This window comes from Nostoc sp. XA010 (assembly GCF_020829625.1).
GTDB lineage: Bacteria > Cyanobacteriota > Cyanobacteriia > Cyanobacteriales > Nostocaceae > Nostoc.
Genome location: NZ_JAIVFX010000020.1, coordinates 57672 through 106755, shown reverse-complemented (window position 1 = coordinate 106755; position 49084 = coordinate 57672). Strand labels below are relative to the sequence as shown.

42 protein-coding genes, 3 tRNA genes and 1 pseudogene are annotated in these 49084 nt (G+C 39.7%); 28 read left to right on the top strand and 18 right to left on the bottom strand.

Translation table 11 applies throughout. The features are described 5' to 3' along the window. The first annotated feature begins 789 nt into the window (after positions 1-789). Positions 790-1467 carry a 7-cyano-7-deazaguanine synthase QueC gene (gene queC / locus LC608_RS24615; protein WP_229556070.1) on the top strand — a complete coding sequence of 226 codons (678 nt, stop codon included), beginning with the start codon at positions 790-792 and terminating at the stop codon, positions 1465-1467. Between the two features lie 160 nt (positions 1468-1627). On the opposite strand, the gene LC608_RS24610 is transcribed toward queC, so the two are convergent. Continuing rightward, positions 1628-3022: a hemolysin family protein gene (locus LC608_RS24610; RefSeq protein WP_229556069.1), complete on the bottom strand. Its 1395-nt coding sequence runs from the start codon at positions 3020-3022 to the stop codon at positions 1628-1630. Positions 3023-3118: 96 nt separating this feature from the next. After that, the gene (locus LC608_RS24605; protein WP_229556068.1) at positions 3119-3820 is read right to left on the bottom strand and encodes a hypothetical protein; all 702 of its coding nucleotides are present in this window, start codon (positions 3818-3820) and stop codon (positions 3119-3121) included. 294 nt (positions 3821-4114) lie between these two features. On the opposite strand from LC608_RS24605, the gene LC608_RS24600 reads away from it, so the two are divergent. Continuing rightward, positions 4115-4187 (top strand) — tRNA-Ile (locus tag LC608_RS24600). Positions 4188-4298: 111 nt separating this feature from the next. Here the strand turns inward: LC608_RS24600 and LC608_RS24595 are convergent. Then, positions 4299-4733, bottom strand: a complete 435-nt coding sequence (locus LC608_RS24595; protein ID WP_229556067.1) for a hypothetical protein — start codon at positions 4731-4733, stop codon at positions 4299-4301. 101 nt (positions 4734-4834) lie between these two features. Here LC608_RS24595 and pyrE point away from each other — a divergent pair, with 101 nt between their 5' ends. From pyrE to LC608_RS24575, 4 genes are all read left to right on the top strand, one after another. Beyond that, positions 4835-5458: an orotate phosphoribosyltransferase gene (gene pyrE / locus LC608_RS24590; protein WP_229556066.1), complete on the top strand. Its 624-nt coding sequence runs from the start codon at positions 4835-4837 to the stop codon at positions 5456-5458. 516 nt (positions 5459-5974) lie between these two features. Then, positions 5975-9064, top strand: a complete 3090-nt coding sequence (locus LC608_RS24585) for a response regulator (protein ID WP_229556065.1) — start codon at positions 5975-5977, stop codon at positions 9062-9064. Between the two features lie 36 nt (positions 9065-9100). Continuing rightward, the gene (locus LC608_RS24580; protein WP_229556064.1) at positions 9101-9889 is read left to right on the top strand and encodes a DUF4058 family protein; all 789 of its coding nucleotides are present in this window, start codon (positions 9101-9103) and stop codon (positions 9887-9889) included. Between the two features lie 31 nt (positions 9890-9920). Further along, positions 9921-10883 carry a diguanylate cyclase domain-containing protein gene (locus LC608_RS24575; protein WP_229556063.1) on the top strand — a complete coding sequence of 321 codons (963 nt, stop codon included), beginning with the start codon at positions 9921-9923 and terminating at the stop codon, positions 10881-10883. Between the two features lie 73 nt (positions 10884-10956). Here the strand turns inward: LC608_RS24575 and LC608_RS24570 are convergent. After that, positions 10957-11028: transfer RNA gene (locus LC608_RS24570), tRNA-Thr, on the bottom strand. Between the two features lie 40 nt (positions 11029-11068). On the opposite strand from LC608_RS24570, the pseudogene LC608_RS24565 reads away from it, so the two are divergent. Beyond that, positions 11069-11227 (top strand): annotated as a pseudogene (locus tag LC608_RS24565) (orotate phosphoribosyltransferase); the annotation flags it as partial. An 82-nt stretch (positions 11228-11309) separates the two neighbouring features. Here LC608_RS24565 and LC608_RS24560 read toward each other — a convergent pair. From LC608_RS24560 to LC608_RS24540, 5 genes are read right to left on the bottom strand one after another with little or no spacing between them, the layout of a single operon-like run. Next, positions 11310-12467 (bottom strand): cysteine desulfurase family protein, encoded by a 1158-nt coding sequence (locus LC608_RS24560; protein WP_229556062.1) that lies wholly within the window; start codon positions 12465-12467, stop codon positions 11310-11312. 6 nt (positions 12468-12473) lie between these two features. After that, positions 12474-14303: an ATP-binding protein gene (locus LC608_RS24555; RefSeq protein ID WP_229556061.1), complete on the bottom strand. Its 1830-nt coding sequence runs from the start codon at positions 14301-14303 to the stop codon at positions 12474-12476. Beyond that, positions 14300-15349 carry a DEAD/DEAH box helicase gene (locus LC608_RS24550; protein ID WP_229556060.1) on the bottom strand — a complete coding sequence of 350 codons (1050 nt, stop codon included), beginning with the start codon at positions 15347-15349 and terminating at the stop codon, positions 14300-14302. The genes LC608_RS24555 and LC608_RS24550 overlap by 4 nt, the downstream gene beginning before the upstream one ends. Before the next feature lie 8 nt (positions 15350-15357). Then, on the bottom strand, positions 15358-16509 hold the full coding sequence (locus tag LC608_RS24545) for an HNH endonuclease domain-containing protein (RefSeq protein WP_229556059.1): 1152 nt from the start codon (positions 16507-16509) through the stop codon (positions 15358-15360). Positions 16510-16558: 49 nt separating this feature from the next. Next, complete coding sequence (locus tag LC608_RS24540; protein ID WP_229556058.1) at positions 16559-17359, bottom strand: phosphoadenosine phosphosulfate reductase family protein; 801 nt, start codon at positions 17357-17359, stop codon at positions 16559-16561. Positions 17360-17899: 540 nt separating this feature from the next. On the opposite strand from LC608_RS24540, the gene LC608_RS24535 reads away from it, so the two are divergent. Continuing rightward, positions 17900-18121 carry a hypothetical protein gene (locus tag LC608_RS24535; RefSeq protein ID WP_229556057.1) on the top strand — a complete coding sequence of 74 codons (222 nt, stop codon included), beginning with the start codon at positions 17900-17902 and terminating at the stop codon, positions 18119-18121. A gap of 110 nt (positions 18122-18231) precedes the next feature. Beyond that, positions 18232-19131 carry a DUF4351 domain-containing protein gene (locus LC608_RS24530; protein WP_229556056.1) on the top strand — a complete coding sequence of 300 codons (900 nt, stop codon included), beginning with the start codon at positions 18232-18234 and terminating at the stop codon, positions 19129-19131. Positions 19132-19257: 126 nt separating this feature from the next. Here LC608_RS24530 and LC608_RS24525 read toward each other — a convergent pair whose 3' ends face one another. The 5 genes from LC608_RS24525 to LC608_RS24505 all read right to left on the bottom strand — a co-directional run bounded on the left by LC608_RS24525 (position 19258) and on the right by LC608_RS24505 (position 24538). Next, positions 19258-20139, bottom strand: a complete 882-nt coding sequence (locus tag LC608_RS24525) for a hypothetical protein (protein WP_229556055.1) — start codon at positions 20137-20139, stop codon at positions 19258-19260. Then, positions 20132-22762 (bottom strand): hypothetical protein, encoded by a 2631-nt coding sequence (locus LC608_RS24520; RefSeq protein WP_229556054.1) that lies wholly within the window; start codon positions 22760-22762, stop codon positions 20132-20134. Before LC608_RS24520 ends, LC608_RS24525 begins: the two co-directional genes overlap by 8 nt. A gap of 14 nt (positions 22763-22776) precedes the next feature. Then, positions 22777-23691, bottom strand: a complete 915-nt coding sequence (locus LC608_RS24515) for a DUF4007 family protein (RefSeq protein ID WP_229556053.1) — start codon at positions 23689-23691, stop codon at positions 22777-22779. A 547-nt stretch (positions 23692-24238) separates the two neighbouring features. Then, a tRNA-Thr gene (locus LC608_RS24510) sits at positions 24239-24310 on the bottom strand. 78 nt (positions 24311-24388) lie between these two features. Then, complete coding sequence (locus tag LC608_RS24505) at positions 24389-24538, bottom strand: hypothetical protein (protein WP_229556052.1); 150 nt, start codon at positions 24536-24538, stop codon at positions 24389-24391. Positions 24539-24658: 120 nt separating this feature from the next. On the opposite strand from LC608_RS24505, the gene argF reads away from it, so the two are divergent. The 9 genes from argF to LC608_RS24460 all read left to right on the top strand — a co-directional run bounded on the left by argF (position 24659) and on the right by LC608_RS24460 (position 33342). Further along, positions 24659-25579, top strand: coding sequence for an ornithine carbamoyltransferase (argF, locus tag LC608_RS24500; RefSeq protein WP_229556051.1), 921 nt, complete (start codon positions 24659-24661; stop codon positions 25577-25579). Between the two features lie 231 nt (positions 25580-25810). Continuing rightward, on the top strand, positions 25811-26416 hold the full coding sequence (lexA, locus tag LC608_RS24495; protein WP_229556050.1) for a transcriptional repressor LexA: 606 nt from the start codon (positions 25811-25813) through the stop codon (positions 26414-26416). A gap of 108 nt (positions 26417-26524) precedes the next feature. Continuing rightward, on the top strand, positions 26525-28006 hold the full coding sequence (locus tag LC608_RS24490) for a DNA phosphorothioation system restriction enzyme (RefSeq protein WP_229556049.1): 1482 nt from the start codon (positions 26525-26527) through the stop codon (positions 28004-28006). A 330-nt stretch (positions 28007-28336) separates the two neighbouring features. Beyond that, on the top strand, positions 28337-28510 hold the full coding sequence (locus tag LC608_RS24485) for a hypothetical protein (RefSeq protein WP_229556048.1): 174 nt from the start codon (positions 28337-28339) through the stop codon (positions 28508-28510). After that, positions 28507-30579, top strand: coding sequence for an AAA family ATPase (locus tag LC608_RS24480; RefSeq protein WP_229556047.1), 2073 nt, complete (start codon positions 28507-28509; stop codon positions 30577-30579). Before LC608_RS24485 ends, LC608_RS24480 begins: the two co-directional genes overlap by 4 nt. An 11-nt stretch (positions 30580-30590) precedes the next feature. Further along, positions 30591-31160: a Uma2 family endonuclease gene (locus tag LC608_RS24475; RefSeq protein WP_229556046.1), complete on the top strand. Its 570-nt coding sequence runs from the start codon at positions 30591-30593 to the stop codon at positions 31158-31160. Positions 31161-31253: 93 nt separating this feature from the next. Further along, entirely contained in the window at positions 31254-31805 is a 552-nt protein-coding gene (locus LC608_RS24470; RefSeq protein ID WP_229556045.1) for a Uma2 family endonuclease, read from the top strand. Between the two features lie 93 nt (positions 31806-31898). Next, complete coding sequence (locus tag LC608_RS24465; RefSeq protein WP_229556044.1) at positions 31899-32369, top strand: DNA phosphorothioation-associated protein 4; 471 nt, start codon at positions 31899-31901, stop codon at positions 32367-32369. Positions 32370-32400: 31 nt separating this feature from the next. Further along, entirely contained in the window at positions 32401-33342 is a 942-nt protein-coding gene (locus LC608_RS24460) for an HNH endonuclease (RefSeq protein WP_229556043.1), read from the top strand. On the opposite strand, the gene LC608_RS24455 is transcribed toward LC608_RS24460, so the two are convergent. Then, positions 33343-34941 (bottom strand): DGQHR domain-containing protein, encoded by a 1599-nt coding sequence (locus LC608_RS24455; RefSeq protein WP_229556042.1) that lies wholly within the window; start codon positions 34939-34941, stop codon positions 33343-33345. 172 nt (positions 34942-35113) lie between these two features. Here LC608_RS24455 and dndC point away from each other — a divergent pair, with 172 nt between their 5' ends. The 10 genes from dndC to LC608_RS24405 all read left to right on the top strand — a co-directional run bounded on the left by dndC (position 35114) and on the right by LC608_RS24405 (position 45618). Beyond that, on the top strand, positions 35114-36763 hold the full coding sequence (dndC, locus tag LC608_RS24450) for a DNA phosphorothioation system sulfurtransferase DndC (protein WP_229556041.1): 1650 nt from the start codon (positions 35114-35116) through the stop codon (positions 36761-36763). A 75-nt stretch (positions 36764-36838) separates the two neighbouring features. Continuing rightward, entirely contained in the window at positions 36839-37459 is a 621-nt protein-coding gene (locus LC608_RS24445) for a Uma2 family endonuclease (protein WP_229556040.1), read from the top strand. A gap of 193 nt (positions 37460-37652) precedes the next feature. Then, entirely contained in the window at positions 37653-39638 is a 1986-nt protein-coding gene (gene dndD / locus LC608_RS24440) for a DNA sulfur modification protein DndD (RefSeq protein WP_229556039.1), read from the top strand. Between the two features lie 41 nt (positions 39639-39679). Continuing rightward, positions 39680-40066: a DNA sulfur modification protein DndE gene (dndE, locus tag LC608_RS24435; RefSeq protein WP_229556038.1), complete on the top strand. Its 387-nt coding sequence runs from the start codon at positions 39680-39682 to the stop codon at positions 40064-40066. Positions 40067-40117: 51 nt separating this feature from the next. Continuing rightward, on the top strand, positions 40118-41575 hold the full coding sequence (locus LC608_RS24430) for a DNA phosphorothioation-associated putative methyltransferase (protein ID WP_229556037.1): 1458 nt from the start codon (positions 40118-40120) through the stop codon (positions 41573-41575). Between the two features lie 247 nt (positions 41576-41822). Then, on the top strand, positions 41823-43337 hold the full coding sequence (locus tag LC608_RS24425; RefSeq protein ID WP_229556036.1) for an AmpG family muropeptide MFS transporter: 1515 nt from the start codon (positions 41823-41825) through the stop codon (positions 43335-43337). Further along, complete coding sequence (locus tag LC608_RS24420; RefSeq protein ID WP_229556035.1) at positions 43322-43744, top strand: ABC transporter permease; 423 nt, start codon at positions 43322-43324, stop codon at positions 43742-43744. Before LC608_RS24425 ends, LC608_RS24420 begins: the two co-directional genes overlap by 16 nt. A gap of 211 nt (positions 43745-43955) precedes the next feature. Next, positions 43956-44144 carry a hypothetical protein gene (locus tag LC608_RS24415; RefSeq protein ID WP_229556034.1) on the top strand — a complete coding sequence of 63 codons (189 nt, stop codon included), beginning with the start codon at positions 43956-43958 and terminating at the stop codon, positions 44142-44144. A 22-nt stretch (positions 44145-44166) separates the two neighbouring features. Continuing rightward, positions 44167-44685: a GNAT family N-acetyltransferase gene (locus LC608_RS24410; protein ID WP_229556033.1), complete on the top strand. Its 519-nt coding sequence runs from the start codon at positions 44167-44169 to the stop codon at positions 44683-44685. A gap of 174 nt (positions 44686-44859) precedes the next feature. After that, the gene (locus LC608_RS24405; RefSeq protein ID WP_229556075.1) at positions 44860-45618 is read left to right on the top strand and encodes a HEAT repeat domain-containing protein; all 759 of its coding nucleotides are present in this window, start codon (positions 44860-44862) and stop codon (positions 45616-45618) included. A gap of 125 nt (positions 45619-45743) precedes the next feature. Here LC608_RS24405 and LC608_RS24400 read toward each other — a convergent pair whose 3' ends face one another. The 3 genes from LC608_RS24400 to LC608_RS24390 form a co-directional block, all read right to left on the bottom strand. Further along, the gene (locus LC608_RS24400) at positions 45744-46151 is read right to left on the bottom strand and encodes a phosphomannose isomerase type II C-terminal cupin domain (RefSeq protein WP_229556032.1); all 408 of its coding nucleotides are present in this window, start codon (positions 46149-46151) and stop codon (positions 45744-45746) included. Between the two features lie 174 nt (positions 46152-46325). Then, a complete protein-coding gene (locus LC608_RS24395) occupies positions 46326-47669 on the bottom strand; it encodes a sorbosone dehydrogenase family protein (RefSeq protein ID WP_229556031.1) in 1344 nt (447 codons plus the stop codon). Positions 47670-47808: 139 nt separating this feature from the next. Then, positions 47809-49023 (bottom strand): EAL domain-containing response regulator, encoded by a 1215-nt coding sequence (locus LC608_RS24390; protein WP_229556030.1) that lies wholly within the window; start codon positions 49021-49023, stop codon positions 47809-47811. Positions 49024-49084: the final 61 nt, after the last annotated feature.

Sequence of the window (49084 nt, the reverse complement as noted above, 5' to 3'; positions counted from 1 at the left end):
TTAAATCTGTGGGATAAGACTTTCGTGCCATACCGACTATCTATGTAAATACACTGCACATGAAGTATTTTATCGTTATCATAACTCCTTTCTCCTGGCTTTTAGATTTACTTTATAAATAGCCTCTCAGTAAGACTTAAGTGTAAATTCTTCAAATTTCTAAGGAGCGCTTTTCTCTGCTCCGACTTAACTTGATTGTTGCACTTAGGCAATTAATTACCGGGATCAATTTCTAATTGATACTACTAAAATTACAAAGTCTTGAAAAAGTAACACGTATGCTTTTTTAAAGAAAAAGGCTATTGGAAATTATCGCTACTGATTAATTGAAAAGATTTTTGTATGATTATTTGCAGCATCCGTCCTAGACACATACTCCTGCAAAGAAGCAAGCTACGCGTACCTCTGGTAGAAAAGATATTACACTGTTTTTGGAGAAAAACTAGTACCGCAAGGCGGAAGTCAAAAGTCACGCATAATTGTATTCCGAGCTTCTTGCGCCATTTAAAATGGTGAACCAGCGCTGCGGGAGGGTTTCCCTCCGTAGGCGACTGGTGTTAGCGCAGCGTTAGCGACGCAGGAGCGTCACCCGTTCGCGTAGCGTCTCCGATAGGAGAAGGGTATGTTTATTTACGCCGTGCTGCACTACTGTAAATTAATTTCTTTAGAATATCGGTGCGGCGTTGTTTGCCATCACTCACAGGGTTGAGAAGTGGCTTTGGCATTACTTCCTGACCAGAAATGTTGAGGTGTAATTTGGCGATTTAAAATCCAAAATTTGCAACTGAGATGAAAGCTGTAATTCTGTTATCTGGGGGATTAGACTCTTCCACAATTCTATACAAAGCTAAGGCTGATGGCTGTGAATGTCATGCTATTTCCTTTGATTATCAGCAGCGACACCGACGAGAGTTACAGTCAGCCCTGACTGTTGCTCAAAAAGCTGCGATCGCAAAACATCAGGTGGTTAATTTTGATTTACGGCAATGGGGTGGTTCAGCACTTACGGATGATGCTATTGATTTACCCCAAGAGCGATCGCTGGATGAAATGTCTCAAAATATTCCTCTCACTTATGTTCCGGCTCGTAATACCATATTTTTAAGCTTTGCTCTTGGTTACGCCGAAGCGATCGCAGCTGAACGTGTCTATATCGGCATCAATGCTTTAGATTACTCAGGATATCCTGACTGTCGCCCCGACTATATCCAGGCAATGCAGGAAGTTTTTCGTCTGGGAACCAAACAAGGGCGTGAGGGACAACCAATAAATATTGTTGCACCCCTGATCAACCTGAAAAAAACTGAAATCATCCAACTAGGGAACCAATTGGGAGTTCCTTGGGAGCTAACTTGGTCTTGCTATGCCGGTGAAGATATCGCCTGCGGTGTATGTGATTCTTGTCGCTTGCGGCTAGCAGCTTTTGCCGAATTGGGACTCGTTGATCCAGTGGCGTATGCTTCTTGAGTTAGGAGTTAGAAGTGAGAAGTAAGGATTTAAAATCCAATACAGTTCAGTTAAGCCCCAAATCCAATGCAAGAGAAGTTGCATTGCAACTTCTCTACATACCAAAAATCTTTAACCCAAGCGTATTGAGTCAAAATTCATAACTCCTAACTCCTAACTCCTAACTCTCAACTCCTAACTCTTGTAACCGTTGCAGTTGAATTTGATGTAGGCGTGGGCCAACAATTGATACCACGGTGAATTCGAGATTTTGATACCGGAAGGTTTCGCCTTTGGCCGGAATTTTCTGTAACTGATACAGTAAAAAGCCGCCTAGTGTTTGGTATTCTCTTGTCAAGGGCAAATTGAGATGCAAAACTTCGTTGAGGTCTTCGAGGTTGATCTGGGCCTGTACTAAAAATTTATGCTCATCTAACATCTGAATCATCAAGTCGTCACTGCTTTCAGATTCGCTGGCGTCGCCAATGATTTCGGCAATGACATCTTTGATTGTCACTAGTCCTACAGTAGAGCCAAATTCATTCACTACCATAACCATAGCTGGTTTCTCTTGCTGCATCATTGGCAAAAGCTCACTCAAGGACGTATGTTCGGGAACAAATCGAGCGGGACGCATCCAAGGTTGGATTTGTGTCTCTAAACTGAGTTTTCCTACAGCTAAAGGTTGTGCTAAATCTTTAAAATAAACAATGCCGTGAACATCGTCTAATGATTCACCAATTACGGGATAGCGAGAGTAACCAGTAGCAGCCATTTCCTTGAGTAATGTCTGGAAGGTAGCATCTTTTGGCAGCGTGATAATACTGGTGCGCGGTATCATCACATCTTGGGCCATAACATCCCCAAACTCAAAGACATTATTGAGCAATTCTCGCTCCGCACGTTGTAAACCAGTAGATCCCCATTCTGTAGAGATAATCAATTGCAATTCTTCGGGAGTCACAGGTGGCCTCCAGCCTTGACCTGTGTATTGGATGCCAAAAATCCTCAATAAAAAACGAGTTGATTGGTTGAGAATCCAGATGAAGGGGCCAAAAAAACGCACGATCGCTTTTACCGAAGGACCCAAAAACCTAGCTAGCTGTTCTGAGTACAGCATGGCTAAGGATTTAGGACATAATTCTCCGATCACAATTTGCAAATAGGCAATCAAGAAAAAGGCAATGGGAATTGATAGAGAATGGGCCAGGAAAGTAGTCATGCTACTTGGTAAAGGCCAGGATTTTAACCATGCATTAACCAGCACAACAATCGTACTTTCGCCAATCCATCCCAATGCCAAACTAGAAAGGGTAATACCTAACTGAGTGGTAGATAGTAGTCTGTCAATACTACGTTGTAGCATTTCGACTGCGATCGCTGGAACATCCCCAGCCTTAACTAGCTGGTGAATACGCGATCGCCGCACGCTCACTATAGAAAATTCTGCCGTCACAAAAAAGGCATTTATGGCAATCAGCAGTAGCACTGACAATAACCGTAGCGCCACGTCTGTCCAAATTAAATTAGGAAAACCAATCACCACCAAAGCTCGTGTAAAACTCACGCCCTCCATTTTTGGATTTTGGATTAAGTTTTGGGTGTTAGGGGCTAAGTAAATTGCTTAGTACCAAGTCCCCAATCTAAAATCTAAAATCTAAAATTGCCCAATCTACCTTTCTACAGGAATATTCAATGCCTCTAGCTTCAATTCTTGAGCGGGATAATCAGTAAGAGCAAGTGATATTTTCTTGACATCATCAAGTAAAGCTGTGGGAATGCTCACTGTACCTGTAAATGCTGGCCCATTTGCAGGCAATTCTGTTGGTAAACCCTCTGTACTAGCACTCAGGGTTCGTCCTTTATCATCGGTAACATCTAAAAAACTATACAGGAAGCGGACAGAATCTTTACCTTTGTTCTGCATTTTCACTTTCAGTAGCAAATCACCACCAGAGTAGCGGACAGATTGTACAGACATGGTTACGCCCTCACTCAAGGCTGTAACTGGAAAACCTGGCTGGAGTTTTTCTTCAACTACTGCTGGGGGTTTTTCCTCTGGCTTCTGCCTGCTGCTATTGGTTTCTTCATCATCGTCCTCTAGCTTTTCCGATTTAGCAGCCTTGGTCTTACCCTCAATTCGCGCTTTGACAATTTTCAGAATTTCGTCCTCTTTTAATAGCACTAGCCCTGTCTGTTGGGAGCTATTTGCCTTATTACTGGCAAATTTGGTTGTAGGACGCCCATCTGGTGTAGTTACGCCTTTAAGTGCTGAACTACCTAGTTCAAACCCCAAAAGGGCACTCACAGAACCTGCTCCCATCATCAGGATTAACAAAACCAAAGTAAGAAGTACAGTAGAATTTATTTTCATCGCTGACAAGCTATCACAATAGAATGCTGGTCTATTTAAGAATAGTGAAGCTTTTGACCTCAATCCTTAAAGGAACTTAATCAATATTAGTCTGCACTATTTTATGATTAAATTATGTAGTATAAAAATCTGATACGCTATTGTCGATTATTCAGAGGTGTAAATCTGTGCTATAATTACGCAATTGGCTAAACTCAGTGGTTGAGGTATTTTCCTCAGTCTAAAATTAGCAAATCAGGTTAACCTAAGAGTTTAAGTAATTGACTCTTATGAACCCGAAAGCCAACAAAATAAGCGCCTTTGGCCGATTGGGGAGGCAACGAACTCATAATTCGTCTTCAGGCTGGTTCGATTCCAGCAGGGCGCACTGAACGATCAAAAAGCAGTAATAAAGGGATAAAGGGCATTAGGCATTGAAAAGAGGGAGAGGGGAAAATTCTTCTCCGTTGCTCTCCTGCTTCTTGCCCACTCCCCAATATTACCGAGGTGGTAAAGTTTCAAACCTGAATTCAGTTCCTACTTTGAGTTTATTGCTATTCAAACGAGGAGACATCATCAGCGATGTGTCGTAAGGATTTGGTAAATCAGGAGTGCGAATGTATGGATCGTTGCCAACTTGCTGAGTCAGGACATCATGATATAAAGTGTTAAGCAACTGAGCATCGCGGGCAATTTCGTTTTCTGGGAAGGAACCACCGAAACTGGAACCAGATCCTAGAAATGAGTCTAGCTGGCGCTTGAGGCTACCATTTTCGTAGAAATTGCGATCGTGACGAAAATAAGCTCGCTCAAATGCATCATTCGTAGTTTCAGTTTTGGGGGTTTCCGTTTGGGCAGATGCAACTGAGGGAAAAGCAATACCAGCAGTAAGCAGTACCAATAAACCACCAAAGGGTTTTAATTTTATACCCACGTTCCTAACTCCTCAATATTTTGGGCAATCTTAATTTATGCTTAATTTCAGAACTCTGATGAGTTCAACCTTTGGTGTAGCACAACTTTTAATGTTTTGTAATGACGTATCCTACTGAAACTCTTACCCACCCAGATATTTGGGCAACCACTTCTGATTTGATTACCTTGCGCCATAAGCTACTAGATTTATTTTGCCAACTTGCTTATCAAGAAGGTGATTTTCTCCTCTCTTCTGGGCTACGTAGTTCTTATTACGTCAACAAGACACAGGTAACACTCCATCCTCAAGGCGCTTTGGCAGTCGGACGTTTACTGTTCCCTTTATTACCTCTAGATACACAGGCTGTAGGTGGTTTAACAATGGGGGCTGACCCAATGGTGACAGCAGTGAGTGTAGTTTCTGTTTATGAAAACCGCCCGATACCAGCGCTGATTATTCGCAAAGAAGCCAAGGGTTATGGGACGAGAGCTTATATAGAAGGCCCCACCTTACCAGAAGGTGCGAAAGTTGTAGTTTTGGAAGATGTGGTCACAACTGGGCAATCTGCTTTAAAAGCGGTTGAGCGTCTTAAAGATGCAGGTTATACCGTTAATCAAGTAATTTCACTGGTAGACCGACAGCAAGGAGGAGGTGAGTTGTACCAGTCAGCCGGCTTGAAGTTTGAAACTTTGTTTTCGATTCAAGAAGTTCAGGAACGCTTCCGACAACTTGCGAATTTATAAACAATAGGACTTGTGCTAATTCGTAATTCGTAACTCAGAAATTACAAATTGGTAAAAGTCCTGAATATTAAACAATAGCGTTCAGTTAGAGACTAAAACATTAACTCTAGGACTTACGAATTAATAGAAAATAGGAACCTGAATTAATTGAGTAAAAACTCTTTATCCAAGTATTCATACGCACTTATATATTAATAAATTAAATCTCGCTATTTCACAAAATGATGTCGCATATTTTTGCTTATAACCCTTGATATACAAAGGTTATATTTTTTATTGCTAAAAAATGACATAAATTGAAATTTCACTTAGATGGTTAGGCTAAGATGTATTCTAAATTACAAAGTTTAGCATAGGCATAACCCAACTTAGACCTCGCTCTTTTGAAAAAAAACTTTTTGATTTACTGAGTATCAGTTTAAGCAAATCCTTCAACTGATTAAAGGCAATTCTCCTTGTCTTAATTTTCAACTTAGATTCACAATTTTTTGATTTCCAAAACCGCTTACCTCAACTATGCAGTTACCAAATCCTATTTCACTCTCCTTACTCACTCCTATACTGACGGCTTTAGAAGTGTGCAGCAATGAATCGGTGTATGCTCCCGGTTATATTCAGCCACATGGAATGTTGCTGATGCTGCAAGAGCCACAGCTAACAATCTTGCAGATTAGTGAAAATGTGGAACAGTTTTTTGGGATTTCGGCAGAAGCATTGCTGGGTCAACCCTTACAACGGTTGTTTTCTGGCGCTCAAGTGCAGCGAATTGCTGACTATCTAGCTGAAGATAACCTGGAGCTTTGCAATCCGTTTGATCTAAAAACGCGGCGGGTTGCCCAGACTGATGGGCAACGGAAAAATCAGACATTTAGAGGTGTGATGCACCGGATAGTAGATGGGTTGATCCTGGAACTAGAACCTGTGCGATCGCTCAAAAGCATCGATTCAATCCAATCATATCACCGCCTGCAAGCCGTGATCGCCAATTTCCGTAATGCCACTAACCTGACGAATTTAGCTCAAACCCTTGCCAGAGAGGTAAAAGCAATGACTGGCTTTGATCGGGTTATGATCTACCGCTTTCAGGCAGACGACAGTGGTGTGGTGATTGCGGAGGAGAAACAGAGCCATCTAGAAAGCTACTTGGGACTGCACTATTTGGCAATAGACATTCCCGCGCCAGCCCGCAAGTTGTTTTGCCGCAAGTGGGTGCGATTCATTCCCGATATCAATTACATCCGTGTCTGCCTGATTCCCACTAACCATCCTCTGACGGATACACCCCTTGATTTGAGTAATGCTGTGTTACGAGGAGTGTCTCACTTTCACATTGAATACCTACAGAATATGGGGGTTGCTGGGTCGATGACGATTTCGTTGATCAACGATAAAGGACTTTGGGGATTAATTGCCTGTCACCACTACAGCCCTAAACTAGTGGATTATGATACTCGCAAAGCCTGTGAATTTTTAGGACAGTTTGCCTCGATTGAACTGGTGCATCAGCAAGAACGAGAATTGGATGTTTACCGAACGGAGGTGAAAGCAATTCAGGATGAATTGCAACAGACGTTATTGCAGGAGTCCAATTTGATTGAGCAAGTGTTGATCCGAAATACTTCTCAATTGCTGGATCTAGTTCATGCTCAAGGAGCCGCGATTTTACTTGACGGTCATCTGACATTAGTTGGTCAAACGCCATCGGCTACCCAGGTGGAGGAGCTTTTGACGTGGTTGGTGCAACACAAGGGGGAACGAGTGTTTGCTACCGATTCTCTCTCAGATTTATATCTAGATGCGAAAGCATTCAAAGATCAAGCTAGCGGCATTCTGGCAATTTCAATTTTATTCAACCATGTCAAACAAAAGTCTTACCACATTATCTGGTTTCGACCGGAGCAAATCCAGACGGTGAATTGGGCGGGCAACCCGCAGGATGCGGTAACAATTAATGAAATTGGACAGATGCAATTGTGTCCCCGAAAGTCGTTTGAAATGTGGAAGGAAACCGTGCGGGAAACTTCCTTGCCTTGGGAGGTCGCGGAAGTGGAAGCCGCTACTGAGATGCGAAATACGCTGATGTTGGCAGTGCTAGAGTTTTCCCAGATCGCCCTAGAACAAGCCGCAGAACAAGCTGCGATCGCCAGCCGCGCCAAAAGCCAGTTCCTCGCTAAAATGAGCCACGAACTGCGGACTCCCCTGAATGCTATTTTGGGATTTACTCAATTGATGAATCGTAGCGAGAAGATTCCATCTGAGTTTCAAGAAGATTTAGGCATCATCAGCCGCAGTGGAAAACACTTGCTAAATCTGATCAACAATGTGCTGGAAATGTCCAAAATTGAAGCGGAGCAGTTACAGTTAACGGAAAACTCTTTCGATTTGCATCAGCTAATCCACTCGATTAGAGATATGGTTGCTCTCAAAGCTTTGGAGAAAGGAATTAATCTGATCACAGAGCAGCATCCCAGCGTTCCTTGCTATGTCTATGGTGACGAATCAAAACTGCTCCAAATTCTGCTCAACCTATTAAGCAATGCGATCAAATTTACGACAACAGGCAGTGTCACCCTGCGATTCCGAGCTTTTACCGGGAGAGTGGGTAGCATCTACTCCCTTGATTCAATTTCTAGCGATGATTTCAAACCAATTATCACCCTTCATCTGGAAGTTGAAGACACTGGATGTGGTATCGCTCAGTCCGATATTGAGGCTGTGTTTGAAGCCTTCACGCAAACAAAACCAGGTCGCGATGTTCAAGGTACAGGCTTAGGCTTATCGATTAGCCGTCAGTTTGCCCGTTTAATGGGTGGTGATATTACAGCGCGAAGCACCCTGAATCAGAAGTCAACCTTCATTTGTGAGGTTTTACTGAGTCTGGTAAGCTCAGTGGATATCATTGCGCCAGAAACGACTCGCACTGTTATCGGTCTAGAACCAGGACAGCCCACTTATCGGATTCTGGTGGCGGAAGACTTGAGAGAAAATCGTCTGTTGCTCGTCAGGCTATTAGAATTAGTTGGGTTCGAGGTCTGTGCAGCTGAGAACGGAAAGGAGGCGATCGCACTCTGGTCAGAATGGCATCCCCACCTGATTTTAATGGACATTCAAATGCCCATGATCGATGGCTACGAAACTACTCGGCAAATTCGAGGGAGGGAAGCAGGTAAAGACGTGGTGATTATTGCGGTGACAGCCTATGCCTTTGAGGAAGACTATAACACCAGCATTCAAGCAGGCTGCAATGACCACATCACTAAACCATTTACAGAAGCTATCCTATTTGATCGGATTGCACACTACTTGGAAGTCCGCTACCGCTACCGCGAAGAAGCTTTACCGGAGTTAGACCAGCAAACCTTACTTCAGAAATCCCTAACCGCCAAAGATTTACAAGTAATGTCGCCAGAGTGGATTATTCAGGCAAATCAAGCAGCCCTGGATCTCAACGATGCCCAACTCTACAATCTCATCGCCCAAATCCCCAACCAGGAGCAAGTTCTTGCCGATGCTCTGAAATATCTGGTGGATAACTTCCAGATGGAGGCGATAGCGAAGTGCTGCTGCGAAGCGGAAAAGGAATGGAAAAGAAGAGAATTAATTTAGAATCATCCCAATCCCTCATTTCAGGATAGTTAAACTATGAATTCTCCATTTCCCGGAATGAATCCTTATTTAGAAAATCCTGTGTTCTGGTCAGAAGTACATCATCGATTAATTACAGCGATCGCAGATACTATTGAGGAAAATATTCCCCCACAGTATCGAGTTGCAATTGAACAACGTATTTATTTAAGTGATGACTCCGATTCTGTATTAGTTGGTATACCTGATGTTTATGTTTTTTCTCAACAAAAATCACCGCAGCAATACTCATCAACTGCTAGCCAAACAGCGATATCAGAAGGTATGACTGTGATGATACCTTTACCTGAACATATTACGGAAAATTACTTAGAAATTCGAGAAGTTTCTACAGGTTTTGTGGTGACATCTATCGAAGTTTTATCTCCTAAAAATAAACGTCCAGGCGAAGGTAGAAAAGCCTATCAACGGAAACGCAAACAAGTTTTAGCTAGTCTTTCTCACTTAATCGAAATTGATTTACTCAGAAGTGGAAAACCCATGTCAATTTTAGGGGAAGTTCCTGTAACAGATTATCAAATTATTGTTAGCAGAAGTGAAAGACGTCCTCAAGCGAAATTATACGGCTTTAGCATCAGAGAAACGATTCCCGTATTTCCATTACCGTTGCAGTCAGAAGATACAGAACCAATTGTAGATTTGCAATCTTTATTGCATGGCGTATACAATCGTGCAAGATATTACTTGGCAATTGATTATAATCAAGAATCAGTACCACCCCTAAAACCAGAAGATGCTGTATGGTCTGATAGCCTTTTACGGGAACGAGGGTTAAGGAATAATTAGTAATTGGTTAAGAATTTTTCCCATTCTCCCTATGCCTAATTTACTTAAATCTGCTTCGGAAACAAATATCTTAATCGTGGATGATACCCCCGACAATCTACGATTGTTAGCCAAAATATTAGAGTCGCAGGGTTATATAATCCGCAAATCCCTCAACGGGAGAATGGCATTGCAAGCTGCTTCTCGACATCCCCCGGATCTGATTCTGCTTGACATCAATATGCCCGAAATGAATGGCTATGAGGTTTGTCAACGATTGAAAATATCAAAAATAACAGATCAAATTCCGATTATTTTTATTAGTGCCCTTGACCAAATCAATGATAAATTGCAGGCATTTGAACTAGGTGGACAAGACTATATCACCAAGCCCTTTGAAGAAGTTGAAGTGCTAATGCGAGTCAAAAACCAGCTACTCATTAAACAGCAATACCAACAACTTCTTGAACAAAATCAACGCCTAGAGGATGAAATTAAGCAGCGCCTAAAGGCTGAAGCAGAGGTAAGGGAGCTATCCCTAACTGATGAGTTGACAGGACTAAATAATCGACGTGGTTTCTTTTGGCAGGCAAATCAGCAATTCAAAATTCTCCAACGCATACAAATGTTCTGCTGCGTTTTGTTTGTTGATATAGATGGTTTAAAGCAGATTAATGACTCTCTAGGACATGAAGTAGGAGACAGAATGATCCTTGACACAGCCCAATTACTAAAGCAAACCTTTCGGGATTCGGATATTATTGCCCGTCTAGGAGGAGACGAGTTTGTAATATTAGTTCATGTCCAGTCCAGGAATACAGATGAAATTTATCCTCGATTGCAAGCAAATATTAATCGCTTTAATCAAGAGCATAATTACCCATATCAACTATCCATAAGTGTTGGTGTGTCACAATCGGTCTTAAATGAAAACGTTTCACTAGAACAATTGATAGAAGAGGCTGACCAGCTAATGTATGAGGATAAACGTGCTAAACGCCTCGTAGATCATTAATTGTTCTATTGAAAGTAGAAATATCGACATTAATCGGTGAACAGGTACATCTAATATGCAAATGTACAATAAAAGCCAGCAGCGGGATTTGAACTCGCGACCTTCCGATTACAAGTCGGATGCACTACCACTGTGCTATGCTGGCAAGTTTGGCAATTGCTCTTAAGTAGCAACCACAATTTATTCGTCTTAAAGATGCAGGTTATACCGTCAACCAAGTAATTTCACTAGTAGATCGACAACAAGGGGGAGGGGAGTTGTACGAGTCGGCGGGGTTGAAGTTTGAAACTTTGTTTTCAATTCAAGAAGTTCAAGAACGCTACCGACAACTTGCGAAATCATAAGTGTCGCTTGCCAAATTATTTGATAATTTGACAAATTTGTGTAATTGAAAATATTACTTTTAAAACCCTAATAAGGGTTTTATTATTTTAGGCTCAAAATAGCCTTTACTGCACTGACGATCGCAGAAGATACTTTTTCGATTTCTTCTTTAGTTGTAAATTTCCCAATACCAATTCTTAACGCTCCCTCAATTATATTTTCGGCAAGATTCATAGCTTGCAGAACGTGAGATGGCGCGACAATACCTGATGAACAAGCCGCACCTGTAGAAATAGCTAATTGATGGCGAACTCTAGCAATAATGGCACTATTAGGGATGTCAGGGATAGAAATATGTAAGTTACCTGATAAACGGTTGTTTAAGTCTCCATTCACCAGTAAATTAGGAATTTTAGCTTGAAGTAAGCTTTGCAGTTGATCTCGCAAAAGTGTGATGGCTGTTTCATCTGCTTCCATTTCCAACTGTCTCAATTTGCAAGCTTCCCCCAAGGCAGCGATTCCGGGGACATTGAGTGTACCGGATCTGAGTCCTTGTTCATGTCCACCACCATAAATAAGTGGTTCAAGATAATGACCTTTTTTTACTACTAATGCACCAACGCCTTTGGGTGCATAAAGTTTATGCCCAGAAATGGCTAGATAGGTAATCCCCCAGTCTTGAAAGTTGATGGGAATTTTACCGACTGCTTGGGAAGCATCACATAAGAAAGGGATATTATATTTTTGAGCGATCGCTCCAATTTTTTCTATTGGGTAAATTGTCCCCACTTCATTATTAGCAGCCATCACGCAAAGTAAGGAAGCACCGCCAGAGCAGACTTTTTCTAGATGTTCTAAATCAATTTGGGCTTGTTGATTGACATTTAACCAAATTATTTCAGCAAGCCCTTTTTTGGCTAATACTTTGCAGGTGTCTAAAACTGCCTTGTGTTCAACTGGGGAAACAATTATTGTGGCGGGGGTATTTTGTTGATTAATATGTCCTTGAATTGCTAAGTTAATACTTTCTGTTGCACCAGATGTAAAGATAATTTCCTTGGCAGAAGCATTGATTAATTCAGCTATGTGTTGACGAGCTTGTTTAACTGATTGTGCGGCTTGATTGCCATAACCATGATCTACACTATTAGCATTACCAAAAGCAGTAGTCATATAGTACATGACTTTTTCTGCTACTCTAGGGTCAACGGGGGTAGTTGAATGGTAATCAAGATAAATTATTTTTTCTTGTGTAGTCATTTTATTTCATAACTCATTCTCTAAAAATCTTCTAGCAACTCTCCCCCAATCAATGCGATTATCTTGAGCATTTTCTTTGCGTTTACCTTCTAGTTCATCTTCATACCTTGCCCATGCCATTAGTAGTAGTTTCAACCCATCTAAAGAGTTAATCAACCGAGAACGTAAAGTATCTATATCGGCTTTATCTACATCTTCCTCTAATATTTCTACTAAATTTTGATAAGCAGGATGATTGGTATTTAATGTAACAATAATTGCTCCCCCTCTGGATTTGACTGAGAAGAAAGCAGCAGTATCAAGAGGAGATTGTGCAAAGGTATATTTTAAGCCATCATCTACTGTAGTTGCTGCTAATAATTCTGCTTGGGCTTCAGTAACTCCCTCTTCTTTTAAAGTTTCTTTAATAACTTGTTTGCGTTCTTCTTTTGGTAATTCTTCATCTGCATCACTTTTGCCTGTGTAACCCTGTAATTTACGTTCTTGAGTCACAGTAGTAGCTACTTTTTCAGGTTTATAGGGGTCGTGTCCGTGCCGTTTTTCACTGGTACGAGTGCCTTTTGTTTGGGCTTTGATTAAGCGACGAATCAGGCTTAATTGACTACTAATTTTATGAGCAAGTTCTAAAAGAGGGAGTTTTGGATCTTCATCTTGAAGTAATTCTTCTTTGAGTTGAGCAACGGTTTTTCCTTCTTCTAATAACGATTCAATATCTAGTTGTAAAATTTCTCCAAAATTACGGGCTGATTGCTTGTTATTTGTGACTCCAAAAATATCATCAAGAGATGGTGGAAATTCTACTTCAATACCCCACCAGCGTTCTGTAGGGTCATAATTATTAACTAAGTTTTGGTCTAATTCTAATTCTCTTCCCGCACGCACAACAGAAACTCCCACGTTTTTAGCTGCGTGTTGTCCGTTTGGTAAACTGCCAGGATTCTTTCCAGGTTCGGCTAGACGTGCTTCTTCTTTGGCGTAGGAAAAACGCACTTTTACATCATGTTCTTTGTCTTTAAAATTAATTTTATAGGTGGCTTCATAAGATGTATCGCCTTCCCAAGGTCGAAACATTGCCTGGTTATCAAATGGTTGAGGACAGGAGGTTTTTTCGATTAGATAACCAGGGTCGTTAGGTAGAGCGTATTTTTCTATAATGATGTCATATAAAGCATCTAAATCAAATGCTAACATCCGAATTTTGACTTCATGCCTATTGATAAATTTGCGATACATTCTCCCGATCACAAATTCAGAATTATCAATAATCGCTTTCCCTGTCCGCCACATACAACGGTCGATTTTTGACCATACTACTAATGTGCCACTGTCACCAAATTTCTGACCGATTTTTGTCCAAGTCATTGGAATTGGTCTAGCGGTAGGTTCAGGTACTTCGGTCATCCGCCGATTTTTGATTTCATCTAAGTCAAGGTAACTGTGGAGTGCATTTTCTATGCCATTTTGCCATGACCACACATCAACCCGTTGGCATTGAGAAATTGAGGATGAGGGTAAACCCATACCAAAACGTCCGATTCCGGTATGTTTATCTTGGTCTAAATATGTACCATTGCCAAATTGCAGGGCTAGACGTAAAACATTAGCATCCATACCTCGACCATTATCTAATACTGCTATTTGTTCAATACGCGATCGCTTCCTCCCCTCTACTTGTTGTTTTCGTTCACCACACAGTAACTCTACTTGGGATGCACCGGCTTGAATGGCATTATCCATTAATTCGGCGATCGCATAAGCGGCATTTTTATAACCGTTATCGCGCATTGCTTGAACAGCTAGGTGAGTTGGCACGATATCATGGGCGTTAGCATTCATGGGTTTTTCCTCCAAACGTCTTCCCAATTGTGAAAAGCTGATGCAACTGAACCAAAACCGGGGAGTTGGCTATCGACAACGGTGACAATTTCGGCGGTAGCATTACCCCCAGCTTTGAGTCCGCGAATGGCGCGTCCTACCATTTGGCTGTAGAGGACAAGGGATTTGGTAGGACGGGCGATAACGGCGGCGCTGGTTTTGGGTGCATCGAATCCAGTGGTTAAAACGCCGTAGTTACATAAAATCTTGGTTTGGGGCTGTTCGTCTTTAAAACTTTGAATCAGCCTTTCTCTCTCTGATTTGGGGGTATCACCTGTAACAGCATCAGTATTAAATCCTCTGAAACGCAATATTGAAGCGATGAGTCTAGCGTGTTCAACGGAGGTATTAAAAACGATAATCCGTTGATGATGTTGGGCTAGTGCTTCTAGTTCGAGGATGATGCGGAGGTTGCGTTGTTCGTCTGCTGCTAACCGATTAAGGATATATTGGGGTATGTCTAATTCTGTATTAATCCGATTTAGGTCTTGGGGAGTTAGTTCAATACCCGTTTCATAAAATAAGGAACGATAGTTAACTTTAGCGAGGTATTGTTGATCGACGAGATAATCAATCGGGTTGTCATAACCTGGGATTTCTAAAGTAACTTTCTGTTGGGCGAAGAATTTTGCTAGTTGTGCATCGGTGTTAATATCTGCCCAAGTCCGTCCGGGTGTGGCGGTTAAACCTAATAAGGCGGTTTTTTCGTAGGGGATGACTAAAGCATCTAAGACGAGTTTATAGGTTTCGGCAACTGCTTGATGGGCTTCATCGATAATTACCAATGAACAACGCACACCCAGTTGATTAATAAAGCGAATACTCTTTTTTGCGGCGTGATAAACTTTCGCTAATCCTGCTACTACTAAGCCATCTTGAGCTTGTGCTAAGTCTAACTCATGGTTGCCCCAGAAGCGGTAAGTGGTGGTGGTGCGATCGCCTAAACTGTCCCAGGCTTTTTGAAATTCTGTAACTGCTTGTTCACAAAGTTCTTCACTGTATGCCAACCAAATTACTAAAGTGGGTTCATTATTTCTCCAACATAAACCCAATTAGGGCTAAAACCTTGTATAGTTGCTAAAGAAATTAAAGGTAGAGTTGTTATTTTATAAGCTTTACTCAAAACCTCTAAATTTAATAAATCATCAGCTTGACTAACTTTTAATTCAGATACAAATGACTCGGTATATTTTAACCATTGATTGTTAAATATATTTTCATAGGCAACAGTTAAACCACGATGTTGCAATTCTACAAAAGCATAAAAATATTCTTCAGATGGTAAATTGTTAGATTTAGAAGAATTAACAGATTTTATAGTTGGAATTATATTCCATAGTTGATTATGAGCTACAAAAGACCAAGGCAGATAATGATCTAATGAAATTTCATTCTTATTTAAGAGAACCTTAGAATAAATACATTCAATATCTTGATATTCTAAAACAGTTTTCCAATATTTCTTCTGCTCTGTTAAAGAATCCCTTTCTTGTGGCATAAATAATTTATTAACCACATTAGGAGTACTGGGGTTTCTTTGCTGCATATAATTTAGCCATTCCCAAGATGCCCAACCCCTAACTATTGCGTAATTTTCCTCTAAATATTTAATCCATTCTGGATGCAAAATAATACTAGTACTATCTTTATAACTATTTGAATTAAAACGATACAAGGGTTTATAAACATCAAAATATTGATTAGCTATTTCTGGAGTTCTCAAAACTACTTCATAATTTACATTAAATTCACGCAATTTTTCTAATAAAAATGGACGTACTAATCGAAAAGGAACATTTTTCTTAAAATCGTTAATAATCTTTGTCAAATTGTTTTGATGAATTGTTTGTCTTAGTAATGATTTATCTGTATCTGTAAATTTTAAGATTGGTTCTGTAATTTCTAGTTTAAGGCTATCTAATGCCTTAGCTATTTGATCTTGTCTTCCAAAATAAAGTTTAAAATAGTTGTGAGGATACCAAGCATTAGCTAAAATTTCAACAATAATTTCTTGAAAGCTAATAGGTAATAAATTATCAAAACTTCTTCTCTTTAAAATATCTAATAATGATAAAAAATAAAGGTACTTATAAGAATTTGTTGTTGAATCAAATAATCCTGCTAAAGCTGAAATATTTAAATTATCATAAATTGGTAAATCATACATATCTAATTAATATTAAAGCTTCCAAGCTTACAATTTGCATTTCATAAAATTACAAATGACAAGCCAAACAAGCTAAAGCATCATCTTCTTGAGCTAAAATTTCTTCTAATGCTTCAGCTACGTAATAATTAAAAGCAGCCTTCTTCTCTTTAGCCATTGACTTCTCATGTTGAGCAATAATTTCATCCTTGCGTTCTAGAAGTTGCAATAAGCTTTCCCCATCTGTCCATGTATAGGTTCTACCGTCTTTATGATTCGATTCATAATCAACGGCTTCTTGAAATAACTTAGGATGTTCCTGTGCTAACATTACCCATTCATACTTGCGTTGGAAGAAACAGAAGAAACACCCAGAACGACTGCGCCAGCGATAATAATCAGGGAGTCCAATTCCACTCTTTTCTAATAGCCGAATAACATCAGCCTTAACTAAACCCTTTTCTTTAAAGGGAAACACAGGTTTAATATTAGGTTTAGTGGAGATATAACCATCACGGTTTTCATCAGCACGGATGCCAATGTAACTAATAGCCTCATGATCCCCCACAAAATCCTCTAAAGGTCTAATTTTCATCTTGACCGTACACCAACGCATTTGGGGTGAAGGTAATAAACCATCATGAATCGCTAACCAATGGTCAAAGCCTCGTTTGTCACTGAGATAATGAATTTTAATCCCCAGACGTGCTTTGATGCGGTCAAGATATTCGTAAGTCTCCGGTAATTCTTTATGCGTATCACAAAAAAAATATTCCATCTCTGGAATTTCCTTATGCAGTAATACTGCTAAAGCCGTACTATCCTTACCTCCAGAAAGACCCAATATGTGTCTAACTTTTTTCTCTGCCATGCTTGTTTTTTCGTGCTTCTTGGCAATTAATAATTCTAATATTTTAGCAAATATGTAAATACAATATGTAGTTTATTTAAACTAATGTTAAAAAGCCTTAGTAAAATTACTGATATAACAACATTTTTATAAACTAGCCAATTACGCTTTTATACCTGATTCCCGTTCAGTTAAAGCCAAAAATCTGAAATTGGGTAGAACGAAACATTACTTATCTTTTAATCTACGCTTCATTTCTCGGTATTGCTCGAACTTAGGATCGGATATGCACTGGTCAACGAACTTCTCCAGTTCATCCTTCATAGTACTGTCAATAAATTGACAGTACTCCTTAAATAGCTCCCTCTTACCCTCTGGAAGATAGAAACCAAGATACTCTTGTCCCTGACGCTTCTCTGTCACAAACAAATCTTGCATATCATCAAGACTCATCATAAATGGTTAAGTTTCAATATACCTTTTGTAGGGTACATTTAATATGTACGGTACAATAAATCTGAAAGTGATTAATCCCACTTTGCAACATTAAACAGGTGCGTTATGGCAGAAGAATTTGTGACATTAGAAGATAACAGCAGCACTCAAGCCCACGTAAGTAGAGAAAAGATAAAACACCTGCTAGTCGGTAGTCCTAATGTAGTCAAGAGTACTATCTATCGCTTGCATACTACAGGTTATGCAGAAATAGGCTCTTGGTCTAAACCTGTAAGAGCAGGTAGTTTAGGTGAATCAGGTGATGTAGTGAGCGTATTAATTAGATAGCAAGTCTAGGAAATAAAAGGTGTAGGGAGTTGGCGCGATGGCTACGCCCGCCAAAGGCATCGCGCATTGCACCAACTTTTGATAATTTAAATAACTAGAGAACTAATTGAATGACACGTTTCATACATGACAAATTTGCCAAAGACTATCTAGAAGAATTACTAAAAGATTACGGAGAAGTCAAGTCATCAGAAAAAGTCTCAGGAGAAATTAAAGAAATAGATGTTTTCTTCACTCCTGGCAAACAGCAAAACTCTAATTTACAAATACTGGGTTTACTAGGAAGATTTGCTGAAAATCCTGCACTCATAGAACCATACCGCAATCCAGCTTCTACCGATGAAATATGCGACTGTATTCTAAAATTATTAGAAGTCAAGGCTCTTTTACGACGAGAAGCTAAAGCTAATAAAACTAAACTTCAGGACTCAGAAATTCCCAAATTGTGGGTTCTTACTCCAACGATATCTGAAACTAGATTGTCTAGCTTTAGAACTATGCAAAAAGAAGGTTGGTTATCAGGAGTATATTTTCTCGCAGATGCCTTGCGGACAGCAATTGTAGCGATACATCAATTACCACAGATATCGGAAACTTTATGGTTGAGGCTTTTGGGTAGGGGAAGCGTGCAGTCGCAGGCAATTATTGAGTTGCAAGCGTTACCATTAAATCATCCATACCAAAAAGCAACCCTGGAATTAGTTTACAACTTGCGCGAAAACTTGAGAGTAAATCAAGAATTAGAAGCAGATGATAGGGAGTTAGTTATGCGATTAGAACCACTTTATCAAAGAGATAGGGAACAAGCCAAACAAGAGGGAAGGCAGGAAGGAAGACAGGAAGGAGAACAACGTTTAATTATACGTCAACTTAATCGCCGTATTGGGGAAATTAATGAATCATTAATCGAGCGAATTAAAGGTTTATCGATTGAACAATTAGAAACTCTAGGAGAAGCATTACTAGACTTTTCTAATGTTGCTGATTTAGAAGCTTGGTTAAACCAATAATGAGTATAAATAATGATCAGTAGATTGAAGTAACAGAGCTAAGTGTAGAAAATGAAAGGTGCAAAGAGTTGGTGCAATCGCGCCAACTCTTAAGAATTTAAATAATACGCAGACACACTTCATCTATTAGCCGAAATTTTTCCCGGTTATTTCATCAGCTCGCTTTTCTTCAATTTTAATAACCGTCTCTGGCAAATCAACATTTAAAATCCGTTCACTCAACTTTGCCAAAACCGCTTGTCGTAACTGCTGATCGTCAGGTAATTTAGCCAAAAATTCGTCAACAATCTGCTCAACCTGCGATTCTCTCCCATGATCCACCCATAGCATTCGATTGATTTCTCGACCATCGGGACGAGTCATGGTAATTCGTCGGGCTTCAAAACCTTCTCCCTTGGCGGCTACTTCCTTTTGCAAAGCTTCCAGATTCTTAAAACGTCGCACCAAATCAGCTAATTTCATCTCAAATGCAGTGGCATCATCATCCGTCCATGATTCAGCAGGTTTATCCGCAACAATCATCACCAAAGCTTCCAACCACTGAGAATCACTTGCGGTTTCCTCGGATGCTGCTCGAATAAAGCGTTTTAGTGAAGATTCAATACATTTTCCGGCTAAATAATTTGCCCTTACCCGCAAATCTTCTCTAAGTTTTGTTTCCTTACTTCTGACTCCAAAGCCTTCATAAATCAGTTTTTGACAATCACTCAATAAGCGATCGTAAGCTGTATGAATCTCTCGGAGGGCATGAACTAACTTAGTGCGTAAAGTTTTCGCAGTGATACCATCATCCTCAGCTTCAGTGCCGATAGAGGGTAAATTACAAGCTGCTGGTAAAGCTTTAAACAACAACTCATCTGGTTCAACAGTAGTTTTTAATGCCTTTAAAATTGCTCTTGGTTCATCTGCCAGTCGTCGAGTTTGTTGAGTATATTTAGGTAGTTTATTAACAAATTGATAAAGAGGAGTAACTACCGTTAACAGAGTGGCATTACGAACTTTACCCAATTTTTTTTAATTGAGGATTGCGTAAAATTGCTTCTAATTCTTTGAAAACTTCTGCTCTTAATCCGACTACTGCAAAATACTTAACTGCAAAGCGTTCAGGATATTTAACTAATAATTCAAAATGTTCTGTTCCTAATACAGGAATAAATGTACCGTCTTGATAAAGTCCCAAATCATCAGCGTGATACAACAGTACCGCCGCTAAAATCACCGGTACTGCACCTTGTTTCACACCGTAGGGAGGTGCTGCTAAATGTTGATAAAGTAAATCAAAAGTTTGGCTTGTTTCTGTTGCTGCTAAACAAAAATTCTCAACTGCTTCCCACAGAGAATTCAAACCCGAATTTTCTAATGGTGGATAAAAATCCCAATAATTATCTTCTTGGCGATAAATCCCTGTTTCTTCTAACAGAGAATAATACATACTAACTTCAGGGCCATAACCTTCTAAAGCTAATCTCTCTTCATTTTGATGTTCTAACATTGCCTGAATCAATTCTCGTCTAGCCTTTACCCCTTGAGAGGTTAAATCTCGACGATTAATTAATTCATTCCACAAAATTGCACTGCGATGATAAACGCGATCGCAAATATCAGAAAGCTTACTATTAAAGTCAGTAATGTTGTTGAGTATTTCTAGTTGTCCTTGAATCCAACATTGCTGATTTACACCTATACTAAATGACTGATTGAGAGTTTCATCTAAAAATTCTTCAGCTTCTTGTAAACGATAATTTACCTCTTTTCTGGCTACCCCATCAGTTTGTAACTCTTTGGCTGTTTTTTTAATGTTATTTAAAGCCACAAATTCTAGAGTACGAATTTGCAAAATATCTAAATTAGCTGCACTCAAAATAATTAATGGTTTACCATCGCTAGTTGTGGAAGGAACAGAACTAGGCATTTCGTCATCTACCCAGTACCCCACAAAACCATCTGCATCAACACTACTGCAACGTAACTGACTCAAATCTTGGGAATTATCTAAATAATGCCGTTCAAAATAACGTAAAGTTCCCGTCTGATAACTGTGACGTTGGGCTACTATTGGTCTTAAAGGACGCTGGAGAGATAATAGCTTAACTAAAGGCGATCGCTCTTGTTCTATATATGTACTTAACTCACTGTCAACATTAAAATCAGAACCTTGCCAAATCCGCAATTCATCTAATTGGCGACGATGAGTAATTAGATTCTGTTTTAATAGTTTATCAATAATTTCTTGCCAATAATTAATTTGGGTTTGAGAAGGGCGATCGCACATTGCTAAAGATACTAAAGTTCTTGTCGCCCTCATGGAACCTGTAATTGTAATAAGGTTCAAAATCCCAATAGTTTTTAGTACCCTCAGACTATCTTCTTCTAAACGTTTAGCATCATTAATTAAATCTTGAATTTCTACCCATCTTTGCAAATTAGGGCGAGAGGCTAAACCCATTCCCGCGGCTTCAATAAAATAGTCATAAACTCGATCTAACTTAAGATTTGGTAAGTTATTATCTTTAACTGTTACTTCTTCTAGAAAATTACGAAATGATAAAGGCTCACCACTCGTTAAAAATGTGAATAAAGAACGATCATTTTGAGCATACCGTTGACAGAGAGTTGGTAAAGCAAACGCAGATAAGGGATGTAGCGGATAAACTTTTTGTATAACTTGATCGGTTATTTCTTCATCTACAACTATTGGTTCTAAATATTTACTCCACTCCTCAGAGTCACTACGAATAGCACAGCTTATATTGTCTGCTGCCGATGAATCAATCGCTTCTCCAATTAAACTCATCATTTGTCCAGATGATTCAGTAAAAGCAATATCCTCAAATCGCCCTTGAATCTTCGCCCATTCGTTTTTTTGAAAAGTTGCTAATCTTTGAGTATATTCTGCAAATGCTTGATGTAAAATACCTAAAATGTAAATAGGAGTTTTGCTATCTTTTGGTAATTCAGCTAATTGTTGTAAAAGATATAAATCCTCAGCACCTTGAGCATGAGCAGCATACTCTAAATTCTTCCCCAGCTCATCAATAACAAGGAAAATACCAGTTTTAGATTCCTTGGCAACTTCTAACACCAAATTAGGAATCTCTTTACTATCAACTTTTCCCCCATCATTAATTTCTGCTTCTAAATCTACCAACTGACGAACAACATTGATCTTGTTTTTTTGGGTAGCAGTCCAAAAAGTATCAACACCTGTTAATAAAGCTCTGATAATGGTATGACTAATCGGTTCTCTTTGTCCCGTAGCCACAGCCCTCATTAATCCTACCGAGCTAATTTTGTCTTGAATTAACTGATAAATGTCATTATCTTTACCTAATTTATCTTCAGCTATTGATAAAGCTTTAATGTGCATTTTGTTTTGAGAATTAGCACATAGCGAAATTAAATAATGAGCAAAAGCAGATTTCCCAGTACCATAAACACTGGTTAATGTCCAAGCTCTATTTCCTTCATCAGAACTAAAACTATTTAAGATCCGTGAGAGAGAATCAATTGCTCTTTTAGTCAGAACATAACCCTCTAAAGCTTCCACACTATCTAAATCTCTTTCTAGGTTAATAGAACGAGAATAGCGGCGCTGGAGACTGAAATAATGGGATAGCTTTTTGTTAGTCATAATTTCTTTCATTCTTATTTAGAGTTATAATATTTATCTAAAATCTCTTCTGCTAATATCTCTGGGCTGTCAGGGAAAGATAGCTGAATTAATCCGGCGGTGTCGGAAAGAACTATCGTATCAAATTCTTTAGAAACTGTCTCAATAGCTGCACATAAAATACTTTCCGTCAGTTTAAAGACCATCCCTGGACTACCTTCATCATAAAGTAAACTAGGAATATTAATGGTCTGTCTTCCCTGACTTGCCCAACTAGCATATTCTAAACAAGTGGCGACTATAACTGATGGAGGCAAATTCGCTTTTGCAGCAATTTTAAACTGATAATTTTTACCAAAATGACGAATTAAACCCAGTTCGTTAAAAGGACAATCAATAGAATCTTCGACTGGGCTATTGTCTCTCATTAAATCTTGTGTTGCATACATTCTTAAAATGCAATTTACATCTTTGATAAAAGAAGATTCAGCAATAGTTTTGTTGAAATTATTTATATAATCTTTCAACCCCGCTAAAATATCTTCTTTTGTAAAATCCAAATCTCGAAAAACATTAAAGATATAATACCAAGCAGCCGCGTCGCATGTGGGTTTTAATAAATTCCAATGTAATAACCATAATGATGCCGGATCTTCTAAATAAGTATCCCATCCATTATTTCCTAAAAGTTTTTCTCCAAATCTTGTTGGTAAATTATTTTTATCAATAATTTTGAATGCACTAGACCAATAACGAATAGCACGTACCATATTTTTACCAACGCCTAAACGTACAGGAGCATCATCCTGCGAGAAGATATCTGGATTTTTATTGGCTGTATCAAATCCCTTTTTCAGCCAACCAAAACGAGGGTGAAAAGTTTCATGGTTAGCAAATATAGGATTTACTGCATTTTCAGAATATTTAAAATTCAGACTAGTTTGGATCATGGAAAAATAGAGATATAATAACAATTACTTTCTTTATTATGGCTTAAATAAGACACAATTTAGTTAATTATGAGCATCAAAAATCCGACAGTGATTTTACCTTTTTTCATACATTTAGGCTCGGAAACCTAATAATCTCAAATCTTAAATGTGGCTTATTCTATCTGATGCAGAAACCTCTGTTTTTATCAATCTAACAAATTAAATTTTACTTTTATGTTATTACAGGTGTTTATACCATAAATTAAGCTCACAATACTTAATGATATAAGAGGACAAAAAATGCAGTGATGCTTAGTATAGGCTCCATCTACACAAAAAATTTACTATTTTAATCTGTTTCACTGTATATGTATAAAAATTAGGTTAATTTTACATAAGAGGTTTAAGTTGTGTCATTTGAACTTGAAGATATTCTGGAGTATGGTCGTTCAATTTGTCCTTTCCTTTACTTCCACAAGCTTTAGGAAATGATGCACTCCAGTAGATCGCCAATGGGCTGAATTACCGTACACAATGGACAACTCAAATTCTTATGTATACTTAAAGCCAGCAGCGGGATTTGAACTCGCGACCTTCCGATTACAAGTCGGATGCACTACCACTGTGCTATGCTGGCAATTTTGCTGATTACTTTCAAGTAGCAACCACAATTTCTTATTGTACCATAATTAATTTATTTGTCTAGCTGTAATTGCTAAAAAATATCTCCCTCTTCAGAAATAAGGCTAGAAGACGAGAGATTTTGGCAATATCGCTGCTTTTGTGTGCCTAGATGGTTGAGTTGGCGTTGCAATTGTAGTGATTGCGATCGCTGATAAAGTTGATAAATTAATATGCATGGCAAAAGCTCACTAAAATTCTGGGCTGGGCGCAAAAATATCTGGCGCAGTTCTAAAAGTGTCTTTTCTTGGCACGGTTGAATAAACTAACAGAAATATATAATTATTTTTTACAGATTACAAGCATGGCAGCATTGCTCGGACGAGATTTATTAAGTCTAGCGGACATCAGTCCAACAGAACTTCAAGAACTCCTGCAATTAGCAACTCAACTTAAATCACAACAGTTGAAGTTGCAGTGTAATAAAGTTTTAGGGTTGTTGTTCTCCAAAGCTTCAACTCGTACACGGGTAAGTTTTACTGTGGCGATGTACCAACTGGGTGGACAGGTAATCGATCTCAATCCTAATGTCACTCAAGTTAGTCGCGGGGAACCTTTACAAGATACGGCACGGGTGTTAGACCGATATCTGGATATTTTGGCAATTCGCACTTTTGCACAGCAGGATTTAGAAACTTTTGCTCATTATGCCAAGATTCCGGTAATTAATGCGCTTACTGATGCAGAACATCCTTGTCAGGTATTAGCTGATTTATTGACGATTCAAGAAAGCTTTAATACCCTTGCTGGGTTAACTTTGACCTACGTGGGCGATGGGAATAATATGGCTAATTCTCTGATGTTGGGCTGTGCTTTAGTGGGGATGAATGTTAGAATTGCTACCCCTAGCGGATATGGGCCAGATTCTAAGATTGTAGAACAAGCAAGAGCGATCGCTAATAACAAAACGGAAGTCCTCGTCACTCATGATCCAGAATTAGCAGCTAAAGGTTCTGCTGTACTTTACACTGATGTTTGGGCGAGTATGGGGCAAGAAGCAGAAGCAGACAACCGAATGCCAATTTTCCAGCCTTATCAAATTTCGGAGCAGCTATTGAGCCTTGCGGAACCAGAGGCAATTGTTTTACACTGCTTACCAGCCCATCGTGGTGAAGAAATTACCGAAGCTGTGATTGAAGGTTCTCAATCACGAGTTTGGGAACAGGCAGAAAATCGCCTACACGCTCAAAAAGCTTTACTTGCAAGTATCTTAGGGGCGGAATGAAAAGAGTTAGGAGACGCGATTAATCGCGTCTGTACAAAAGTTAAGAGTCAGAATGGCGAGTGTGCTGCTGGCTCTTAACTACTTAAAATTTGTAAAAATCAAGAATAAATTGGTAAAAGAAAAGAGAATATTCTAGCTTTTGAGTTTTATATTTTTATTTTTCTCTTGTTATGGGGAGTTTTTTGTAGTACTAATGTTCTAGAGACATTAATAATTACTTCCCGAAAATTTATGGAACGTCTAACTGAAGCTCAACAAGAACTTTACGAATGGTTGGCAGAATACATCCGATCGCACCAGCATTCGCCTTCTATTCGGCAAATGATGCAAGCGATGAACTTGAAGTCACCAGCACCAATTCAAAGTCGTTTGGAACATTTACGCACTAAAGGATATATAGAATGGACTGAAGGACAAGCACGAACGATTCGGATTTTGCGTCCTGTTAAGCAAGGTGTACCAATTTTGGGCACGATCGCTGCTGGTGGTTTAATAGAACCGTTTACTGATGCTGTAGATCATCTAGACTTTTCTAATTTCGAGTTACCTCCCCAAACTTATGCTTTGCGGGTAGCTGGCGATAGCATGATTGAAGATTTAATTACTGATGGCGATGTGGTATTTCTGCGTCCAGTAGCAGAACCAAATCATTTAAAAAATGGTACTATCGTCGCCGCCAGAGTCGATGGATTTGGTACAACATTAAAACGTTTTTATCGCCAAGGCGATCGCGTTACCCTCAAACCAGCAAATCCTAAGTACAATCCCATTGAAGTCAGTGCTATACAAGTGCAGGTGCAAGGTTCACTCATTGGTGTTTGGCGTGGTTACAACTGAGTAATGGGGAGTGGGGAATAGGAAGACATGGGGGATAACCAATGCCCAATGCCCAATGCCCAATGCCCATTAATTAGGGTTCGTTACCATCTTTGTGCTTAACATTTTATGTACCTGACGAAAAATTCAGTGCAGCAACTGCCCACTTTCCGATTGAAATTACCGTTTGCAAGGGAAAGTAAGGGCAGTTATTACACTCCGCAACCATTACCAGGATGCCCAAGAATACCTGTGTCTCTGCAATTGCGGCAATATCAGCGACAAGCGATCGCTAGCTGGTTTACCAACAATGGCAGAGGGACGCTGAAAATGGCTACTGGTAGTGGTAAAACGATTACTGCACTAGCGATCGCCTGTGAATTGTACCAACAGATTAATTTACAAGTTCTGTTGGTAGTTTGTCCCTATCGTCATCTCGTTACCCAATGGGCGCGAGAATGCGAAAAATTTAATTTGCAACCCATTTTAGCTTTTGAGAATTTACGCACTTGGCAAAGTCAACTTTCTACCCAAATTTATAATCTGCGTTCTGGTTCTCAACGGTTTGTCACGGTGATTACTACGAACTCCACTTTAATTGGAGATGGATTTCAGTCTCAACTCAAATATTTTCCTGCCAAAACTTTAATTATTGGGGATGAGGCGCATAATTTAGGCGCACCCAAGTTAGAAGAAAGTTTACCGCGTAGTGTTGGGTTAAGACTGGCTTTATCTGCCACGCCGGAGAGGTATTTTGATGATTTTGGTACGCAATCTCTATTTGATTATTTTGGCCCAGTTCTCCAACCAGAGTTTACTTTGAGGGATGCGATCGCTCAAGGTGCTTTAGTACATTATCTGTATTATCCTGTGTTAGTGGAGTTAACTGAAGCAGAAAGTATTGCTTATTTAAAGTTAACCAAAAGAATTGGGCGATCGCTACTTTATCGAGATCGACAAAATGGCGACACAGGAAGCTTTGAAGACAATGAAGATTTAAAGCCGTTGTTGATGCAAAGAGCAAGATTAATTGGTGCGGCGGAAAATAAATTAAATGCTTTACGGGATTTAATGGCAACTCGCCGCGAAACTACTCATACTCTTTTTTATTGCAGTGATGGTTCTCAAGATGCGGGACAACGTTCATCTCTACGCCAACTCAAAGCTGTTGCTAAAATTCTGGGAGTGGATTTGGGGTACAAGGTAAGCACTTATACAGCTCAAACAACTTTACAAGAACGAGAAATTTTGCGCCATCAATTTGAAAGTGGCGAGTTGCAAGGTTTAGTCGCAATTCGTTGTTTAGATGAAGGTGTCGATATTCCGGCAATTCAAACTGCGGTGATTCTATCAAGTTCTGGTAATCCCCGCCAATTTATCCAGCGACGGGGGCGAGTTTTACGCCCTCATCCTGCTAAGGAACGCGCAACAATATTTGACATGATTGTTTTGCCACCAGATTTAGATAGAGAAACTATAGAAGTTGAGCGCAATTTGTTGAAAAAGGAATTACGGCGCTTTGTGGAATTTGCTGATTTAGCTGATAACGCTGGAGAAGCAAGAATGAAGTTACTTGATTTACAAAAGCGATATGGTTTATTAGATATTTGATGATGAACTATATAGTTGTATTATTTTGTAAAATTTTTCGAGTTTTGAAAAAACAAGCATTAAGTATGAAATAATAAAAATATGAATTAGATCATGATGGGATGTAAGTGCTTTTAAAAATTTCATTTACATCCCATTATAATCTAGATTGCTAATATTAATAATAATAACAGAAGAGAATTCAATAATAAAGTCTTTTTTCAAAGAAAAGTATAAATTTAAAAAAATAGTTTTTACAAAATTAAAGATAACGAGAACAGTGGCTTTACGGTGGTAAGTACAGCACTAGAGAAAGTTAAAATATAGAAAATCTATATTTCCAAACCGAAGATGTCACAAGGTGCGAATATCGATGATGTGCAAGAGCCAATAAACAGCGCTCCGCCGGAGGTACGGCGAATTATTGAGCGGGTATGGAAGCTGGAAAAAGGCAGGCTAGATAAAAAGATTAACAGCCATATAAATGATAATATTTTGGACATTATCAAGGAAGAGGTGCGATGAAGCTGACTTCAATCAAGCTATGCAACTTTCGCTCCTTTTATGGTACGACACCAGAGATGCTTCTGGCTGGTGGAGATGTTCAGAACACGACGATTATTCATGGTAATAATGGCTCTGGTAAAACGAGTTTACTAAATGCATTTACGTGGGTATTATATGATAAATTTAGTGCAGCGTTTGCATCAATAGAACAGCTAGTAAATAAGCGTGCGATCGCAGAAGCTCAAAAAGGTCAAGCTGTAGAATGTTGGGTAGAGATTGGCTGGGAACATGAAGGTAAACGCTATCGAGTTAAACGCGCCTGTCGGGGTTATAAAAATGAAGGTGATTTTGACGCTGGCAAAACTCAATTAACCATGTGGGTTGGTGCGGATGATGGCAAATGGAATATACCAACTCAGCAACCGGACGATATAATTAATCAAATTTTACCCGCTACTTTACATCAATATTTTTTCTTTGACGGCGAACGAATTGAAGAAATAGTCCGTTCTGATAAAAAAGCTGAAATTGCCGAAGCTACAAAAATTTTCTTGGGTGTAGAAGTAATCAACCGTTCCATCAGACATCTGGGAGATGCTAAAAAAACTCTAGAAAATGAATTAAAAGCGATTGGTGACTCTGAAACTAAACAACTATTACGACAGCAAGAAAAGTTAGAACGAGAGCGAGAACGCATTACCAAGCGGCAAACTGAAATTAAAGAAGAGTTAGAATATCAACAAACTTTTAAAAAAGAGACAAGTAACCGTTTGCGAGAATTGAGTGCTGCTAAGGAATTGCAAGAAAGATGGCAGGATTTAGAATTGCAGAAGACGGCGAATCAAGAAGAATATAAAAAAACGAAGGAAGCGCTGAAAAAAGTTATTTCCGCACGGGGTTATACCGTTTTACTCTCAGAAACTACATCCCAATTTCGAGGAATTATCAATGATTTGAAGCAGCGCGGCGAGTTAACATCAGGAATTTCCCGGGAATTTGTGAATGATTTACTCAATTCTCAACGCTGTATTTGTGGTGCAGAATTACACCAGGGAAATCATTCTCATACTCATGTAAGTACTTGGTTAAATAAAGCAGGTTCCTCGGCAGTAGAAGAAACTGCAATTCGGATGATAGCTCAAGTAGATGAGATTGATAAGCAAGCTATAGGTTTTTGGGAAGAAGTTGATAGAGAACAAGCCAGAATTAATCAGTTAAGGCAAAGCATATCTCAAATTGAAGGCGACTTAGACAATATTCAAGAACGTTTGCGAAAAGATGCTAATGAAGAAATTAGCAGTTTACAAAAACGCTTAGATGAAATTGAAAGTAAAATTGATGAATTGAATCGAGAACAGGGTGCAAATCAGCAGCAAATTGCTCAACTCACAACTGAGATTGAAGGTTTAAATAAACAAATTGCAAAGCAAAAGCTGAATGAAGACAAGCAAACGTTAGCACAGCGACGAATTAACGCCACTCAAGATGCAATTGAACGGTTAACGGAAGTTAGAAATCGTCAAGAGCAACAATTTCGCCTGCAACTAGAAAAGCGAGTACAAGAGATATTTATGGAGATTTCTGTGACTCCATATATTCCTAAAATTAGTGAAAAATATGAACTGACATTAGTAGAAAATACTACAGGTATAGAAGCACCAGTTGCAGCATCCACTGGTGAGAATCAAATTCTCAGTTTATCTTTTATTGCCAGCATCATTGACAAAGTAAGGGAATGGAGTGAGAAGCGGAAAATGATGATGATTCCCGATAGTAGCACTTTCCCAATTGTGATGGATTCACCCTTCGGCAGTTTGGATGAGAATTCGCGGCGACACATTGCGAAAACAATTCCCCAATTAGCGAATCAGTTGATAGTTTTAGTTACGAAGACTCAGTGGCGGGGTGAAGTTGAAGCAGAGATGACAGAGAGAATCGGTAGAGAATATGTGCTTACGTATTATTCATCTAAGCCGGATTGCGAACAAGATTATATTGAGTTGGGTGGGGAAAGATATCCTTTGGTGAAACAAAGTCCAAACGAGTATGAATATACTGAAATTATCGCAGTTGAACGTAATATTTAGAGGAGAAAGTTATGGTTGCAAGTCCAGACGGAAAGTATATGACTCCCCAGGAATACCTGGAATGGGAAGAACACCAAGATATTAAATACGAATATATCAATGGTGAAGTCTTCGCCATGACTGGGGGTACTATTCCTCATAATGATATAGCTTTCAATTTGGCTTCAGCATTAAAAAGCCACCTTCGAGGGGGTGCGTGTCGTGTCAATATAGCAGATGCAAAAGTAGGTGTATCAGAGAAAGGGTCTTTTCACTACCCGGATGTTGTGGTAAGTTGTCATCCAAGAGATAGACAAGCGATTAAATTTATTCAGTATCCTTGTTTAATTGTCGAGGTTCTTTCCCCTAGTACAGAAGCTTACGATAGAGGTCGTAAATTTATTCAGTATCGGCGTATTCAGACTTTACAAGAATATGTCCTCATTGATGCTGAAAAAATCAGTTTGGATTGCTTTCGTATCAATGACAAAGGGATTTGGGAGTTACATCCTTATGAAGAGGGAGATGAAGTTCATTTAACTAGCGTTGATTTTAAATTTCCTATTTCTTTGGTTTATGAGGATGTCCAATTTTCAATATAAGTTTTAGATAAAAGAACCGCAGAGACGCGGAGGAAGCAGAGGCAAGAGAAGATGTGAAATTGGGATTATCCCTAACTAATTAGAAGATATCTTATGAGTATTAAAACTGAGGCAACTATTGAAGGTTTGTACGGCTTACCTGACAATTGTAAAGCAGAGATTGTCAATGGAAAATTGGTGCTGATGTCTCCAACTGGATTTTTACCAGGACGTGCAGCTGGTGAAATTTATGTAAGTCTACGGGATTATGAACGTTTGACAAAAAGTGGTTACGCTTTGCCTGATAATGTCGGTTTTATTGTCAATCTCCCTAATCGCCGTTCTTTAAGTCCTGATGCTGCTTTTTATACTGGCAAACCTACAGGTGGGAAGTTTCTTAATGGTGCGCCTATATTTGCTGCTGAGGTGAGAAGTGAAAATGATTATGGTGATAAGGCTGAGAAAGATATGGCTAGTAAACGCCGTGATTATTTTGCGGCTGGTACTTTGGTAGTTTGGGATGTAGATGTACTCAAAGAGGAAGTTATTAGAGTATATCGTGCTAGTAATCCTGAAGAACCGCACGTGTATCGCCGTAGTGAGGTGGCTGAAGCTGAACCGGCAGTACCGGGATGGACTATGTTAGTGGATAATTTGTTTGTTTAGCGATCGCCCACATACTAGTATAAAATAATGTGCTAATAATTACTATCACTTCTAACTTTCGGTTAAAATAGCAACAATGTAGATATTAAAACAATGGCTGCAAACAGAATCAGGGTTGCTAAAGATAAGGCTGAGTTAGTGAAATCTCTAGTCGCATCAAAAGACACAACTGGGCCTTTTCAAACTTATGTAGAAGTAATGGTGTTTGCAGCAGCATTAGGCGTTAAAAATAAAAAACGTGTTCCTTTGGGGGAAACTACAAAAAGAGAACCATCTCCAATTCCCCAAGAAAATTTTGCTTCATTGGGATATGACCTAATCATTAAATTATTAGGAGTAAATGAAACTCAAGATATCAACATACTCTCATCTAGAGAAGAACAAGATGAAGATAAACGTACTCAAATATTTGAAGAGTATGCTAATGCAGGACTTGAAATTTTACAAAACGAGTTGCGTGGTTCTGTTGACTACTCAGAGCGACTTTTATTAGTTCTTATTTCTGAAAGAGGAACAAAAGAACAGCTAGAAAAAGAATTTGACCTCAGTAAATTCTTAAAATGATTTTTTCGCTTGCTTAATTAAGTTATTAAATATGAAAAATATAACATATTATTGTCAACGGCTTGCTGAATTAAATGTAAGTAATAGCCGGAAGCGTGGTAATGCTCAATATAAACCAATATTACTTTTATCTGTAATTGATTTGATTGCGCGAGGTATCATTACTACTAATGAGATTCCAGTTTCAGACGAGTTAATTCAAACATTTGAGAGGTATTGGAATGTAATCGGTTCTCCGTCTTACAAAGGTGGTTTACACTATCCTTTCTTGCATCTGCAAAATGAAGGCTTTTGGTACTTGAAATTTAAGCCTGAATTTAATGGGTTACAACCAAAAACAATTAACAAACTAAAAGATGCTGTTGAATACGCATATCTAGACGGTGAATTATTTAACTTTTTGCAAGATGAATTTTGCAGAAAAGAACTAATTGATGCACTTGTGGCAGCTTTCTTTTCTGATAATGAAAATGATATAGAGTCTATTTTACAAATAAATCAAACTTTTCAAGATGACGCAGTAGATATAGAAAAAATAATTGAAACAGGAAATTTAGAGCCTAATCCAAGGTGGAGCTTGAAACGAGCAGTTATTAGAAATGCTTTCTTTAGGAAAGCAATTGTACACGTTTATAATTACAGATGTGCATTTTGTGGACTGAAAGTAACTAACAAAGTAAATCAAAATATTGTGGATGGCGCACACATCAAGCCATTTTCACAGTTTTATGATAATAAAATTCATAATGGAATAGCACTTTGCAAAAATCATCATTGGGCATTTGATAGGGGTTGGTTTGCTGTAAATGAGCAATACAAAATTATAGTTAGCAATGATTTGGAAGAAGTATCTCCCCATGCTAAACCTATGAAAGATTTTGATGGTGAAACAATACTTCTACCAAATACAGAGCAACACTTTCCAGAACTGGAAGCGCTGCAATGGCATCGCCAAAATATATTTCAAGCATAATTACAGGATAGGTGGAAGTCCTACCGCTTTCGGTTCAACAAACTTGCCATCAAAACCTATTGTTTTATCTTCAACAGTTCTAGCATCAGCCAAAGCCTTACGAAGTTCAGCACGTTCCATCTGTTCCTGAATTCCACCCAGAATATAAACCAATAACTTCGCCGCTAAATCTCGTCCAGCAACCTGCACCCGCTTTTTATTTGGGTCATACAAAATCCCATACCAAAGAGATTGGGGATATTCCATACCACTAAAGCCGCCTTGCTGGTCAAACTTCCGCAGTTTCTTAAAAATATCTGCCAGGGAAAAACCTTTTTTAAAAACCAAAATTCCCAAAGCTTGCGCTAATGCAACTTGAGCAACTGGACGGAAAAGCATATTTCCTTCACCTCCATCCTTCTCAAAGCTGAAGCGCCGTAAAGCTGGTGTATCCTCGTGTTCTAAAATTTTATAACTAGAAAGACTAGCCAAAGAATCAAATAGCTTTTTAAATTCCTCAATTCCCTGCTCAAGTTCTTCATCCTCTGGACGCATGGGAATTAGACCTTTCTCCAAAGGTTTCCAGTGAGGGAACTTTTGAGCCAAATATCGCTCAGACATATCTTGTAGAGCTTGCAAAGTTGTCAAAACTGTAGAATTCGAAGCGACTGTTGCACTATTCCAATTAACACGAGGATTGCGCTCTTGTCGTTGTTCTAATAGTGGATGTGTAACTGCAATTTTTCTAGCAACAATCGCAAAACCATCATCTTCATTCAACTGTGTTAGTTGCCCTTTAGTCAAGGGTGCAGCCATCAGGTTGACATGAACAAAAATCGATCTTACCCTCCGCCTCGCCTGGGTGCGAGTTTCCCCAGCCGCTACCGCACAGATGAACTCAATACCAATTTTCTCCTTGGGTAAATTTTGCAAGTAAGCAAGGTCTACTTGGTACTTTTCTATCAAATCATTTACTGTAATAAAACTGTCATCAGCACCTTTATCTTTTTTATAGCGCTGGAGTTTGCGAGTTTTAATTAACTCCATCAACCCCTGTACACCCATTAATCGGTGTTGACCATCCAGTGCATAAATAGTTACATCATCCTCAGAAATATTTAGCAGACCCACTTTAGCGTCTTTATCTAGGGGGATGAAATCAGTAGTAGACTTAGTGGCGCGTCCTTCGCTATCCCACTCAGCAGCTTTAGGATTATCCACCCACGGTTGATTAATTACTACCAGCACTGGCGGAAACTTGTGATTTTGTCGAGCCGCCAAATACTGTACTAGCGGTGCTTGACGTGACCAATCAAGGGGACGCTGTTGAATTTCATCAATACTATCCGCGTTAATCTCGACATTATCAGTCTCTGGATTGTACTTTTTTTGAAACAGAGGTAAGCCAGAGGCGAAATGAACCCGACCTGCAAACCATTCCAAGGTAACAGAACTAACATAAGCCTCAGTACCACCCATCTCGGTTTTTTGAACGAGAATCTGATCTTTTCTGCCTAAAAACTTCTCCAGGAGTAAAGCTAGTACCTGTTTTTCTTTGTTCTCACGTTCCAGGTATTCTCTAGCGATGTCAGCCGTTGGGTCAGATGCACTATCTTTCATGTTAAATTTTAAAAACAGAATAGGATTATGTCGTTTAATTATCCAAAAATTTCGATATTATCAGCAAAGTTTTTAAAAACTTTTCTTAAACCCACGGAGGTGGGTTTTGTATGTGTAGCCGCGAATTCTATTCGCCCAGATATTACGACAGTGTTTCCAGAGAGAAGGAAAAATGACTACAGCACAACAACCAGAAAATAAAATTCAGCAAACACGTACTGTAGCAGAGTTAGTGGACTATATCCAAGGTCTCACCACTGAAATTCAAGAATTGTATTGTTTAGATGAGATACCTTGGGTGGTGGGCTATTCGGGCGGCAAAGATAGTACTGCTACCTTACAGCTTATCTGGAATGCGATCGCAGCACTACCAGTTGAAAAGCGAAAAAAGACTATTCATGTTATTACAACTGACACACTAGTAGAAAACCCTGTAGTCTCTGTTTGGGTACGCAAATCCTTAGAAAGGATGAAGGTTGCTGCTCAAGAACAGAAAATGCCCATTGAGCCACATTTATTACACCCAGAAATCAAAGAGACATTTTGGGTAAGCTTGATTGGTAAAGGTTATCCAACGCCACGAGGAAAATTTCGTTGGTGTACAGACCGTCTGAAAATTCATCCTTCTAACCACTTTATCCGTGATGTGGTTAGAGTAAATGGGGAAGTTATTCTTGTTTTAGGTACGCGCAAGGCTGAAAGTATCAAACGTGCTATTTCAATGGAAAAACATCAAGCAGGTAGCCTAAAAGATCGTCTTATTTCTGATTCAAGTTCACCGACATCTCTGCTTTACCATAGTGCAAGCTTGCCTAATTCCTTAATTTATAGCCCTATTGAAGATTGGCGTACCGATGAAGTTTGGATTTACCTAAATCAGTGGCAAAACCCTTGGGAATATAGCAACAAAGACTTATTCACTATGTATCGAGGTGCCACAGCAGATAATGAATGTCCACTAGTTGTTGATACTTCGACTGCTAGCTGTGGTGATTCTCGATTTGGCTGCTGGGTTTGCACAATTGTTAGTAAAGATAAATCAATGGAGGCAATGATTCAAAATGATGAAGAAAAAGAATGGATGCAGCCTCTATTAGATATCCGTAATGAATTAGATAATAGAGATGACCGCGATAAAAGAGACTTCCGTCGCATCTGGGGAGAAGTCCAACTTTTTGAGCGTCATATCGATGGTGAAACTTCTATTGAACCAATTCACGGTCCCTATACTAAATATTGGCGGGAACATTGGCTCAGACGATTATTAGAAGCGCAAACAAAAACCCGTCATACAGCGCCAGAAAATATGCGTGATATCACATTAATTACTCTCGAAGAAATGAGTGAAATCCGCCGCATTTGGCTAGAAGAAAAACACGAATTTGATGATAGCTTACCCCGGATTTATCAAGAAGTGACAGGCGAAGAATTTCAAGACCCCCGTCCTGGTGCAGACTATAACCTACTAGGTCGTGATGAATGGATAGTATTAGAAGAAATCTGTGAAGGTGACGCAATGCACTTGGAACTCATGGCGAAATTGTTAGACACAGAACGCCAGTATCGCAAAAAGACTCGTCGCGTGGGGATATACGAAACCCTAGAAAAATGTTTTAATACGAGTTCCCGTTCTCCAGAAGACGCGATTAAAAATGCTCGTTTGAAACGCGAATTAAGTGAAGCAGTTAGTCAAGGTGATGTTGCAAAAGTCAAGCAGATGACTTTGGGCGATGTTGCAGCAATCAATGAAGTCGATGAAAGCGAAAGTGATGAACAGGTAACTTGGGCAAGTATGAAATTTAAAAAGGAAAACTCAGAATAATAGAAGACGGGAGTCAACCAAACTACTTAAAGAACGCTTGACAAAGTTGGGTTATCTTAAAACAAGCGAGGTTCTATGATTCAAGCCATACACAAATTAGTAACTTTTGAAGATTTTGCAGCTTGGCGGCCTGAGGGTGGGAGATACGAATTACATGATGGCGTGATTGTTGAAATGGCACAACCAGTGGGAGATCATGAGGATGTTGTTGGTTTTTTGGCGCTAAATATATCTATCGAAATTGGGCGACAAAAACTTCCTTACTTCATTCCAAAAACTGTATTAGTCAAGCCATTTGAAGGTGAATCAGCTTATTCACCAGACATCTTAATAATCAATCGACCAAATTTAGTGAATGAGCCTTTATGGAAAAAAGAATCAACTGTATCTCAAGCTACATCTATTCCCTTAGTTATTGAAGTTGTTAGTACTAATTGGCGAGATGATTACTACAAAAAATTAGCTGATTATGAAGCTATAGGTATTCCCGAATATTGGATTATAGATTATGCGGCTATAGGTGCTAGGAAGTTTATTGGCAATCCCAAGCTGCCTACTATATCCATTTATCAATTAATTGATGGTGAATACCAAGTTACTCAATTTAAAGGCGATACCCATATTGTCTCGCCTACTTTCCCAGAATTGAATTTAACCGCCGAACAGATTTTTCAAGCTGGAGGTGTGCAAATCTAGCCACACTTACCAACACCGAGACAGATACAATCGCATTTCTTAACAGTTAGTGATGGTATTATCTATATTTCATAGACAATATTTTTTATCAATGCGTCAGACAAAACCATCTAATTAATTTTATCTGATTCCTTTCATCACAAACTTTCTGCTTCTGCGATCGCTGTCTAACTCATGTTAATCTTAAAAATCAATGATATTTCTTGAACTCCTATTACAAAACTTTGGCCCTTACAGTGGCAAACAGGTAATCAATCTTAACCCAAAAACTGATGAAGAAAATTCGCGTCCAATTATCCTATTAGGTGGGATGAATGGCGGCGGAAAAACTACCCTTATGGATGCCATTCGTCTCGCGCTTTATGGCGCTCGTGCCCAATGTTCTACCCGTGGTAATTTAAGTTATAGTGATTTTCTCAATCAATGCGTTAACAACAAAATAGATCCAGTTGCAGACACTCGTATTGAATTACTTTTTGAACATATTGAAAACGATAAGCCAATAAAATACCGTGTTGTGCGTAGTTGGACAAAAAATCCTAAAGACGGTAAGGATACATTAGGTATTTTAGGCGACAGTGATACCTGGCCTGATGCTTTAGTTAATATCTGGGATGAATATATTGAAAATCTCCTGCCATTAGGGATTTCTAACTTATTTCTCTTTGATGGTGAACAAGTTAAAGAACTTGCAGAACAGGAAACACCACCACCAGTTGTAGTAGATGCAATTCGTGGACTTTTAGGTTTAGAGTTGGCAGATCGTTTAGCAGTTGATTTAGATATTTTAGTTAACCGTAAACTTAAAGAAGTTGGTAATACTAAGGATTTAGCAAACCTAGAAGAAATTGAAACTAGGTTAACCCAACAGCAAGAAGATTATCAAACCACAGAAGAGAAAGTAGAAATTCTCAAAAATCAGGTAGAAGAATTAGAACAAAAGCAGCAAGAAGCCTTTGATAAATTCATCTCTGAAGGTGGGAAGATTGCAGCAGAACGCAATCAACTAGAACTACAGCAAAATACAAAAACTGCGGAAATTGAACAAGTACGTCAGTCAATGTGTGAATTAGCGGCTGATGTTTTACCTCTGGCATTAATTCCCAATTTGCTTACTCAGGCGCAAGCACAGGGAGAAAAGGAATTTCGCCATCAACAGGTACAAATTTCTAAGGATTTGTTACTTGAACGAGATCAGCGTTTACTCGGTTGGCTAAATCAAGTAGAAATTTCTCCGATACAAGTTGAAAAAATCCAATCATTTTTAATCCAAGATGTAGATAGTTTATATGCAAAGGCTCTCCAGACGGAAGCACCTTGGTTATTAGCCGATGATGAAACTTTAAGTCAACTAGATAATCTTATATATCACTTACAAAATTCTAAACTTTCTGCGAAAGAGAAATTAAGTATTCTTAAAAATAAAGAAGAAGAAATTCATACTCTAGAAAGGCAAGTTCAAACAGCAGCAGCACCAGAAGACTATACCAAGCTGCGTCAAGCACTAGAATCGGCACAAAATCAAGTCGTTGAAGCTAAAGAAAATTACGAAACAATCCGCCGCCGTTTAGTTGAATTAGAAACTATTATTGCTAAGTCAAAAAGAGAATTAAGTGATTACACTGTAGAAAATATTAAACATAAAAATAGCGAACATATTATTACCTCAGCAGCGAAAGTTCAAAATACACTCAAGATTTTTCGTGAAAAATTAACTCTGCGAAAACTCAATAAATTAGAGGAAGAAGTTAAAAATTGCTTTCTTTATCTTCTCCATAAATCAGACTTAGTACATCGCATCACCATTGATACTAAGACTTTTAGCCTTTTGCTTTATGATTTAAATGGTAAACCTGTTCCTAAACATCGTCTCTCGGCTGGCGAAAAACAACTACTTGCGATCGCATTCCTCTGGGGTTTAGCCAAAGTCTCTGGACACCGCCTACCCGTAGCAATCGATACGCCACTAGGTAGACTAGACTCCTCTCACCGCAGTAACTTAGTTGAACGTTACTTTCCAGCCGCCAGCCACCAAGTAATTTTGTTATCTACAGATACTGAGATTGGCAAGAAAGAAGTAGAAACACTGCGAGAAAATGAAGCGATTGCCCGCGAATACCTGCTCAAATACGACTCCTCTACCCGCCAAACAACTATCCAACCAGGATATTTTTGGTAGTAAATATTCTTAAAAAATTGAGCGATCGCAATTTAAAATTTATGGAATCACCAATAGAACGTATTCGTCTCTCCCAAACAGCCAAAGACCAACTTACCAAACTTAAGCGCAGCACCAAAATCGACCAATGGAATATCCTATGCCGTTGGGCTTTTTGTCGTTCTCTCGCAGAAGCAACCGCACCCTCCCCCGTCCCAATTCCTCAAGATAGCAACGTCGAAATGACTTGGCGCGTCTTTGGCGGAGAAATGTCCGATATACTCCTCCTCGCCCTCAAGCAACGCTGTCACAATGACGGTTATCCCACCGACAAAGAAACCCTTGCCACCCAATTCCGCTTACATTTACATCGAGGAATTGGCTACTTAGCGGGCGATCCAAATATCAAGAAAATTGAAGATTTAATTGAACTGGCGGTTAAAAATTGAAAGGATATTAGTTGACTGTTAACTGTTCACTGTTAACTGACAACTAATATTATGCCTGAAGCGCTAGAAATTGAGCGTCATAGAGCTGCGATCGCTCGCACTGACATATCTCGCCCCGTGCGATTGGCAATAGAATGGGCAATCCTGAATCAAGACACCACTTTTTTTGACTACGGTTGCGGCTATGGTGGTGATGTCGAGCGAGTAAAAAACTTAGGCTACACCAGCACAGGCTGGGACCCTTATTACTATCCCGATATACCACGCACCTCCGCCGATGTGGTCAATTTGGGTTATGTCCTCAATGTTATTGAAGACTCAGAGGAACGCCGTCAAAGCTTGATCCAAGCCTGGGAACTCACAGAAAAAGTTTTAATTGTCGCGGCTCAAATACTGATTAACGCTCCCAGCAAAACCCAACTTGCTTACAATGATGGCATTGTGACGCGCCGCAATACTTTCCAGAAATATTACGAACAAGAAGAACTCAAAACTTATATTGATGAAGTCTTAAATGTAGATGCAGTACCGATCGCACTAGGCGTTTACTTTGTTTTTCGAGATGAAGCTGAAAAAGAAAGTTACAAAGCTATCCGCTTCTTTTCTACCACCTCTACACCGCGAGTCCGCATCCCCACCAAGCGGTTTGAAGACTATCAAGAACAGCTACAACCACTCATGGCTTTTTTTACCAAGCGCGGTAGACTACCTGTTAAAGGCGAATTGGAAAATGAACAGGAATTACTGAACGAGTTTGGTAACTTTCGCCGTGCCTTTGGTGTAGTTTTGCAAGCCACCGACGAAGCAGAATGGGATGCGATCGCTTACCGTCGTTCCCTAGATATCCAAGTTTATCTCGCCCTCACCCACTTTGATAAACGTCCTGCATGGCAAAAGCTAGCTCCAGAAATGCGCCACGATATCAAAGCCTTTTTTAGTAGTTATGAAGAAGCTTGTCAAGTCGCCGACCAAAAGCTTTTCAGCTTAGGTAAACCTGGGGTGATTCAAACTGCTTGTGAAAAAAGCAAAATTGGTAAACATACACGCGGTGCGCTTTACGTCCATGTTTCGGCATTAGCAGCACTTGACCCAGTACTACGAATTTGTGAAGGTTGTGCTAGCCGTACCATTGGGCGTGTAGATGAAGCCACATTAATCAAATATCACACTGATAAGCCACAAATATCCTATCTGTCTTACCCCGAATTCGACACTGATCCCCACCCGGCGTTAAAAGCCAGCATCGGTATTGATTTAAAAACCCTATTTGTGACTCATCGAGACTACGAAACTAGGGCAAATCCGCCGATTTTGCACCGTAAGGAAACATTTGTTACTAGCAACTACCCTCGTTACGAAGAATTTGCTAAACTCACCCAACAAGAACAGGAATTAGGGCTGCTTAACCAAAAAAGCGACATTGGTACGCGTGAAGGTTGGGAAAAATGCCTCGCCGCACACAGAGTAGAAATCAGGGGGCATCAAGTTTATCCAATTCAGGAAAGTTAAGAAAACCCTAAGACTTTCAGGGCATTCTTGATGAGCATATCAGCCAAGAAAATTTGGTGCAAACTGGCGTATATGCATGAGATTGTATAGCAGGTGTGGCAAGATAGCTGCAATTGGTATTAGCCAATTTTACGTGAAGCGCACAGCTTTATAATTCCCGCAAACTTTACGCGATAGACGCTTGCTGCGTCCGATAACATGCATTCTTAAGTGAAATTAATCAAAGGTGATAAGGAATGTTTAAACAATGAGAGAAATGCAAGCACTGCGACAAGCCGTCCAAAGTCGTAAGATGGGTGCTTTGTTATTGCTAGGTTTTGCATCTGGATTGCCCTTGTTTTTAACTAGTAAAACGTTGCAGGTGTGGATGCAAGATGCCAAGGTTGATATAGGGAAAATTACTTTATTTGGTTTGCTGGCTTTGCCTTATTCCCTAAAATTCTTATGGTCACCTTTATTAGATAGATTTATACCGCCAGTTTTGGGAGGAAGGCGGGGTTGGCTAGTAATCACGCAACTGGTATTAGCATTAGCGATCGCACTTCTAGCATTACAACAGCCTGCCCAAAATGATCAAGTACTACAAGTTCTAGCAATCAACTGTCTGACCATCACTTTTTTAAGTGCCACCCAAGACATTGCCGGTGATGCCTACCGCACGGACATTTTAAATCCCCTAGAATCCAAAACAGGTGCATCAGTTTGGGTTCTAGGCTATCGTTTAGCTCTGTTTATTACCAGTTCCTTAGCTTTGGTATTAGCAGATCATATTCCTTGGAACGGTGTTTACTTACTCATGGCAGCTTTAATGGCAGGGAGTATACTGACAACTTTATGGGCACCAGCAGAACCAAAGATCCGCGACAACATACAAAAAGCTGCACCCCTATCTTTTAAAGATGTCATTTTTCTGGTATTTATAACTGTGTTAGTAGTTGGATTAATCGGAGGTGTATTTGTCGGCTTTATCGCCCTACCTGTATTTTATTGGCTATTAGCAACTTTGATATTAGCCTGGATAGTCACATCTTTGTTATTACCAACAGAGTTATTAGGTGAGGTAAGAGAAGATAGTCCGCCCCAAAATTTACAAGAAGCAATTTTCCTACCATTCAAGGAATTCTTTCACCGATTTGGGCTTCCTCAAGGTAGCCTCATCCTAGTTTTTATCGTCCTTTATAAGTTAGGTGATTCTTTGGTGGGAATCACAGGGAATTTATTTTTGCGGGAAATCAATTTTACTAAAACTGAGATTGGGGCAATTCAAGCTGGAATGGGCTTTATAGCGACGACAGTCGGTGTATTAGCTGGTGGCGTCATTATGACTAGAATTAACCTCAATCGCAGTCTATGGATATTTGGCATACTGCAATTATTTAGTAACTTGGGTTATTATGCGTTAGCGGTTGCTGGCAAAGATTATTCGCTTTTAGTGTTGGCAGTGAACATCGAAAACTTCAGTGCTGGATTAGTCACAGTTGCTACAGTTGCATTTTTAATGAACCTTTGTAATCACCGCTTTACAACTACTCAGTTTGCTTTATTCTCTAGCTTAATGGCTATTAGTAGAGACGTTCTTTCAGCTCCTGCTGGAGATTGGGCTAAGGCCACGGGCTGGCCCTCATTTTTCTTGCTAACCCTAGCAGCAGCCTTACCTGGATTGCTTCTTTTACCGTTAGTTGCCCCCTGGAACCCTCAGCCAGTGGCAGTATCTAGACCAGGACTTGAGGACGAAGAAGAGGATATATGGGGAATCAAGTAGTTATTGCTGTCGGCACATTTATTCTCTTACTCACCGGTTTATTACTTGGCTATGTTCTCTCACAGTTAGTTCTAGGATTTCTAGCATTTAACCTCCTAACTTTTTTTGGAACACTCAGCCTAATTTTAATTTTTGGTACACTTTATTACGTTTTATTTTGGCAGTTGCGGAGAGATCAGTCCCGGCCATCAACTATAAATGAAGGGATACGAAACCAGGTAGACGATGGTGTATCTGATAGCTATCTCAAAAACAGGCTAATCGCTAAATTATCCGGTGACACCGCCGCTGCCGAACGGTTAATTGAACAAGCAAAAGAGACTTATCCTGGAATGCCGGAGAATTGGTATTGTGAGAGAGTTCTTGATGACTTGGAGCGCGATGCCAATAGTGGAAGCAGGGAGTAGGAAGTGGGGAAATGAGGGAGATAATGAAGCAAGGGGGCAGGGGGCAGGGTGCAAGGGGGAAAATAAAAAACTAGCTCTTTCCCCTCTGTTCCAAGCTTTGTGCCCTATTCCCTATTATCGATGCACAGAAAATTGCTAAAATAAATCAAGAATACTTCACAAATCTTCAGCTAGGTTCTCATAAAAGTTCCTAGCTTCTTGCAATTAAAATATGGCTATTTTTCGTCAATACATCGCCCCACTGCTTGCAGTATTAGTATTTTTATTTGCCCTAGTGGCAGTCAGCGCCCGGATATTTTTACCCTCCGATATGGCAGCACCCGCACCAATTGAACAGGTGGGGATAAGTTATCAACCTACTCCAACTGATTTACCACCAGCAGCACATAACGCTAGCTAGTTAAGTCAATAAACGTATTTAAGTGTCTGAGCAACTACTACCGGGGTATATTATTCGCCGTGGTTCCACTTTGGAGCGATCGCTGCTGCTTAAATTCATGCAGCGAACTTACGACGATCTCTTTCCCAATGAGGATTTTTCTCACCTAGAGCAAACAGTTAAACAATACTTTTCTAGTGATACGCCCTTGTGGTGGGTAGAAGAGGAGGGGGAGCAGGGGGAAATTCCTCTCCATGCCTCATTCCCAATAAGCAATGCCCATCGACCCATAGCCTGCCTCTGGGTGGGCAATTCTATAGATCAAGTAAATGGGAACCGTCATGCTCATATCTTTATCCTCTACGTTGTACCAGAACATCGGCGCCGGGGTATTGGTAGAGCGTTGATGCGATATGTGGAAAATTGGGCTATTCAAAGAGGCGATCGCCAGATTGGATTACAAGTGTTTCAATCTAACAAACCTGCATTAAATCTTTACAATCAGTTAGGTTATCAAACCCAATCCCTGTGGATGGTAAAATTCCTGAGTGCAGAAAAATAAACTATAAGGATAGAAGTAACATACTTAAGCGTCTGAGTTATGGCGTTTCTCGTTTGGATAAAACTCAACGAGGAGAAAGGAAAGTGTATAATTACGCAACTAATACTTATAAAGCTTTAACTTATTGGCGCGGGGGATTATGTGTTAATCCCGAAAAGGGATTTAAATGAAATTATGTATGACGAAGACGATCTAAGCCTACTCGATATTGAGGAGGAGCTAGAAAGCCCCTTAGATAAAATAGAGCCGCTAACTGCCGAATCAGTCGTGGCAAAACCAGATCCAGAAGTGATGCTAGCCCTGCTAGAAAATCCCCAGCCACAGCAAAGAATGTTAGCGGCGCGTGCTTTTTGTGATATGGAAGATGCGCGTGCTACCCCCCATCTGATTCGTCTGTTAAGTGATACCTGTCCCTTAGTGCGCGTGAGTGCAGCTTATGGACTTGGACGCAATCCTAGTTCAGAGGCAGTGAGTCCGTTAATTGCTCAACTAAATAGTGATTGGAATGGCTATGTGCGTAAAGGCGTTGTCTGGGCATTAGGAAACTGTTGCGATCGCCGTTGTTTACCGCCCCTAGCAGATGCCCTCAGAACTGACATTTCCGCAGTCCGTTTGTGGGCTGCTAGCGCCTTAGCACAAATGGCAGATGTGGGTTATGAAGCGGTTATAGGGGCAATACCACCATTAATTGAAGCCTTAGTCAAAGATCCCGTGGAAGCAGTGCGGAGTAACAGTGCTTGGGCAATTGGTCAACTGTGCCGCGAACTGCCTTCTAATGTAGTTTATGCCACAGCGATCGACGCTTTAATTCAAGCCTTTGCCGAAGACCAAGATTTAGGAGTTCGGGAAGATGCTAAAGCCTCGCTGTTAGGAGTAGGTGATCCCCGTGGTTTACAGTTGATTGAAACCCTGGAACAAGAAGGGTGGTTTTGATTTAGGCATTGGGAAGAGGCAGAGGGGCAGGGAGCAGGGAGCAGAGGGGAAGAGCTAATTTTTATTCTCCTCCTTGCCCCCTGCTTCCCCTGCTTCCCCTGCTTCCTCATCCACTTCCTCGCTCTTTAATGACCTTCAGCTACAGGTTTAACCAAATTTAAATCATAGGGGCGTTCCGTATCATCTTCGCCCAAATATTCACCATTTTGAATTTCCAGAATAACTAGCGGAATCTGTCCAGGATTTTCTACCTTATGTAGGGTTGCTGCGGGAACATAAGTCGATTCGTTTCGATTCAGTAATATTTCTTTTTCTCCACAAGTCACCTTTGCTACACCAGAGACTACAACCCAATGTTCATTGCGATGATAATGAATTTGTGGTTTAATTCCGTGCCTGGGCTTAATTTCAAGACGACTAATTCTGTAGGTTTCTCCCTCCTCAATCACCTCTACTTCACCCCAGTATCGTGTACCTGAATGTGGAGACAATTCGTTGATATTTGACTGAGTATTATTTTCATTGGGAGTCATAATTAATTTCTCAACCAGATGAGTATTAGTATTTTTAAGTAATTTACCCTAAACGGGATAAACCTGGATAGGGAGATGCAGGCACAACATTTCTATTGATGACAACTGCTCTAACTTTACTCTAGGCAACAGATCCTATCCGTGAATTTTTAAATATTTGAATGCGTGAATTCCTTAACCCCCCTTGTACTGAATCCGATAAATCCGATTATTAGCTTCTTCTGTTAGTAGTAAACTGCCATCTGGTAACACGAGTAAACCTACAGGTCTTCCCCAAGTGGTTGGTACAGAAGAATTTAGCAAAAATCCTGTGAGAAAGTCTTCGTAGTAGCCAAGCGATCGCCCTTTAGCATTGAAGGGAACAAACACAATTTTATAACCAGTACCGCGATCGCGGTTCCAAGAACCACGAAAAGCAGCAAAAGCACCATTCCGGTATTTTTCTGGAAACCTTTTACCATCATAAAATTGCAAACCCAATGCTGCTGAGTGCGCCTGGAACAGCACATCTGGCGTTTGGGTACGGGCTGCTAAGTCGGGGCGTTTACTTTTGTCATCCGTCTTTTGGCGCGGATCGAGGTTGTTTGGTGTCAGATAAGTATAAGGCCAGCCGTAAAATGCTCCCTGTTTAACGCGTGTCAGATAATCTGGAACCAAGTCATCACCGATTCCATCGCGTTCGTTGACAGTGGCGTAAAGTTCCTTAGTTACAGGATGAAAGTCTAAACCAACAGGATTACGCAAGCCAGAAGCAAAAGTTTGCTGCTGGGAACCATCCAAATTCATCACTTGCACTGAAGCCCGTGGTAGGGGTTCTTCATCAACATTGGTTCCTGAACCAACAGAAACATATAATTTATTGCCATCGGGCGAGACAACAACATTGCGCGTCCAATGGTTGTTATAACCTTGAGCAGGCAAGTCGGCGATCTTTTCTCCCTTGTCTGTAATTTTATTTTGACCTTTCTTATAGGGAAAACGAACCACAGCATCTGTGTTCCCCAGAAAAAAGGAATTACCAGCAAAAGCCATACCAAAGGGTCTATTAAGTCCGTTGTCCCTACTAGCAAAGGTTTCTCGAACGTCGGCTACGCCGTCACCGTTGCTGTCACGTAACAGACGAATGCGGTTTTGCCCGGTTTCAGTCACCAAGACATCACCACTGGGGGTTAAAGCTAGCCAGCGCGGAGCATCTAAACCTTCTGCAAAGACGTTAACTGTAAAGCCTGGTGGTACACGCAGCACTGGATTTTCCGGAATAGGCACAACTTCAGGTCGCTTAGAGGCACTTTCTGTTGCGAAGGGTGCTGGTAAATTCTTCAGATTGATGCGGATAGGCTTAGGTGAAAGTGCTTCAATTCGGACAATATTTTTTGGCTGTGTAGAATTCTGTGTCAGATGAGCAGAAGGTACAGGTGTTTCTGCTGTGGGATTATCTGAGGAAGCGCGAGTCTGGTTACAGGCTGCTACTAAGGTCAGTAAAAAAACTGGCAGCAACAAACGCGCAAAGACTTTCATGATGGTAGAGACTATGACACAATTTTCTTACTTTAGACTTGAGACTTAATAATTGTCGCCAGTCTAAAGTCCGATTTTTCTAAATTCCGGTCCTGGGTAATAAGAAAATCATTTACTCCCCCATTCCTAATTCCCAACATTAATCTATATATAAGCATTTATTAGTCAATAAAATTTTTTCAAATTCTGCTGCTGGCAATGGACGACTAAATAGAAAGCCTTGCATAAAATTACAGTTTTGTTGGCGTAAAAACTCCAGTTCTGCTTCTGTTTCTACACCTTCAGCAACTACATCTAAATTGAGGTTGTGAGCCATTTGAATTAATGCCTTAGTAATGGCTGATTTCTGTAGATCAGTTGCAACATTATGGATAAAATAACGGTCTATTTTTAATGTATTAATTGGTAAGTTTTTTAGATAAATTAAAGAAGAGTAGCCTGTACCAAAATCATCGATCGCAATTTTTACACCCAATGATTGCAATTTGCTCATAGTAGCGATCGCACTATTTACATCTTGCATAATCATACTTTCAGTAAGTTCTAGCTCTAAATAATGTGGTTCCAAACCATTAATATCTATAAAATTGACTACTTTCTCAATAAAACCTGGCTGATTAAATTCAATTACTGACAAATTGACAGCAATAATTAGAGGATAAATTCCAAAATCACGCCATACTTTTATTTGTTGACAAACATTTTTTAGTACCCATTTTCCAAGTGGAACAATTAAACCTGTAGACTCTGCTAACGGAATAAATTCTGTAGGGTAAATCAGCCCCAATTCCAGACTTTGCCAGCGCAATAAACTTTCAGCCGCTACTATTTTTCCAGAAGCAATATCGACTATTGGTTGATAATAAATTTCAAATTCTTCAAAATTATGTTGTTTGATAGCGCGGTGTAAACTGATTTCTAATAACTGCATCTTTGGAGACGAGTTGTTAATTAAACCTTTAGGAGATAAATACCTTTTTAAAGTAGCGTGCTTTTCCAATCTGTTCATGATGGCACTTAATAACTCAGCCCGAGTGAAAGGCTTAGTTATATAGTCATCAGCGCCCAGATTCATACCTTGGCGGAAGTCAGATTTGGCAGATTTTGCAGTGAGAAAAATGAAGGGAATTGTTACTGTTGATGGATCTTGACGTAATGCTGTTAGTACACCATAACCGTCAAGTTGTGGCATCATCATATCACATAGAATTAAATCGGGAACTTCGGAGATAGCCAAATGTAATCCGATTCTGCCATTAGCAGCAGCAATAGTTTCAAAATTTTCAGCTTCTAACAAATCCAAAATATTTTCACGAACTGCTTCTTCATCTTCTATTATTAAAATCTTGGGCATAAAATACCTCAATTTATATTTTATTTATTATGCAAAAAACCATATCCTTTGTTATCAGCAA

Excerpts from the sequence above, each read along its gene's own strand:
- queC (WP_229556070.1), top strand. The coding sequence starts at position 790 with ATGAAAGCTGTAATTCTGTTATCTGGGGGATTAGACTCTTCCACAATT.
- LC608_RS24610 (WP_229556069.1), bottom strand. The coding sequence starts at position 3,022 with ATGGAGGGCGTGAGTTTTACACGAGCTTTGGTGGTGATTGGTTTTCCT.
- LC608_RS24605 (WP_229556068.1), bottom strand. The coding sequence starts at position 3,820 with ATGAAAATAAATTCTACTGTACTTCTTACTTTGGTTTTGTTAATCCTG.
- pyrE (WP_229556066.1), top strand. The coding sequence starts at position 4,835 with ATGACGTATCCTACTGAAACTCTTACCCACCCAGATATTTGGGCAACC.
- LC608_RS24585 (WP_229556065.1), top strand. The coding sequence starts at position 5,975 with ATGCAGTTACCAAATCCTATTTCACTCTCCTTACTCACTCCTATACTG.
- LC608_RS24580 (WP_229556064.1), top strand. The coding sequence starts at position 9,101 with ATGAATTCTCCATTTCCCGGAATGAATCCTTATTTAGAAAATCCTGTG.
- LC608_RS24575 (WP_229556063.1), top strand. The coding sequence starts at position 9,921 with ATGCCTAATTTACTTAAATCTGCTTCGGAAACAAATATCTTAATCGTG.
- LC608_RS24560 (WP_229556062.1), bottom strand. The coding sequence starts at position 12,467 with ATGACTACACAAGAAAAAATAATTTATCTTGATTACCATTCAACTACC.
- LC608_RS24555 (WP_229556061.1), bottom strand. The coding sequence starts at position 14,303 with ATGAATGCTAACGCCCATGATATCGTGCCAACTCACCTAGCTGTTCAA.
- LC608_RS24545 (WP_229556059.1), bottom strand. The coding sequence starts at position 16,509 with ATGTATGATTTACCAATTTATGATAATTTAAATATTTCAGCTTTAGCA.
- LC608_RS24540 (WP_229556058.1), bottom strand. The coding sequence starts at position 17,359 with ATGGCAGAGAAAAAAGTTAGACACATATTGGGTCTTTCTGGAGGTAAG.
- LC608_RS24535 (WP_229556057.1), top strand. The coding sequence starts at position 17,900 with ATGGCAGAAGAATTTGTGACATTAGAAGATAACAGCAGCACTCAAGCC.
- LC608_RS24530 (WP_229556056.1), top strand. The coding sequence starts at position 18,232 with ATGACACGTTTCATACATGACAAATTTGCCAAAGACTATCTAGAAGAA.
- LC608_RS24520 (WP_229556054.1), bottom strand. The coding sequence starts at position 22,762 with ATGACTAACAAAAAGCTATCCCATTATTTCAGTCTCCAGCGCCGCTAT.
- LC608_RS24515 (WP_229556053.1), bottom strand. The coding sequence starts at position 23,691 with ATGATCCAAACTAGTCTGAATTTTAAATATTCTGAAAATGCAGTAAAT.
- argF (WP_229556051.1), top strand. The coding sequence starts at position 24,659 with ATGGCAGCATTGCTCGGACGAGATTTATTAAGTCTAGCGGACATCAGT.
- lexA (WP_229556050.1), top strand. The coding sequence starts at position 25,811 with ATGGAACGTCTAACTGAAGCTCAACAAGAACTTTACGAATGGTTGGCA.
- LC608_RS24490 (WP_229556049.1), top strand. The coding sequence starts at position 26,525 with ATGTACCTGACGAAAAATTCAGTGCAGCAACTGCCCACTTTCCGATTG.
- LC608_RS24485 (WP_229556048.1), top strand. The coding sequence starts at position 28,337 with ATGTCACAAGGTGCGAATATCGATGATGTGCAAGAGCCAATAAACAGC.
- LC608_RS24480 (WP_229556047.1), top strand. The coding sequence starts at position 28,507 with ATGAAGCTGACTTCAATCAAGCTATGCAACTTTCGCTCCTTTTATGGT.
- LC608_RS24475 (WP_229556046.1), top strand. The coding sequence starts at position 30,591 with ATGGTTGCAAGTCCAGACGGAAAGTATATGACTCCCCAGGAATACCTG.
- LC608_RS24470 (WP_229556045.1), top strand. The coding sequence starts at position 31,254 with ATGAGTATTAAAACTGAGGCAACTATTGAAGGTTTGTACGGCTTACCT.
- LC608_RS24465 (WP_229556044.1), top strand. The coding sequence starts at position 31,899 with ATGGCTGCAAACAGAATCAGGGTTGCTAAAGATAAGGCTGAGTTAGTG.
- LC608_RS24460 (WP_229556043.1), top strand. The coding sequence starts at position 32,401 with ATGAAAAATATAACATATTATTGTCAACGGCTTGCTGAATTAAATGTA.
- LC608_RS24455 (WP_229556042.1), bottom strand. The coding sequence starts at position 34,941 with ATGAAAGATAGTGCATCTGACCCAACGGCTGACATCGCTAGAGAATAC.
- dndC (WP_229556041.1), top strand. The coding sequence starts at position 35,114 with ATGACTACAGCACAACAACCAGAAAATAAAATTCAGCAAACACGTACT.
- LC608_RS24445 (WP_229556040.1), top strand. The coding sequence starts at position 36,839 with ATGATTCAAGCCATACACAAATTAGTAACTTTTGAAGATTTTGCAGCT.
- dndD (WP_229556039.1), top strand. The coding sequence starts at position 37,653 with ATGATATTTCTTGAACTCCTATTACAAAACTTTGGCCCTTACAGTGGC.
- dndE (WP_229556038.1), top strand. The coding sequence starts at position 39,680 with ATGGAATCACCAATAGAACGTATTCGTCTCTCCCAAACAGCCAAAGAC.
- LC608_RS24430 (WP_229556037.1), top strand. The coding sequence starts at position 40,118 with ATGCCTGAAGCGCTAGAAATTGAGCGTCATAGAGCTGCGATCGCTCGC.
- LC608_RS24425 (WP_229556036.1), top strand. The coding sequence starts at position 41,823 with ATGAGAGAAATGCAAGCACTGCGACAAGCCGTCCAAAGTCGTAAGATG.
- LC608_RS24420 (WP_229556035.1), top strand. The coding sequence starts at position 43,322 with ATGGGGAATCAAGTAGTTATTGCTGTCGGCACATTTATTCTCTTACTC.
- LC608_RS24415 (WP_229556034.1), top strand. The coding sequence starts at position 43,956 with ATGGCTATTTTTCGTCAATACATCGCCCCACTGCTTGCAGTATTAGTA.
- LC608_RS24405 (WP_229556075.1), top strand. The coding sequence starts at position 44,860 with ATGTATGACGAAGACGATCTAAGCCTACTCGATATTGAGGAGGAGCTA.
- LC608_RS24400 (WP_229556032.1), bottom strand. The coding sequence starts at position 46,151 with ATGACTCCCAATGAAAATAATACTCAGTCAAATATCAACGAATTGTCT.
- LC608_RS24395 (WP_229556031.1), bottom strand. The coding sequence starts at position 47,669 with ATGAAAGTCTTTGCGCGTTTGTTGCTGCCAGTTTTTTTACTGACCTTA.
- LC608_RS24390 (WP_229556030.1), bottom strand. The coding sequence starts at position 49,023 with ATGCCCAAGATTTTAATAATAGAAGATGAAGAAGCAGTTCGTGAAAAT.